The 57,671-nt window shown below is 41.4% G+C and carries 57 protein-coding genes (2 of these 57 cut by a window edge); 16 read left to right on the top strand and 41 right to left on the bottom strand.

The window, feature by feature from the left end:
- The 6 genes from araD to xylA form a co-directional block, all read right to left on the bottom strand.
- Positions 1 to 698, bottom strand: partial view of an L-ribulose-5-phosphate 4-epimerase gene (araD, locus tag K3T81_RS02940; RefSeq protein ID WP_238018127.1) — the 5' portion only. It extends 19 nt beyond the left edge of the window; the window shows 698 of its 717 coding nt (coding positions 1-698); its start codon is at positions 696 to 698; the stop codon falls past the left edge of the window.
- A gap of 239 nt (positions 699 to 937) precedes the next feature.
- Positions 938 to 1,123: a hypothetical protein gene (locus K3T81_RS02935; RefSeq protein ID WP_238018126.1), complete on the bottom strand. Its 186-nt coding sequence runs from the start codon at positions 1,121 to 1,123 to the stop codon at positions 938 to 940.
- 327 nt (positions 1,124 to 1,450) lie between these two features.
- Positions 1,451 to 1,861 (bottom strand): GNAT family N-acetyltransferase, encoded by a 411-nt coding sequence (locus tag K3T81_RS02930; RefSeq protein ID WP_238018125.1) that lies wholly within the window; start codon positions 1,859 to 1,861, stop codon positions 1,451 to 1,453.
- Between the two features lie 37 nt (positions 1,862 to 1,898).
- The gene (locus tag K3T81_RS02925) at positions 1,899 to 2,525 is read right to left on the bottom strand and encodes an SGNH/GDSL hydrolase family protein (RefSeq protein ID WP_238018124.1); all 627 of its coding nucleotides are present in this window, start codon (positions 2,523 to 2,525) and stop codon (positions 1,899 to 1,901) included.
- A gap of 67 nt (positions 2,526 to 2,592) precedes the next feature.
- Positions 2,593 to 4,092 (bottom strand): xylulokinase, encoded by a 1,500-nt coding sequence (gene xylB / locus K3T81_RS02920; RefSeq protein WP_238018123.1) that lies wholly within the window; start codon positions 4,090 to 4,092, stop codon positions 2,593 to 2,595.
- Between the two features lie 26 nt (positions 4,093 to 4,118).
- A complete protein-coding gene (gene xylA / locus K3T81_RS02915) occupies positions 4,119 to 5,447 on the bottom strand; it encodes a xylose isomerase (RefSeq protein WP_238018122.1) in 1,329 nt (442 codons plus the stop codon).
- Positions 5,448 to 5,745: 298 nt separating this feature from the next.
- Between xylA and K3T81_RS02910 the strand changes: the two genes are divergently transcribed.
- On the top strand, positions 5,746 to 6,924 hold the full coding sequence (locus K3T81_RS02910) for an ROK family transcriptional regulator (RefSeq protein ID WP_238018121.1): 1,179 nt from the start codon (positions 5,746 to 5,748) through the stop codon (positions 6,922 to 6,924).
- Positions 6,925 to 7,091: 167 nt separating this feature from the next.
- On the opposite strand, the gene chbG is transcribed toward K3T81_RS02910, so the two are convergent.
- From chbG to K3T81_RS02875, 7 genes are all read right to left on the bottom strand, one after another.
- Positions 7,092 to 7,814 (bottom strand): chitin disaccharide deacetylase, encoded by a 723-nt coding sequence (chbG, locus tag K3T81_RS02905; protein ID WP_238018120.1) that lies wholly within the window; start codon positions 7,812 to 7,814, stop codon positions 7,092 to 7,094.
- A 42-nt stretch (positions 7,815 to 7,856) separates the two neighbouring features.
- Positions 7,857 to 9,173 carry a 6-phospho-beta-glucosidase gene (locus K3T81_RS02900; RefSeq protein WP_238018119.1) on the bottom strand — a complete coding sequence of 439 codons (1,317 nt, stop codon included), beginning with the start codon at positions 9,171 to 9,173 and terminating at the stop codon, positions 7,857 to 7,859.
- A 14-nt stretch (positions 9,174 to 9,187) separates the two neighbouring features.
- Positions 9,188 to 9,499: a PTS lactose/cellobiose transporter subunit IIA gene (locus K3T81_RS02895; protein ID WP_238018117.1), complete on the bottom strand. Its 312-nt coding sequence runs from the start codon at positions 9,497 to 9,499 to the stop codon at positions 9,188 to 9,190.
- Positions 9,500 to 9,509: 10 nt separating this feature from the next.
- Positions 9,510 to 10,838, bottom strand: coding sequence for a PTS cellobiose transporter subunit IIC (gene celB / locus K3T81_RS02890; protein WP_238018115.1), 1,329 nt, complete (start codon positions 10,836 to 10,838; stop codon positions 9,510 to 9,512).
- Between the two features lie 12 nt (positions 10,839 to 10,850).
- Positions 10,851 to 11,156, bottom strand: a complete 306-nt coding sequence (locus tag K3T81_RS02885) for a PTS sugar transporter subunit IIB (RefSeq protein ID WP_106897902.1) — start codon at positions 11,154 to 11,156, stop codon at positions 10,851 to 10,853.
- Between the two features lie 273 nt (positions 11,157 to 11,429).
- Positions 11,430 to 13,001 carry an FMN-binding glutamate synthase family protein gene (locus K3T81_RS02880; protein WP_238018113.1) on the bottom strand — a complete coding sequence of 524 codons (1,572 nt, stop codon included), beginning with the start codon at positions 12,999 to 13,001 and terminating at the stop codon, positions 11,430 to 11,432.
- Between the two features lie 89 nt (positions 13,002 to 13,090).
- On the bottom strand, positions 13,091 to 14,806 hold the full coding sequence (locus K3T81_RS02875; protein ID WP_238018111.1) for a pyruvate oxidase: 1,716 nt from the start codon (positions 14,804 to 14,806) through the stop codon (positions 13,091 to 13,093).
- Positions 14,807 to 15,036: 230 nt separating this feature from the next.
- On the opposite strand from K3T81_RS02875, the gene K3T81_RS02870 reads away from it, so the two are divergent.
- The 5 genes from K3T81_RS02870 to K3T81_RS02850 all read left to right on the top strand — a co-directional run bounded on the left by K3T81_RS02870 (position 15,037) and on the right by K3T81_RS02850 (position 17,813).
- Positions 15,037 to 15,372 carry a PadR family transcriptional regulator gene (locus tag K3T81_RS02870; RefSeq protein ID WP_036576088.1) on the top strand — a complete coding sequence of 112 codons (336 nt, stop codon included), beginning with the start codon at positions 15,037 to 15,039 and terminating at the stop codon, positions 15,370 to 15,372.
- A gap of 5 nt (positions 15,373 to 15,377) precedes the next feature.
- Positions 15,378 to 15,731 (top strand): DUF1048 domain-containing protein, encoded by a 354-nt coding sequence (locus tag K3T81_RS02865; protein ID WP_238018109.1) that lies wholly within the window; start codon positions 15,378 to 15,380, stop codon positions 15,729 to 15,731.
- On the top strand, positions 15,728 to 16,054 hold the full coding sequence (locus K3T81_RS02860) for a DUF1048 domain-containing protein (RefSeq protein WP_106897906.1): 327 nt from the start codon (positions 15,728 to 15,730) through the stop codon (positions 16,052 to 16,054). Before K3T81_RS02865 ends, K3T81_RS02860 begins: the two co-directional genes overlap by 4 nt.
- Positions 16,055 to 16,301: 247 nt before the next feature.
- Positions 16,302 to 17,063, top strand: a complete 762-nt coding sequence (locus K3T81_RS02855; RefSeq protein WP_238018107.1) for an ABC transporter ATP-binding protein — start codon at positions 16,302 to 16,304, stop codon at positions 17,061 to 17,063.
- A complete protein-coding gene (locus tag K3T81_RS02850) occupies positions 17,064 to 17,813 on the top strand; it encodes an ABC transporter permease (RefSeq protein WP_238018105.1) in 750 nt (249 codons plus the stop codon). It abuts the gene before it with no gap.
- Between the two features lie 185 nt (positions 17,814 to 17,998).
- Here K3T81_RS02850 and K3T81_RS02845 read toward each other — a convergent pair whose 3' ends face one another.
- The 7 genes from K3T81_RS02845 to K3T81_RS02815 all read right to left on the bottom strand — a co-directional run bounded on the left by K3T81_RS02845 (position 17,999) and on the right by K3T81_RS02815 (position 25,222).
- Positions 17,999 to 18,268 (bottom strand): hypothetical protein, encoded by a 270-nt coding sequence (locus tag K3T81_RS02845; RefSeq protein ID WP_238018103.1) that lies wholly within the window; start codon positions 18,266 to 18,268, stop codon positions 17,999 to 18,001.
- A 187-nt stretch (positions 18,269 to 18,455) separates the two neighbouring features.
- The gene (locus K3T81_RS02840) at positions 18,456 to 19,277 is read right to left on the bottom strand and encodes a carbohydrate ABC transporter permease (protein WP_058949516.1); all 822 of its coding nucleotides are present in this window, start codon (positions 19,275 to 19,277) and stop codon (positions 18,456 to 18,458) included.
- Between the two features lie 13 nt (positions 19,278 to 19,290).
- Positions 19,291 to 20,616, bottom strand: a complete 1,326-nt coding sequence (locus K3T81_RS02835; protein ID WP_238018102.1) for a carbohydrate ABC transporter permease — start codon at positions 20,614 to 20,616, stop codon at positions 19,291 to 19,293.
- A gap of 76 nt (positions 20,617 to 20,692) precedes the next feature.
- On the bottom strand, positions 20,693 to 22,021 hold the full coding sequence (locus K3T81_RS02830) for an ABC transporter substrate-binding protein (RefSeq protein ID WP_106897911.1): 1,329 nt from the start codon (positions 22,019 to 22,021) through the stop codon (positions 20,693 to 20,695).
- 151 nt (positions 22,022 to 22,172) lie between these two features.
- Positions 22,173 to 22,919 (bottom strand): SDR family oxidoreductase, encoded by a 747-nt coding sequence (locus K3T81_RS02825; RefSeq protein WP_238018101.1) that lies wholly within the window; start codon positions 22,917 to 22,919, stop codon positions 22,173 to 22,175.
- Positions 22,920 to 22,932: 13 nt separating this feature from the next.
- Entirely contained in the window at positions 22,933 to 23,916 is a 984-nt protein-coding gene (locus tag K3T81_RS02820) for a LacI family DNA-binding transcriptional regulator (protein WP_238018100.1), read from the bottom strand.
- Positions 23,917 to 24,274: 358 nt separating this feature from the next.
- Positions 24,275 to 25,222 (bottom strand): acetylxylan esterase, encoded by a 948-nt coding sequence (locus tag K3T81_RS02815; RefSeq protein ID WP_238018099.1) that lies wholly within the window; start codon positions 25,220 to 25,222, stop codon positions 24,275 to 24,277.
- Positions 25,223 to 25,590: 368 nt separating this feature from the next.
- Here K3T81_RS02815 and K3T81_RS02810 point away from each other — a divergent pair, with 368 nt between their 5' ends.
- Positions 25,591 to 25,995 carry a secondary thiamine-phosphate synthase enzyme YjbQ gene (locus tag K3T81_RS02810; RefSeq protein ID WP_238018098.1) on the top strand — a complete coding sequence of 135 codons (405 nt, stop codon included), beginning with the start codon at positions 25,591 to 25,593 and terminating at the stop codon, positions 25,993 to 25,995.
- A gap of 69 nt (positions 25,996 to 26,064) precedes the next feature.
- Here the strand turns inward: K3T81_RS02810 and K3T81_RS02805 are convergent, their stop codons facing one another.
- The 6 genes from K3T81_RS02805 to bglX all read right to left on the bottom strand — a co-directional run bounded on the left by K3T81_RS02805 (position 26,065) and on the right by bglX (position 35,634).
- Positions 26,065 to 27,099 (bottom strand): Gfo/Idh/MocA family protein, encoded by a 1,035-nt coding sequence (locus tag K3T81_RS02805; RefSeq protein ID WP_238018097.1) that lies wholly within the window; start codon positions 27,097 to 27,099, stop codon positions 26,065 to 26,067.
- A gap of 118 nt (positions 27,100 to 27,217) precedes the next feature.
- Positions 27,218 to 28,240, bottom strand: coding sequence for a Gfo/Idh/MocA family protein (locus K3T81_RS02800; RefSeq protein ID WP_238018096.1), 1,023 nt, complete (start codon positions 28,238 to 28,240; stop codon positions 27,218 to 27,220).
- Positions 28,241 to 28,255: 15 nt separating this feature from the next.
- On the bottom strand, positions 28,256 to 28,975 hold the full coding sequence (locus tag K3T81_RS02795; protein WP_106897918.1) for a ThuA domain-containing protein: 720 nt from the start codon (positions 28,973 to 28,975) through the stop codon (positions 28,256 to 28,258).
- 55 nt (positions 28,976 to 29,030) lie between these two features.
- Entirely contained in the window at positions 29,031 to 29,780 is a 750-nt protein-coding gene (locus tag K3T81_RS02790) for a sugar phosphate isomerase/epimerase family protein (protein ID WP_238018095.1), read from the bottom strand.
- Positions 29,781 to 29,969: 189 nt separating this feature from the next.
- On the bottom strand, positions 29,970 to 33,302 hold the full coding sequence (locus K3T81_RS02785; RefSeq protein ID WP_238018094.1) for a GH36-type glycosyl hydrolase domain-containing protein: 3,333 nt from the start codon (positions 33,300 to 33,302) through the stop codon (positions 29,970 to 29,972).
- A 172-nt stretch (positions 33,303 to 33,474) separates the two neighbouring features.
- On the bottom strand, positions 33,475 to 35,634 hold the full coding sequence (gene bglX / locus K3T81_RS02780; RefSeq protein WP_238018091.1) for a beta-glucosidase BglX: 2,160 nt from the start codon (positions 35,632 to 35,634) through the stop codon (positions 33,475 to 33,477).
- A 520-nt stretch (positions 35,635 to 36,154) separates the two neighbouring features.
- Between bglX and K3T81_RS02775 the strand changes: the two genes are divergently transcribed.
- The 7 genes from K3T81_RS02775 to K3T81_RS02750 all read left to right on the top strand — a co-directional run bounded on the left by K3T81_RS02775 (position 36,155) and on the right by K3T81_RS02750 (position 42,110).
- Complete coding sequence (locus K3T81_RS02775; protein WP_238018089.1) at positions 36,155 to 37,393, top strand: sugar ABC transporter substrate-binding protein; 1,239 nt, start codon at positions 36,155 to 36,157, stop codon at positions 37,391 to 37,393.
- A gap of 571 nt (positions 37,394 to 37,964) precedes the next feature.
- Positions 37,965 to 38,849, top strand: coding sequence for a carbohydrate ABC transporter permease (locus K3T81_RS02770; RefSeq protein ID WP_106897923.1), 885 nt, complete (start codon positions 37,965 to 37,967; stop codon positions 38,847 to 38,849).
- A 13-nt stretch (positions 38,850 to 38,862) separates the two neighbouring features.
- Positions 38,863 to 39,684 (top strand): carbohydrate ABC transporter permease, encoded by an 822-nt coding sequence (locus tag K3T81_RS02765; protein ID WP_106897924.1) that lies wholly within the window; start codon positions 38,863 to 38,865, stop codon positions 39,682 to 39,684.
- A 128-nt stretch (positions 39,685 to 39,812) separates the two neighbouring features.
- Positions 39,813 to 40,586 (top strand): alpha/beta hydrolase, encoded by a 774-nt coding sequence (locus tag K3T81_RS02760; RefSeq protein ID WP_106897925.1) that lies wholly within the window; start codon positions 39,813 to 39,815, stop codon positions 40,584 to 40,586.
- A gap of 68 nt (positions 40,587 to 40,654) precedes the next feature.
- On the top strand, positions 40,655 to 41,650 hold the full coding sequence (locus tag K3T81_RS02755; RefSeq protein WP_106897926.1) for a LacI family DNA-binding transcriptional regulator: 996 nt from the start codon (positions 40,655 to 40,657) through the stop codon (positions 41,648 to 41,650).
- A 43-nt stretch (positions 41,651 to 41,693) separates the two neighbouring features.
- Positions 41,694 to 41,816 (top strand): hypothetical protein, encoded by a 123-nt coding sequence (locus tag K3T81_RS19460; protein WP_275949813.1) that lies wholly within the window; start codon positions 41,694 to 41,696, stop codon positions 41,814 to 41,816.
- A 30-nt stretch (positions 41,817 to 41,846) separates the two neighbouring features.
- On the top strand, positions 41,847 to 42,110 hold the full coding sequence (locus K3T81_RS02750; protein ID WP_238018087.1) for a hypothetical protein: 264 nt from the start codon (positions 41,847 to 41,849) through the stop codon (positions 42,108 to 42,110).
- A 199-nt stretch (positions 42,111 to 42,309) separates the two neighbouring features.
- On the opposite strand, the gene K3T81_RS02745 is transcribed toward K3T81_RS02750, so the two are convergent.
- The 4 genes from K3T81_RS02745 to K3T81_RS02730 form a co-directional block, all read right to left on the bottom strand.
- On the bottom strand, positions 42,310 to 43,470 hold the full coding sequence (locus K3T81_RS02745; protein WP_238018085.1) for a mannitol-1-phosphate 5-dehydrogenase: 1,161 nt from the start codon (positions 43,468 to 43,470) through the stop codon (positions 42,310 to 42,312).
- Complete coding sequence (locus K3T81_RS02740) at positions 43,471 to 43,908, bottom strand: PTS mannitol transporter subunit IIA (RefSeq protein WP_238018083.1); 438 nt, start codon at positions 43,906 to 43,908, stop codon at positions 43,471 to 43,473. It abuts the gene before it with no gap.
- Positions 43,909 to 43,923: 15 nt separating this feature from the next.
- Positions 43,924 to 46,044 carry a BglG family transcription antiterminator gene (locus tag K3T81_RS02735; protein ID WP_238018081.1) on the bottom strand — a complete coding sequence of 707 codons (2,121 nt, stop codon included), beginning with the start codon at positions 46,042 to 46,044 and terminating at the stop codon, positions 43,924 to 43,926.
- Positions 46,045 to 46,245: 201 nt separating this feature from the next.
- A complete protein-coding gene (locus K3T81_RS02730) occupies positions 46,246 to 47,688 on the bottom strand; it encodes a PTS mannitol transporter subunit IIBC (RefSeq protein ID WP_238018079.1) in 1,443 nt (480 codons plus the stop codon).
- A gap of 153 nt (positions 47,689 to 47,841) precedes the next feature.
- Here K3T81_RS02730 and K3T81_RS02725 point away from each other — a divergent pair, with 153 nt between their 5' ends.
- The gene (locus K3T81_RS02725) at positions 47,842 to 48,072 is read left to right on the top strand and encodes a hypothetical protein (RefSeq protein WP_238018077.1); all 231 of its coding nucleotides are present in this window, start codon (positions 47,842 to 47,844) and stop codon (positions 48,070 to 48,072) included.
- 73 nt (positions 48,073 to 48,145) lie between these two features.
- On the opposite strand, the gene K3T81_RS02720 is transcribed toward K3T81_RS02725, so the two are convergent.
- The 7 genes from K3T81_RS02720 to K3T81_RS02690 are packed head-to-tail and all read right to left on the bottom strand — an operon-like array spanning position 48,146 to position 54,668.
- Positions 48,146 to 49,198: a galactitol-1-phosphate 5-dehydrogenase gene (locus tag K3T81_RS02720; protein WP_238018076.1), complete on the bottom strand. Its 1,053-nt coding sequence runs from the start codon at positions 49,196 to 49,198 to the stop codon at positions 48,146 to 48,148.
- A 24-nt stretch (positions 49,199 to 49,222) separates the two neighbouring features.
- Positions 49,223 to 49,369, bottom strand: a complete 147-nt coding sequence (locus K3T81_RS02715; RefSeq protein ID WP_193751955.1) for a hypothetical protein — start codon at positions 49,367 to 49,369, stop codon at positions 49,223 to 49,225.
- 60 nt (positions 49,370 to 49,429) lie between these two features.
- A complete protein-coding gene (locus K3T81_RS02710) occupies positions 49,430 to 50,461 on the bottom strand; it encodes a zinc-binding dehydrogenase (protein WP_238018075.1) in 1,032 nt (343 codons plus the stop codon).
- A 37-nt stretch (positions 50,462 to 50,498) separates the two neighbouring features.
- Positions 50,499 to 51,758 carry a galactitol-specific PTS transporter subunit IIC gene (locus tag K3T81_RS02705; RefSeq protein WP_238018074.1) on the bottom strand — a complete coding sequence of 420 codons (1,260 nt, stop codon included), beginning with the start codon at positions 51,756 to 51,758 and terminating at the stop codon, positions 50,499 to 50,501.
- Between the two features lie 60 nt (positions 51,759 to 51,818).
- Positions 51,819 to 52,106 carry a PTS sugar transporter subunit IIB gene (locus tag K3T81_RS02700; RefSeq protein ID WP_036576183.1) on the bottom strand — a complete coding sequence of 96 codons (288 nt, stop codon included), beginning with the start codon at positions 52,104 to 52,106 and terminating at the stop codon, positions 51,819 to 51,821.
- Position 52,107: 1 nt separating this feature from the next.
- Positions 52,108 to 52,590, bottom strand: a complete 483-nt coding sequence (locus K3T81_RS02695; RefSeq protein ID WP_238018073.1) for a PTS sugar transporter subunit IIA — start codon at positions 52,588 to 52,590, stop codon at positions 52,108 to 52,110.
- Positions 52,591 to 52,613: 23 nt separating this feature from the next.
- Complete coding sequence (locus K3T81_RS02690; RefSeq protein ID WP_161463909.1) at positions 52,614 to 54,668, bottom strand: BglG family transcription antiterminator; 2,055 nt, start codon at positions 54,666 to 54,668, stop codon at positions 52,614 to 52,616.
- 455 nt (positions 54,669 to 55,123) lie between these two features.
- On the opposite strand from K3T81_RS02690, the gene K3T81_RS02685 reads away from it, so the two are divergent.
- Positions 55,124 to 56,140, top strand: a complete 1,017-nt coding sequence (locus K3T81_RS02685; protein WP_238018072.1) for a nuclease-related domain-containing protein — start codon at positions 55,124 to 55,126, stop codon at positions 56,138 to 56,140.
- A 359-nt stretch (positions 56,141 to 56,499) separates the two neighbouring features.
- On the opposite strand, the gene K3T81_RS02680 is transcribed toward K3T81_RS02685, so the two are convergent.
- The 4 genes from K3T81_RS02680 to K3T81_RS02665 form a co-directional block, all read right to left on the bottom strand.
- Positions 56,500 to 56,637 carry a YvrJ family protein gene (locus K3T81_RS02680; RefSeq protein ID WP_082667630.1) on the bottom strand — a complete coding sequence of 46 codons (138 nt, stop codon included), beginning with the start codon at positions 56,635 to 56,637 and terminating at the stop codon, positions 56,500 to 56,502.
- Positions 56,638 to 56,785: 148 nt separating this feature from the next.
- Positions 56,786 to 57,004 (bottom strand): DUF2922 domain-containing protein, encoded by a 219-nt coding sequence (locus K3T81_RS02675; protein ID WP_106897939.1) that lies wholly within the window; start codon positions 57,002 to 57,004, stop codon positions 56,786 to 56,788.
- 34 nt (positions 57,005 to 57,038) lie between these two features.
- Entirely contained in the window at positions 57,039 to 57,263 is a 225-nt protein-coding gene (locus K3T81_RS02670; RefSeq protein WP_238018071.1) for a DUF1659 domain-containing protein, read from the bottom strand.
- Between the two features lie 94 nt (positions 57,264 to 57,357).
- Positions 57,358 to 57,671: the 3' portion of a hypothetical protein gene (locus K3T81_RS02665; RefSeq protein WP_238018070.1), read on the bottom strand. Its footprint extends 103 nt past the window's final position; 314 of the gene's 417 nt are visible here — the last part of the coding sequence; the start codon falls outside the window, past its right edge; the stop codon is at positions 57,358 to 57,360.

Below are 57,671 nucleotides of genomic sequence, written 5' to 3'. Positions count from 1 at the left end.
CTTTTCCCTTGGCCGTAATAAGCTTCAGCCCCATGTTTTCTTAAATAATGCTTATCAAGAAGTGCTTGATTCATGTCTTCTGTACCAGGTTTCAATTGGAATGTTTTCCATCCCATTTTGGCAACTTCTTCTAGTACTACTGCGTTATGCACTGCTTCTGCTGGGTCTTTTCCCCAAGTAAAAGGTGCATGACTATGTACAAGTACGCCAGGAATGGCATTCGGATTGATATCTTGTTCCTTGAACGTTTCCACAATCACATTTCCTGTTTCCAACTCATACGCCCCATTTATTTCTCTATCCGTCATTTCCCTCGTGCATGGAACACTTCCATAAAAGTAATCAGCATGAGTGGTGCCAAGTGGCGGAATACTTCTACCTGCTTGTGCCCAACTCGTAGCCCATGGCGCGTGTGTATGAACAACTCCACCGATATCTGGGAAATTTTTATAAAGCACAATATGGGTCGGTGTGTCTGATGATGGGTTTAAATTTCCTTCCACTACGTTGCCATCAAAGTCTACGACCACCATGTCTTCTACTTTCATATTTTCATAATCCACACCACTTGGTTTAATAACAATAAGTTCTTGCTCTCTGTTGATACCGCTTACATTACCCCACGTAAAAGTGACTAAATTATGCTTAGGGAGTTGTAAGTTTGCTTCCAATACTTGTTCTTTTAAATCTTCTAGCATTCTACTCACCTCTCATCCACTTAACTTGTACGTATATTTAACTTATGTGATCTATAATAATATAATTCGTACGTACAATCAATATATATTGTTAAATTTTTTGAATTTATTTACTTTGGGGGTGTGGGAGAAGGGTATGGCAAGGGTGCTGCCGGTTGATTGATGCACCAAAGTGGTTGATTGGTTGCCATTCCTGTTTTGAACGGCCGCGACATCGATTGAACATCGTTTCTGGTTGACTAAACCGCCCGTAGCATCGATTGGACATCATTCTTGGTTGATTGCTGCTGCCGTGGCATCGATTGGGCATCGTTTCTGATTGATTGAACCGGTCGTAGCATCGATTGAACATCGTTTCTGATTGATTGAACCGGTCGTAGCATCGATTGGACATCATTCTTGGTTGATTGCTGCTGCCGCGACATCGATTGAACATCGTTTCTGATTAATTGCTGCTGCCACGACATCGATTGAACATCGTTTTTGATTGATTGAACCGCCCGTGGTATCGATTGGGCACCGTTTTTGATTGATTGAACCGCCCGTGGCATCGATTGAACATCATTCTTGGTTGATTGCTGCTGCCACGACATCGATTGAACATCGTTTCTGATTGATTGGAACGGCCGCGACATCGATTGAACATCGTTTCTGGTTGATTGGACCGTCTATGTAGTTAATTAAAGTTTAATCATCCACCAAAAAAAGCACCTGCTATGCAGATGCTTTGGCCATACTATTTATATCAGACACTAATACATGCGAAACATCCCATGTGACGCTGGGTATGTATAACGGAATCCAAATTGTTCATAAAGCTTATTTGCTGGGTCGTCTGCTACCAGACTTACATAGGAGCCGGAATAAGTATGGTTATCCAAGTAATCCATAAGTTCTCGCATAACCGTTTTCCCTAGACCCTTCCCCTGATAACTTGGCTTTACTACAATATCCACTACTTGAAAAAATGCTCCTCCATCACCGATGATGCGTCCCATTGCAATGAATGTTTCCTGATCATAGATGGACACTGCAAATAAAGAGTTTTTCAATCCAACTGTTGCAGCGTCCTTGGACTTTCCACTAATGCCACCCTCTAACCGTAGATCAATATATTCTTGCGGATCCGGTGCTTCATGTAAAATACTAAAATTATTATCCATTATACTCTTCTCCTTTCTGGTTATTAATATCTACCTCTTACACAGCGCCAAGGAGCTTCGCACAGCTTTCGCCCGCTACATCAAGCCACGTCTTTGCCATGAGCATATTACCTTTTGAATTCATATGTACGCCATCTGTCGTCAACCCAACTCCACTTCCAGCCTGTAAATAAGTCAAAAATGCTTTATGGGTTGGTACTACTTTCGCCTGATACTTTTCTCCAAGCTCACGTACTATCCCTACATACGCATAAAGCTTCTGGTTCCCCACTGCTTCCACACTCTCCTCAATAATCGTCGGCTCCATTAACACAACTTCCACGTCATGTAGTAGCCCCAAGAGACCTTCATAAACTTGCGCAAATTGTTCTGGAGTTACCTGGTCCATGTCTGGCTGATCCAGTTGTCGCCAAACATCATTTACACCAATAGAAATTGAAACCAGATCCGGCTTCTCCTCTAGCACATCTTTTTCCCATCTGTTCGCTAAATCTGTGACACGGTTGCCACCAATGCCTTTATTCACGATACTGAATTCCGCCGCAGGATAGGTAACCCGTAAATAGTCATGAACTAGACGAACATATCCAATCCCTAAGTCTTCTGGGTCTCCCGGCTTTCCCCACTCTGTAATACTGTCGCCGATAAAGAGTATTTTTTTCATGAACCATGCTCCTTTCAAAAGCAAAAAAGAAAACACCAGCCGCTTAATTAGCTGGTGCTTGCCTATTTTACATGCGGTATACATTTAACCTATCATTTAACTTCTTTGTCTGTCCATACACATCCTGATAAATCGCAAACAATTCTTTATATTTTGCAACATTTTCAGCTTTTGGTTTATAGAGTTTGTCTGTTTCCAAGAAGCTATCTGCACATTCCTGTAAGGAGGCAAACCAGCCACAACCATAAGCAGCGAGCATTGCCGCTCCCATTCCTGGTCCCTGTTCATTGGACAGCTTTACAATCGTTGCCTGGAAAATATCGGCCTGCATTTGCAACCATGCTTCATTTTTACTGCCCCCACCGCTTGAAATGACGGTATCGACTGTTTTTCCACTCTCACGAAACAACTCTAAAGATTCATTTAAAGAGAACGTAATTCCCTCCATCACAGCTCGGACAAAGTCCTTCCTTTTATGTCTGCTATCCATCCCGATAAAACTTCCTCGAATTATGGCATCCGCATGTGGTGAACGTTCGCCTGAAATATATGGTGTGAACAGTAGTCCATTCGATCCAACGGAAACAGTGGCAATCTCAGCTAGCAGCTCTTCAAAGGATACATCCTCCGCAAAAACATCCTTAAACCAGCTTAAGCTGTGTCCTGCTGCCAATGTGACGCCCATTGTATAATAAGCGTCAGGAGAACCATGGTTAAAGTAATGTACTTTCCCACCAAATTCTTTATCCGCTTGAGGCTCATAGGAGAGGACGACCCCTGATGTCCCAATACTACAAAGCGTTTTTCCTTCCGATAAAATACCTGCGCCTATCGCGCCACATGCATTGTCAGCACCTCCCGCAAACACACGGGTTGCTGACGATAGTCCAGTTTTCTCGGAAACTTCCTCTGTTACACTGCCCACCTCTTCATGGGAATCTACTAATGGCGGGCAGAGACTAGCTTCAATGCCCAGCACATCACATAGCTCCGAACTCCACTCTTTGTTGGCGATATCCAGCAACAAAGTACCCGCAGCATCGGAATAGTCCATATGCAAGGCGCCGGTCAACCTGTATCGTACATAGTCCTTTGGCAAAACAAAAGTCTTCACCTGTGCGTAAATTTCTGGTTCGTGTTGCTTAACCCATAGCAACTTTGGTAGTGTAAACCCTTCTAGTGCTGGATTCTTCGTAATGTCCAATAACCGTTTTTCCCCAACCATCCGGTAAATTTCCTCACATTGCGCTGTTGTTCTCGTATCATTCCAGAGGATAGCAGGGCGCAACACGTTCTTATTTTCATCCAGTAGTACAAGTCCATGCATTTGCCCGGAAAAACTGATCCCTTCAATCGCATCCTTATTTCCAGGGAACTTTTCAAGCAATTCAGCAAGCCCAGCAATCGTTTGTTCCACCCAATCCTCTGGATGTTGTTCACTATATCCAGGCTTTTCCTGAATTAAAGCAAACTGCTTCGTAACCTCCTGTGTTACGTTACCGTTTTGGTCAACAAGTAAAATTTTTACGGCACTTGTTCCTAAATCAATTCCTATTACATATTTCATTTCGCACCTCTTCTCTCAAAGCAAACCTATTCTCCCGCGTAGGCTCGCAGTAAATATTGGTTGATTGTTGCCTTGATTCTTTCCAGGCGACCAGAAGAATGCGTCACTTCATTCATCTCTAATGCATGTTTTTCTAATTTATGAAAATCTGTTTTTCCTTGGACAATCTCTAACCCAATTCCATCCGTATAGCTTTGGTAGCGTTCCTCAACTATTCCTTCAAGCACGTTATCATCAAGCAACTTTTGGGCAACGCGCAGGCCGACAGCAAAAGCATCCATCCCTGCAATGTGTGCATGGAAAAGGTCCTCTGCTTCAAAGGATCCTCTGCGCACTTTGGCATCAAAATTTAAGCCACCACGTCCTAGCCCACCGTTTTTCAGAATTTCATACATTGCCAGTGTAGTAGAATACAAGTCTGTCGGGAACTCATCTGTATCCCAGCCAATTAGTGGATCACCTTGGTTTGCGTCTACTGAACCAAGCATATTGTGTATTCTTGCATAGTGAAGTTCATGTTCAAAAGTGTGGCCAGCAAGCGTAGCATGGTTTGCTTCTATGTTGAATTTAAAGTCATCCTGTAAACCATAATTTTGCAGGAAGGCATAACCTGTCGCCACGTCAAAGTCATATTGGTGGGTCGTTGGTTCCTTTGGTTTCGGCTCAATCAGGAATTGTGCGTCAAAGCCAATTTCCTTCGCATAATCAACGGCCATCTGGAAGAAACGTCCTAAGTTATCCATTTCCAATTTCATATCTGTATTGAGCAGTGTCTCATAACCTTCTCGACCACCCCAGAAAACGTAATTTTCTGCACCGAGATCTTTTCCGATCTCCAATCCTTTTTTCACCTTGGCAGCCGAATAAGCAAAAATATCTGCACTATTTGAGGAAGCAGCACCATGAATAAATCGAGGGTGGGTAAAATTGTTTGCCGTATTCCATAATAGCTTTGTATTACTGTCTTTCATATAATCTTTCATTAAGCTCACAATGGTATCGAGATTTTTATTCGTTTCTCGAAGACTACTACCCTCTGGGGCAATATCCACATCGTGAAAACAGAAAAACGGGACATTCATTTTTTCAAACAGCTCAAAAGCTGCCTCTAAGCGGGCTTTTGCTAAGTCCATTCCTGTGTACTTATCCCATGGTCGTTGCATTGTACCCGCCCCAAATGGATCGGAACCATCCATCGTAAAGGTATGCCAATATGCCACACCAAATCTGAGGATTTCCTCCATCGTTTTTCCACCTAGTTTTTCTTCCGGGTTGTAGAATTTAAATGCATAGGGATTTGTTGAAGTAGCTCCCTCGAACTTAATATGATTAATTTCTTTAAAATAAGTCGTCATTGTTTCACCTCTATAAGTTTAGTAGTAAAAATTCCTTACTTTTGGTATGCGAGTGATTTTTCCTTGTTTTTATATGAATTATCATGATGTGTTGCCCATTATTTATATTGGCGTTTTGACCACTCCTCCCGCCTATTTAGTTTATTCATTAAACAAAGTATAAATTTATATGTAAGCGATGTCAACATTATCTTTCGTCTTAACTATTAATTAATCCGTTTACCTGACTACATTATATTTGTGATAAAATGGTTACACTATATTTAATCAATAAACAATGAGGGGAATTTTATATAAAATGAAAACTGGTGACCTGACATTAGTGAAGCAGATTAATAAATCAATCGTTTTAAATGAAATTGAAAAAAAAGGCCCTATTTCCAGGGCGCAAATATCTAAAGATACAGGATTAAATAAAACCACAGTTTCTACCATGGTCAGTGAACTAATCGAGGATAAGCTTGTTAACGAACTAGGTCAGGGGCAGTCTAGTGGTGGAAGAAAACCCGTCATGCTTTATTTTAACACTCACGCTGGTTATGCTATTGGTATTGACCTTGGGGTGAATTATATTTTAGCGGTATTGACAGATTTGAGTGGCGAAATAGTAGAAGAGGAATCCGTCCCTCTTTCAGACCAAAGTGCTGAGGAAATTATGCAGGCTTTACGTTCCCTTATCCGTTCGCTAATCGAGAAATCACCTGATAGTCCCTATGGTGTTGTCGGAATAGGTATCGGGGCTCCTGGCATTGTTGATCCAGAGGGCCTTATCCTCTTCACTCCATATTTAGATTTAAATCAAGTTAATCTGAAGCAAATCCTAGAAGACGAATTTAATATCCCTACCTTAATAGATAACGAGGCGAATACAGGAGCACTAGGAGAACATCTTTACGGTGCTGGAAAAAATGCTATGAATCTTATCTATGTAAGTGTCGGAATTGGAATCGGTACTGGGATTATTATTAACGGCCAACTTTATAAAGGTGCAACAGGTATATCAGGAGAAATGGGGCATCTTACAATTGAAGTAAATGGGAGAAAATGCAGCTGTGGAAACCGTGGATGTTGGGAACTGTATGCCTCGGAAAGTGCTTTGTTAACGGAAGCAAAAAAATTAGAATACTTTAAGGATACTTCTTCCATAACATTGGATCATATAGAGTCAGAGGCCAAAAAAGGAAATAAAGACGTTTTGAGACTGTTGCATACCATTGGAGAATATAATGGGGTTGGTTTAGTCAACATAATCAACACATTTAACCCCGATATGCTTATCATTGGAAACCGAATGGCCCGCTTTGAAAATTGGATCATGAATCCGATAAAAAGTGTACTAGACGACAGACTTTCTCCTTTTCACGGTAACGCTGTCAACTTAACTGTCTCCTCCCTTGGAAAATATTCAAACGCTTTGGGAGCGTCAGCCTTTGTTATTTCAAAATTCCTGGATATAAATCGGGTTAAGGTAATATAAGTGAATGGTAGGATAAGTAGTTTAAAAACAAGTAAAGCACTTGGATGATCTCCAAGTGCTTTACTTGTTGAAGCCGCTTCTTTAACAGAGCAACAGGTACTAACAATCATCTTCTCTTCATTTCCTTCCCTTAGCCTTGTAAATCACGAAGGAGCATTTATCCCGCCTCAACTGCCAGTAAAACTATCTTCTTTCACTAAGATAACGTGCTCCGGAATCTCCCAAGAGGTCAAGACATCCACTTCCTTTACACGCTCTACATTATAGGAAGAGCCATTCATGATTACAGAATCCAAGTAACCAGGATGGACCATTATTTCCAAGTTCCTATTATCTTCAAGGTTTGAAACAGCGTCATCTAGGACACTGTGAGAGATATTCTTCCCATAAAAATCTACATTTAGTTCATCTGTAAAAGGGCTTATCTTCATACCAGCGTATTTCCGTACAGGCAAGTCATACTCTTGAGCAAGTTTTTCGATAACTGGGTGGAGTAATCTCCGTGCGTGCATGTGATGGTGACTATCTAAGTGAGTAGGAGTAAGACCACAGCTTAGGAAAAGTTCAATTTGGGTTCTCCATTCTCTCTCCACATGTGAAATCCTAATATGGTTAGAGAAGAATTGATCCGGATTTCTAAAAAAATTCCCCTCCTCATCGGTTAAACTATCTACATCATGAAGCAAGGGCTTGCCACATGTTAAGACCAGATGGATGCCAACACCAAGTGAAGGGTTTTCCTTTGCTAATTTTACCGCATGTTCTGTACCAGGCATATTCATCATCATGGTAGTGGAACGAACGACACCGTATTTAAACGCATCGATAATACCATAATTCACCGCATTCGAATACCCGAAATCGTCTGCATTTACGATTAGCTTTATCAATTGACTTCCTCCTAAAAAAGCGAGTTTTTCACTTCCCCACACTCAATCAAAAAAACGAGGCAAAAACTCCTTATGACCTTCTAGCATTTCATCTAATATCTTTTTCGCCACAACATCAGACGGTACAAGGGGATTAATGGTCATCGCTAGCATTGCTTTATCATAATCGCCTGTTACAGCCGCATCAGTCGAGATGATTTCAAATGATTTGATTTGCTGCACAAGACCCCGGGCTGCTACAGGGATATCTCCAACTGCAATCGGAATAGGTCCTTCTTTTGTGATCACACAGCTTACTTCAACGGCAGAGTCACTCGGAACACTGGCAATCGCACCATTATTCATCGTGTTCACAGGCTGAATATCGCGCTTATCATTATAGATAGAAGTAATAAGCCGAACTGCAGCATCACTATAATAAGCCCCGCCCCGTTCTGCTAATTGTGGTGGTTTGATAGCTAACTCAGGGTCTTTATAAAGCTCAAATAATTCCTTTTCAAGCTTCATTACAACTTCTGCTCTCGTTTCCCCTTTTTCATAGCTTTCGATCGACTTTTTTAGCATTTCATCTGTTTTATAATAATACATGTGATACGGACACGTTAGAGCGTCTAACCCACGGATAAACTCTACTTCCCAGCCTTGGCCATCAATATTTTTAACAAAACTACTATGTTCTGGATTAGATAGCATGTCGATTACCTTATCCTTAACACTGACGCCATCCAGATAGACATCTAACCCATAAACCATATGATTTAACCCTGCAAAATCGATACGAATTCTTGAATGGTCCACTTCTAATAGTTTCGCAATTCCCATTTCCATGCCAATTGGGACATTACATAACCCAACTATCTTTCTAAAACTCGTATGGCGGAATACTGCCTCTGTCACCATGCCTGCAGGATTGGTAAAATTAACTAGCCAGGCATCTGGACAATGCTCCTCCATGTCTTGAATAATATCCAAAATGACAGGGATTGTTCGCAGCCCTTTAAATAACCCGCCAGGCCCGTTTGTTTCCTGGCCGATGACGCCATGTTTTGCCGGGATTCTTTCATCCTTAGCACGCGCATCCAAGAGTCCTACACGGAATTGGGTCGTTACAAAGTCCGCACCTTTTAACGCTTCTTTACGATCAAGCGTTAGATGAATAGCCATCGGAAGTCCTGCTTTTTTTACCATACGTTTTGCAAGGTTTCCTACAATATCTAATTTCTCTCTTCCAGCCTCAACATCCACAAGCCATAGCTCGGAAACAGGAAACTCCTCATATCGATTAATAAACCCCTCCACTAACTCCGGGGTATAACTGGAACCTCCACCAATGGTGACAATTTTTACTCCTTTACTCAATAAAATTCCTCCTTCTATTTCTCCGCGAGTCTTCGGTGAACATCAATAATTTCGCTTGCCAGATCGGTAATCGTCATAGCATTCATAAAATGATCTTGGGCATGGACAAGCAACACACTAACCTGTTGAATCTCACCCTTTGCTTCCCCTTGAATTAAATCCGTTTGGAATCGGTGTGCTTTTCCCAGTTCCTTTCTGGCTTCCTTTACTTTCTCAGATGCGGATATGAAATCCGCATCCTTGGCAAAGCGTATCGCTTCCATTGCACAACTTCTTGCATTTCCACCATGTAAAATAATATGAAAGCTTATTTCTTCTGTATTCATATAAAACCTCCTAGTTCGTTTCCTCTGCCGCTTTTTCTTCTTTTACTTTCATCGTGTCCCAAATCTTGAAGAATGGTAGATAGATGAGTAACCCGATGAAAATATTAACCAGTTGTAGAATCGAACCAGCTAGACTTCCCGTTGCTAAATACCCTCCTATAACCGGTGGAGTCGTCCATGGGACTGCAATACCAATTGGTTTTGGAACGAGGCCAGTTGACATCGCAATATAGGTTGTAAGAACAATAACAAGTGGTGTTAGCAAGAACGGAATGATTAACAAAGGGTTTAACACAATTGGCATCCCGAAAATAATCGGTTCATTTATATTAAAAACGCCTGGACCTACGGATAACCTGCCAAGCTGCTTCATCTGTTTACTTTTCGCCCAGAATAAAATCGCAATAACGAGCGCAAAAGTCGCACCAGATCCACCCATAAAGACGAAAATATCAAAGAATTGTTTAGTGAAGATGTTCGGTAAATCAGCTGCAGCCATCCCATCCTGGAAAGCGATACGGTTTTCATCCATTTTTGATAACCAAATCGGATCCATCACGCCACCAACAATGGATGCTCCGTGAAGACCAGCAACCCATAAGAGGATAATTAGTGTAACCGCTACTAAAGAACCCGTTAAACTTCCGCCTACTGCACTAAGCGGGGTATAAAGTAAATCACCTACAATGTTATGAATGCTTTCAAATGGTGTTGCCTCAATAATTAAACGAAGAATCCATACAATAGCAATTACAGCAAACCCTGGAACAAGTGCTACAAACGATTTGGCCACTGATGGCGGAACTCCTGCTGGCATCTTAATGGTCAAGTTTTTGCTAACAACCCAGCGATAAACTTCCGTTGACAGCATCCCAATAAGTAATGCTACGAATAACCCTTGACTCCCCATAAGCGCAGCGGGGATTACACCGCCCACTTCATATGCAGTGTCAGATCCCTCTGGTGTAAACATGGTTGTATAAGGAGTGGCGAGTAGAAAAGCTGCTAAGGAGATAGCACCTGCTGTTAACCCGTCCAATTTATATTTCAAAGCTAAGTTGTAAGCAACACCAATTGAAGCAACAAGTGCCATAATGTCAAAAGTCGCAGAAACCGGATAGCCTAATTTGTCCTTCCAGGCGTCGCCAAATGTATTTGCCATAAACCCTTCATACCCAGGAATTGGAATGAACATCAAAATTAAAAAGAAAGAACCAATAATAACTAAAGGCATGGTAAGGATGATACCATCTCTTAGTGATTGCAAATGTCTTTGACCTGCAATTCTCCCTGCAACAGGCATGAACTTTTCTTCTAAAAACTTCGTAAACCGATTCATGTCGACTCCCCCTTATTTTTCCGTTAACTTTAAGGCATATTTGACGACGTTTGCTCCGTTCATCATTCCATAATCAACCGTTGGAATGACGTCAATTGGAATATTGTTTTCTTTTGCAACAGGCGTTAACTGATGTAACATGTAACGAACTTGTGGACCTAATAGTAAAACATCTGCTTCCTCAATATGACTTCCTACCTCATCAGCACTTACAGCCCAAATTTTTCCCTCTATTCCTTGTTTGGTAGCATACTCTTCCATTTTGGTTACTAATAGACTAGTAGACATCCCTGCAGCACAGCATAATAAAATATTCATCATTACTCCCCCTAAAATAGATTGAATTCCAAACAACGTTGTATATAGAAACGCTTGTATTGATGTCATTATATTTTGTAAGCGGTAACATTATGCTTTAATTATATTTTTATAGATTAAGAGACAGGAGTTCATTCCTTCTCACTATAATGTTTATAGGAAATTAACTCGTGTTTTCAAAAAAATAGTAGATATGTAGAATTACGTCAAAAAATAGACATTTCATCAACCATAAAAAAAAGCACCAGTTTATCACCAGTGCTTTAATCGTTTCTACTTCGCCTCTACCCTACTCCGATTAGAAAACGCTCTAAATTGCGATTGATAGACAATATGATCTTTTGTAAATTTGGTTGGACTGTCAAGACCGGCAATGGCTGCCAACTCAAACAATCCTTGCCTTAAGGTAACTAAGTAATTACATACCCGATATTTCTTCTCTTCTATAACCAATGCTTCCTGCAGTTTTTTATCTGTTGTTGCCACCCCAACGGGACAAGTATTCTTATGGCAAACTTGCGACATAATGCACCCAGTACTAATCATAAATCCTCTTGCAATATTGACCAAGTCTGCACCTAAGCATAAAGCCATTGCGATTTTATCAGGGGTGAGCAGCTTCCCTGAGGCAATAATTTTCGTTCTGTGACGAATCTCAAATGCTTCCAAACATTCATTAACCAACGGAATGGCAGTAAAAGCAGGGAGCCCAACTGAATAAGCTAGCTCGTAGTAGGACGCGCCTGTTCCGCCCTCCCCTCCATCTACGGTGATAAAGTCTGGCACAATATTATTTTCATTCATAGCTTTAACTAGTTTCTCAACTTCTGCTTCATTACCTGCCACAATCTTGAGCCCGACAGGCTTCCCTCCGGATTCACGGAGTTCTTGCAGAAAGTGTAACAATTCCTCTGCTGTGTTAATACCAGGAAACCTGTTTGGACTGTCGATATCTTTCCCTTCTTCTACATTTCGCACTTCCGCGATTTCTTTGGTGACCTTCTTCCCGTCCACATGGCCGCCTCGCGTTTTGGCTCCTTGGGCGAGTTTTAATTCAAAGGCTTTTACTTGGGGTGTTTGCGCCTTTTTCTTAAATTCCTCAAACGAAAAATTCCCATCGTCATCCCGCACCCCGAACAAACCAGGACTAATTTGCATGATGATATCTACATTACCCTTTAAATGATAGGGAGATAAACTTCCTTCCCCCGTATTCATCCAGGTTCCCCCTGCCATTCCTAACCCTTTTGAAAGGGCAGTAATAGCATTTTCACCAAGCGAGCCATAGCTCATCGCTGACTGTCCGATGATTCCTTTTAAATAAAAAGGCTCCTTAACCGTGTTTTCACCTAGGATTACTCGCTCCTCATCTGTAAGCAATGCCGGCTTAATTTGTGATTCTTTTCGTTTTTCCTTTCTACTAAACAGATTTTCTTCTTTTACTTCATAGATTTGTGTAGAAATAGTAGGCTTATTCTCTACTTTTATTTCTTCATCCATCTTGGGAAGCATACTGTTAACAAGGTAATAGTCATTCTCTTTAAAGTCCTTCTCTGCGCCATATCCTAACAAACTTGATTGATATTTCCCTGCTTTATTCACATATTCGAATTGTTTTCTATTAAATGGTTTTCCTTCTCTATCGTTATTAAATAAGTATTGTCTTAATTCAGGCCCCATCTTTTCAAGGATATATCGCATTTTGCCTAAAAGCGGGTAATTCTGTAACACAGAATGCTCCTCTTGCTTCCTATCATGCACATATAGCCTGATGATTAGGAAGACAGGGACGATAATCACAATTGCTAAGAGACTTATTAAGATAATCGCAAAAACATCATCCATTTCCTATTACTCTCCTTTAAACAAGACATCCAGCTATTGTAAGCAAACGATCTAATCCCTAGTTTAGGAATTAGATCGTTGACATTATATTAAAATAGTCGCTTTAATACGGTTTTTAATGGAGGCATGTCAAAGTTCCCTTCACCCTCTATCAGCTTTTTCAACATATGCTTGGAATAAGATCTTGCTTGATTCCATTCTATCTTTCCTGGTAATGGAGCGCGTTCTTTTATATCCACATCGATAATAGTTGGTTTATTATTCGCTTTTGCGGACTCAAGTGCTACTTGCAACTCTTCTTGTGTGGTAACTTTATATCCTTCACCACCACTAATTTTGGCAAATTCCGCATAGTCCATGCCTTGCAAGTCTGTTTGGTACGGAATATTTCCCATTTGTTCTTGTTCATATTTGATCATACCGATTTTTTCATTGTTAAAGACAAGGATATTAATTGGCAATTGGTATTTAACTACTGTAAGAAAGTCCTGCATACCCATGGAAAATCCGCCATCGCCACAAATAGCCCATACTTGTTTTTCCGAGTTGGTTAATTTTGCTGAAATGGCACCTGGTAAACCACAGCCCATTGTTGCTAACCAGCTTGAGATAACGAAGTCCTGATTGGTCATACGGAAAAATCCTGCGAACCATGACGTAACATTTCCTACATCAACGGAAAGAATCGCATCATCTTCTACAACACGATTTAGTTCATGCATAACTTGTGGACCTTGTAAGGCTTCTCCTTCTTTTGCCTCTGCAATCTTATCTACATGCTCCCACCAGTTTGCCATGTTTTTTTGACATGCATCTAGGAAGGAACGGTTTTTCTTATAAGATAGCTGTTCATTAAACCGCGCTAAAATTTCTTCTGAAGAACCGACAAGTCCTACCTCTGTTGGATACCATTTCCCTATTTTTGCAGGATCAATATCAATTTGAATTGCCGGGACATCATCAGGTAAGAAATCACGATACGGGAAACCTGTTCCAACTAAAATAAGCAGGTCTGTTTCTTCCATTGCTTCATAGGATGGTTTGGTACCTATTTGTCCTAAGTTCCCTAAGTTATACGGATGCTCATCTGGGAGCACTCCTTTACCAGGTAAAGAGACAACAACAGGGGCCGCGATTTTTTGTGCAAATTCTTCTAGTTGCTCCCGTGCAGAGAGTGCACCTCTACCAGCAAGGATGACTGGCTTTTCCGCTTGCTGTAACAGTTTAGCAGCCTGCGCAACATCCTCCTTTTCAGGGAACAGTCGATAATTGCTTTGAACGGTTGAACGCAGCTTATCTTTTTTAACAGACTCTTTAAAAACATCATCCGGGATCGTTAAGACAGCCACACCATTATGCGTTGTTGCTTCTTTAAAGGCCTGTTTAAGTAATGGTTGCACGAGCTCACCAGAAGTTACCCGTTTATTAAACACCGCAACGTCATCAAACATTCGCTCAAGATTTACTTCTTGAAAGTTGTCGGTGCCGACTAGATCTTGCGAAACTTGCCCTGTAATGACGACTAAAGGGGCGCCATCCTCTCTTGCATCATACATTCCGTTTAACAGATGGACAGCCCCTGGTCCGCCGATTGACAAACAAACTCCTACATGATTCGTTAATTTTGCTTCTGCCGATGCAGCAAGCGCACCTACCTCTTCATGTCGCACCTGGATAAACCGGATGTCATCTTCTGCTTTTCGCAATCCTTCGATTAAATTATTTACAGAATCACCCGGATATCCATATACATGCTTAATATTCCAATCTTTTAAAATATCAATAACCGCTTCCGATGCTTTCATTGATAGACTCTCCTTCTTTACTGCTTATTGTTGTTCATGGCTATATAATCACTTCCCTTTCACATGTGAATAAAACCTTACTTCGTTATTTTGAAAATACGTCGGTCGAAAAATTGGGTTGACAAATGCATCTACTCTGTAATACTATATACCAGTAGTAAGTAATACAGACTACTAACACGTAAGATGTCACGCACAAAAAAGTATCGAAACACAAAAGAGGGATGAATTTGGAAAATATTACAGAAATGCTTAAAGGAGTACTCGAGGGGTGTGTGCTTGAGATTATAAGTCGCGGGGAAACGTACGGCTATGAAATCACGCAACACCTAAGAGATCTAGGCTTTACCGATGTTGTGGAAGGCACGGTATATACGATTACGATAAGGCTCGAAAAAAACAATCTAGTTAACATTGAGAAAAAAAAGTCCACTGTTGGACCGCCTAGAAAGTTTTACACCCTTACCGAAGCAGGCCGAGAGCAGCTTGATCTCTTTTGGGAAAAATGGGGTTTTGTCACAAACAAACTTGAAGAACTTAAAACGAAAGAAATGAAAAGGAGATGACGATAATGAACTTCTTTGAAAAAGTGACCGGTAGTGATATGACGAAAGAAATGAAAAATTTTGAAGCACGAGCTAAACTCCTACCAACTGAATATCAAACTGCTTGGGAAGAGATCAAAAATAATCTCTGGGTTTACACTGATTTTACCGGACGGAACCTAATGCCGATTCTAGACAGTGCCCTTGAACTACTAGAAGTGACAGCAGCAGATGGCCAAACCGTCGAAGAAGTACTAGGTAATGATATTAAAGGCTTCTGCGCAGCACTTGTTGGAGACGACGGGGGAAAAACATACAGAGATAAGTGGCGTGACCAACTCAACCAAAACGTATTAAGAAAATTAGGAGGGCTTAAATGAGTATTAAAAAAATAATTGAAGGTAAAAAAGAATGGAGAGCCCATGTCTCACGTGTTAAATCACTTCCTCAAGACTACCAAATTGTATATAAAGAGATCCAAAAATATCTTTTCAAAGTCGGTCCCGTTGAGCTGGGTGAAGGTATTGGATTGCTATCTGAAATTCTCGCCTTCTTTGAAGAAGGGGTAGCTGCAGGAAAGGGTGTGCTTGAAGTTACAGGAACAGATGTTGCTGCATTTTGTGATGCGCTAATTGAAGACTCCAAAACATACGCGGATCTCTATCAAGAGTCGGTCAAGCAAAAAATTGATAAAAAGAAGTAATTAAATTGAGTCTCATAAGCCGTTGGAAAAGTGTACATTCAATAGATATTAAGGCTGGGTAGTTGGTTATAAATTCGAGTTGTTAACCTTCATTATTCAGTTTTATTTTTAGACCAGTAGTCAGTATTACTGCATACCAGTAACACTAAGTAGATAGTAGCAATCTAACTCTATAAGCTATGTCTACAGGTTATAGGCAATGTTCCGAATCACTGGTTTGCTAGCCATTTTATAAGGAGGAAGATAAATGAGCACTACTGCGATTTCAGTAAAGGGCCTTAAAAAGTCCTTTAAAGACAAAGAAGTGTTAAAAGGATTAAATTTTGAAGTACAAAAAGGAGAAATTTTTGCTTTGTTAGGATCAAATGGAGCGGGTAAGACAACAGCCGTGAACATCCTATCAACACTGCTAAATCCGGATGCCGGTCAAGTAAATATTAGCGGGTTTGACGTTCAAAGACAAGCCGATCATGTTCGCCAAAGCATCAGCCTAACAGGACAGTTTGCGGCATTAGATGGCATGCAAACCGGGCGGGAAAATCTGGTGATGATTGCCAAGTTGCGGGGAGTTTCCAAGCCAACTCAAATCGCTAACGAACTACTTGCAAGATTTAACTTAACTGATGCGGCCAACCAGCGTGCAGATAAGTATTCAGGGGGAATGAAGCGTAGGCTTGATATCGCTATGAGCCTAATTGGGAAGCCTGAAGTGATTTTTCTCGATGAACCAACCACAGGACTTGACCCCGAGGCACGGATTGAGGTATGGAATACCGTCAAGGAGCTTGCCAACGGGGGTACGACTATCTTATTGACAACTCAGTACCTTGAGGAAGCCGAACAATTAGCGGATCGTATCGCTATTCTGCATGGCGGCAAAATCATCACGACTGGAACCCTTGCCGAACTTAAGGAGATGTTTCCGCCAGCGAAAGTGGAATATATCGAGAAGCAACCAACATTGGAAGAAATCTTCCTTGCCATAATCGGCAAAAAGGAGGAGATTTAGATGAACAGGAAAACAGGGGTGTTACTTGGGCGTTTAATGCGTACCATCATGCGTAGCCCAGATACAATTATCACAGTGGCAATTACACCAATTATGATGATGTTGTTGTTTGTCTACGTGTTTGGCGGAGCGATAGAGACAGGAACCGAAAATTATGTTAATTACCTGTTGCCGGGAATCTTGCTGATCACGATCGCATCAGGTGTCGCTTATACTTCTTTGCGCTTATTCACAGATGTACAGAGTGGATTGATGGCACGTTTCTTTACTATGCCAATAAAGCGTTCTTCGATACTGTGGGCCCATGTATTGACTTCACTTGTTTCCAATGCACTTACTGTATTGGTGGTTATTCTTGTAGCACTTTTAATGGGCTTCCGTTCTAACGCTACCATCATTGAATGGCTCATAGTTGTTGGGATACTCGGACTGTTTACTTTGGCGCTGACATGGCTGGCAGTCATTCCTGGATTAACTGCAAATACTATGGAAGGGGCAACTGCATTTTCGTACCCACTCATTTTTCTACCGTTTATCAGCTCAGCATTCGTCCCCACAGAATCCATGCCTAAAATCATTCGTATATTTGCTGAAAACCAGCCAGTGACTTCACTTGTGAATGCGATCCGCACTCTTTTGTATGATGGCACTATCAGTAATGGTATCTGGATTGCGCTTGCCTGGTGTGTCGGGATTATGGCCATCGCTTACTTTATCGCCGGTAAAGTATTCAAGCATAAGTTAATATAGTTTCGAAGAGCGTGTAATCTGGATAAAAACGAAGTTCTGTTAGTAGCAAGGAAATGTTAATTTGTTGAAAGCCTAGTGCCTTATTTTGGGGGATTAGGCTTTTAAACTTCTGCTACAGAACTAAACTAAACGAGGTACACAATTTAGAACATCCCTTGGCAACATGGTCTCATTACACTCCATCCTTAACAATTTGTCTCTTCGCCCTTTACCATCTTACCGCTTTGATCATCAATATAATCCGTGCCAAACTCACAAGCTGCATCAATTTCCCACTCCACTTTATACTCCCCAAAACGATGACTCACAGCTTTTATTTCAGCTTCTTCACTGCTTCGTGAATGACTTTCTAAAACGATAGATACAGCCTCATCCTCTGATATCTTAGGGCTTTCACAACTAGTAGATATTAAAAGGATGAGTACAAGCATGACCATAAAGGTTAATTTTCTCACTATATAATCCCCCTCCTTATGCTAATTTCAATATTACTTCTTTAGCCCGCCTTCCTCCTATCTGTATAGATTACTTTAAAGTTGTCTTTAGCTGCTCATGCTTAACTTCCAATATATACTTTTTATTCGATTTACATAAAAAAGGGTAGCCCGCCATAACCAGTGAGCTACCCTTCTTTAAAAATACCTACTCCTTCATCGACCCAGAAGTTAACCCTGACACAATCCTTCTTTGGAAGAACAGCACCAGTATTACAATTGGAATCGTCACAATTACCGTTGCTGCGGAAATATCGCCCCATGGTACAGAATATTGACTCTGGTACATGGAAATCCCTACTGGGACGGTGCGCCATGCATCATCACTGTTAATCGTCAGAGAGAAGAGATACTCATTCCATGCTGCGATAAACACGAGGATTCCTGTCGTGAAGACTCCTGGCGCTGCCAAAGGAAAGATAATTTTCCGGAATGTTTGGAAGGGACTTGCCCCATCCAATTTGGCAGATTCCTCTAACTCGAATGGAATCTTTTTAAAGAAGGTTGCTAGAATCCAGATCGATAATGGAAGACTGATTGTAATATAAGGAATTACCAATCCTAGGTAACTGTTTCGCAGACCCAAATCTGTTACTAAATTAAAGATTGGGGAGATAATTGCGATTTGGGGAAACATGGATGCTGCGAGCACTATTCCAAGTATAAGACCTTTCCCCTTAATCGGCAGTCTTGTTACAGCGTATGCTGTAAAAGCTGCGAAAGCTAGTGATACAATAGTTGTTAGTCCAGAAACGACAAAGCTATTTAGCATATACCGTAGTAATGGGCGATTTGTCAAAGCTGCATCATAGGAATCCAAGGTCGGTGATGTAGTAAACCAGCGGAAGGATGAAAAGATCTCTCCGACAGGTTTAATGGAGGTTAAAAAGACCCAGATAAACGGAAACATGACGAGAAAGACAAAGGCTGTCAAAAAGATATAAAATCCGATTCCTGCTTTTTTATTCATCTGTTTCCCCTCCTCATTTTGTACGACCTGCAAATAGATCGGATCCGATTAATTTAACAAACAGAAAACTAATGAGCGCTACACATAGGAAAACGATAACGGAAAGAACCGAACCTTCTCCAAAATTTTGCTGCGCGAAAAGTGTTTTATAGGCATAAACCGAGATAGACTCGGTCGCATTCGCCGGTCCACCACCTGTTAGCACATAAATTAAGTCAAATACCCGGAAGGCATCCAAACTTCTGAACAATAGTGCTACAAGAATAGAAGATTTCAAGAGTGGTAGGGTGATGCTCCAAAATTGCTGCCATTTATTCGCTCCATCCACGTTTGAGGCTTCATAGAGCGGTGCTGGTATAGTTTGCAGACCTGCTAGAAGCAGCAAAGCCATATACGGTGTTGTTTTCCACACATCTGCTAGGATGATAGAAAACATTCCTCCATCTGCAGTGGATAATAACCACGAAGCACCTGGGATAAGGTTAAATACCTCCATGTAGTGGGACACAATCCCGGATTGGCCATCATATAAAAAGCCCCACATCATCGCAGCTACTGCTGTCGGTATTGCCCAAGGTATTAACACAGATGCTCGGACAAGTCCTCTCCCTTTAAAGGCCCGGTTGATTAACAGCGCTACTGCAAGTCCGATTACAAGCTCAAGCGCTACGGTTACGACGGTAAAAAATGCCGTATTACCTAAAGCTCCCCACATTCTCGAGTCTTTCAAGTATTTAGCGTAATTTGCTAAACCAATAAAGTTTGATTCTAAAATATTTTCGGATGTAGCACCTAGTAAATCAGCAGTCTGGGTGATCGTTGACGCTACTTCTTCATTCGGCGCCTGCTCTGCGGCCGACATTAACTCATTCTGTGCATTGGTTAAAGTATCCCTGTATTCCGATGCAAAATCATTATCCAAATCTGCATATTTGAGCTCATTGTCTCTGACAGGGGTATAGCTTGCCAGCATTTCATCAATTTTTTCGACCTTTTGCTTCATTTCTTCATCCTGAATCAATTCCGCATGAAACCCTTCAATATCTTCTTGGATAGCTGTCGCTGTGGCGGATAATTCTTCATTCTCACTGCCCAACGTTTCCAGCTGGCCTTCAATATAAAAATGATTATCGACATAGCGTTCTAAATCAATTGTGGATCCTAACATCAGTTGTGATCTTGTCGGGTCGTTTAGCCTGTAATCAAACAAGCTATTATAAAAGGATTGTGCAACCGGCCACAGTACGACTGCAATAACTAATAGAAGTGATGGAAGCACCATGGCATAACCGAGCTGTTTCTCATTTAGTTGAAAGCCACGCCGATTGTTTTTTTTCATCCTGATCCTCCTTGCTCATGTTTGCTTAATAGAAAAGCAAGATGAGCAACTTGCTCCTCATCTTGCTTTATTCAAGTTATTCCGCCATGGCGGCTTCCATTTTCTCCTGCATGTTTGCAGCTGCATCTGCTGCAGACTGTTCACCTGTTAAAGCTTTTGATAATTCAATTTGCATAATGTCAGAAATTTCCGGATAGATTGGTGTTACAGGACGCGGTACTGCTGACTGCAATACTTCTCTAAATTCCGGGTTAGCAAATAAAGAACTAACATCCTGAACTTCTGGATCTTCGTACAATTCTGCTATAGTAGGAGCGCGTGCGCCTTCAACAGCGGAGATTTTTTGACCTTCTGGACCAGAAATGAATTTCACAAACTCCCACGCTTCTTCAGGATGTTCGGAGTAACGGTTAATCATCGTCATCCATCCACCAAGAGCTGAAGCACTTCCTTCATCACCAGCTGGGAGCATTGCCATTTCCACATTGTCTACGATGGAGGAACGTTCCTCATCATTAGAAGAAGACATTAGATATGGCCAGTTTCTGGCAAATACCGCTTTTCCTTCGATCCAAGCGTTTTCTGTTTCCGTTTCCATGAAATTAAGAATGTTATCAGGAACAAAATCTGATCCTACAACTTCCTGCATTTTTTCAATTGCTTTGACTGTCTCTGGACTATCCACTACAACGTTATTGCTTTCATCCACGACCTGCCCACCATAGGAAGCAATATATTCAATCGCATTTGTAATTAATCCTTCATATTGTGCTGCTTGCATAAGGTAACCAAACTCAGTTCCTTCTTGCCCCTGAAGCTCTTGCGCTTGGCTTATCAGTTCATCCCATGTTTTAGGTGGTTCTTCTACAATATCAGTACGATAGTAGAATACTCCCGCATCTGTAAATTGCGGCATCGCCCATTGTCTTCCATTAAATTTCCCTGCGGCAACGGTGCCGGGGAAATAAGAATCCATATCTATGCCATCTTTTTCAATGAAACGATCTAGCTCTAGTGCATAATTCGCTTGAGCAAATTCTGCTGGCCAGATTACATCCGCATTGAAAACATCAATTTCCGTACTTTGTGAACTGAACGTAGTTACATATTGGTCATGAGACTGACCCGTGTCTGCTGGCATCTCCCGTTGTTCCACTTTAATATTAGGATGTGCCTCTTCAAATGCTTTAATTACCGCATCTGTAGCTGGTGTCGTATCCACCCCACGTGCATACACGATTGTAACTTGCTCATCTTCTGTTGCTTCCTCAGCGTTTTCACCAGAATCTGTGTTTTCCTCTCCATCCGTGCTTGATGTTTCTTCCCCTTCGCTATTACATGCTGCTAAAAATACTGCCAACGAGATAACCAATAATGACCAAATAACATAACGTTTGAACTTCATGCTTTTAACCCCCTTGGTATAGTAAACTTTTCCTACGTGTGAAAACGTTTACATTTGACTTTATAATATACACTGCAACCCAATCTGTCAACCTGTTTTTCGAATTTTTAGTGAATTATTTTGCCATTTACCATCTTAACTAAAGGAAGATTTAGTTACGGAAGAAGCCTCCTTCTGAATTGATCACCTGGCCTGTAATCCATGCTGCTTCTTCGCTCGCAAGAAAGGAAATTAACCTTGCAGCATCATCCGGTAGGCCAATTCGCTTTGTCGCAAATTTTGGTGCCAACTCCTCTTTTAGTTCCTCTGACATCCAGCCAGTATCTGTCGGACCAGGATTAACGGCATTCACTGTAATGCCAAGATTTCCGATCTCTGCTGACAAAGAAAGGGTAAACGCAGAGATGGCTCCTTTTGTTGCTACATATGCCAACTCTTCCAGCATGGGACCCTGCGCCTGGCCTGAGGTCATATTAATAATTCTTCCAGCTTGCATTTGCCTTTTTTCAAATCTGCGAGCAAATTCGACACATAACAAAGATACTGAACGAATATTTACCGCATAGTGAGCATCCAATGTTTGGGCATCCAGCTGCTGGTAGCCATCTCGTGTGGAATATGCTGCATTATTTACTAAAATACATGGAAAATCGAGCGCCTCCTCTGTTGCGTTTAGAACTTTTATTGCGGCATCAGAATTTGCCAAATCAATCGATGCTCCTTCACACCTTACGCCATATTGCGTGATCTCTGCTTTAAACTGTGCCTCCCATTTTTCAGAGGCTTGCCAATGCGTAAAAAATATATCATGCCCAGCTGCAGCCAATCGTTTGCATGCTGCTGCCCCGATTCCGTTTTCATGGCTAACCCCTGTTACCAATGCCGTTCCTTTTTTCATACTACTCTCTCCCTTATGTAGAATCTCGTTTTATAAGCTTATGCTCTAGTACTCTACTATTTACATTAACCCCACTAATTTCATCCATAATCATCTCAGCTGATATACAACCCATTTCATACATTGGCTGAGCAATCGTTGACAATGTAGGAAACGCCATATCCGAAAACGTGATCTTATCAAAGCCAATAATGGCAATATCCTCAGGTACTTTCTTCCCCAGTCTATGAATCTCCTTTAATGCCCCAATCGCATAGACATCTGACACTGCAAACACGGCAGAAGGGCGATCGTGGAGTTGTAAGAGCGTCCTAATTGCCTTTTGTCCAGCTCCAAATCGGAGATGTTCCGCGTTGTAAACCCACTCGTCACGAATTGGTAATCCGTGTTTCTGCATTGCCTTTTCATAGCCATTCTGTCGCTGTCTCGCATACAAAAATCGTTCATCAGAATTAATCAGTGCGATTTTCCGGTGTCCTGACTCGATGAGATGTGTAACAGCATCATATGCTGCTTGTTCATTATCAATCGTCACATACGGAATAGGGCTCTCTGTATCATATTCACTGCACTGGACGACTGGGTAGCTTTCTGCAAGTTCCAGCAGTTTATTTTTATTTACAGAGGGGTCCATGGATATAATTCCTTCTGCTAGCCTGTTGCGGAGAAGGTTAAAATAAATGGCTTCCCGCTTTGGATTGGAATCTGTCTCACAGAGCAAGATATTGTAGCCTCTTGCAATTGCCGTATCCTCGATCCCATTAATAATTTCGGTGTAAAATGGGTTGGAAATACTCGGAAGCAGTACAAGCAACAGATTGCTTTTTGAGGTTCTCAGGTTTCTGCCCAGCACACTAGGTGCATAGTTCAACTCGCTAATCGCCCACTCTACCCGGGTCCTTGTTTTCTCTGCTACTCGCTTATTCTCATTCACCACCCTGGATACCGTCGCAACCGAGACCCCAGCTAACTTCGCCACATCATGAATCGTCACCATATCCCTCACCCATTTCTTTTTGTAAACGTTTTCATTCATCGTAAGTTGAAATCTAAATTGTGTCAATAGGTGAATAGGAGTAAAATGGTAATTTTTTCTTGGTGGGGTGGTTGGAGGGGATTTGGTTATCGGTCGATGCGCTCTTGCTCTCGGGCGATATTCTTTTGCTCTAAGGCGATGTCCTCTCGCTCTTGGCCGATGCCTCCCCGTTCCCGGGCGATACTCTCAGGCTCTTGGGCGATGTCTCCCCGCTCTCGGATGATACTCTCAGGCTCTCGGGCGATGCCTCCTCGCTCTCAGCCGATAATAACACTCTCTCGGCTGATACTCTAAACCTATCAGCCGAAAAGCACCCTCTCTACAAATAAGCTGCAATAAACTCCAATGTTTTATCCGTGTGGCTATTCATACTCATATCATGGCCAGAAAAAGGATAGACTTCCATGCTTTTGGGAGCATGTATCAAATTATATACACCATAGCTCGGCTGTGGTGGGCAAATAATGTCACGTAGGCCAACCGCGAATCGTGTCCGGCAAGTTATTTGCTCTGCTAGATTAACATGGTCAAAATACGACAGAGTTTCATAAACCTGCTCTGTAAGTTGTGGATTCTGTCGCAGGAAGTTCTCGACTATTGTTAAAGAACCTTCAAATTTCTGCTCCATTGCCAGCGGGATATCACACATGTTTGGCATATCCGCCACAGCAAGCTTAGGTCGATCATCCAATGCAGCAACCGCAAGCGTGATTCCTCCCCCCATACTGCCGCCAATTACACCAATGCGTTCAGCATCTATCTCTTTCCTCGTACAGAGAAAGTCGATTGCTCTGACAGCATCTATATATACATTTCGGTAATAATATTCGTTTTTATCTAGTATCCCTTTTGTCACCCAGCTTCCAGTAACATCTGAAGAATAAAGCGCAGCATCGCCACTTTCTCCATGACCTCGGCTATCTACCGCCAGCACTGCGTACCCTTGGATCAGCCACTGCATATACTGTGCAACAGATCCTTTATTCATTCCATACCCGTGGAAGAAAAGTAGACAAGGTAACTTTCCCTCTGTATTCTGGGGCAATAAATAGTGGGCGTGAATCGGAGTGCCGCCGAAACCCTGATAAACAACACGCTGAACTTTTACTTGTTTAATAGGATATTCTCTTTCTGACATTGTCGCTGATAAGGGTTGTCTACTTGATTCTAGCAAGGACTTATCCCAGAATGCCTTATGATCAGATCGCTTAGTTGATGTAGGTATGTAGGTTTTTAATTGTTCTACGGTTCTTTGAATATGTTCCATTTTTCTCGCTTCCTTTCGTCCTTGTTTCGACAGATAGCCAAAAAATATTACCCGGGAAATAAATAGCGAATCCTGTTTGCAATATTTCCACGAATCACTGTCTTATTTGTCCTTATTATATTGGAAAGAGCTCTTTTGTGCCTCTATAAGTTACAATGTCGTTAGAGTATCTAGCATTTAATCGTCTTTTAGCGAAGGCTTCGTTTACTTCAAAATTCCATCAGCTTCATTCTATCTTACTGGCTTTACTTTATGCCTATGAAACCTACAAAAAAGCATCTTTTGCAACAATTTGATGAAACATAGATTTCCATCTGCATCAAAAGGGTAGTATACTAAAAGCAGGATGTTGCGAGAGGAGAATCGAATTGCAAAAAACGTTTTCAATTAAGACAACACGTCACGCAGATATGCTCGACATTACGAGCAAGCTAGAAGAATGGATCTATGAAACAGGTGTCGAAGAAGGGATTCTCGTCGTTTCCTCTTTGCATACCACAGCGGGAATTACCGTCAATGAAAATGCGGACCCTGATGTAAAAACGGATATGCTTATGCGCCTTGATGAAATTTATCCATGGGATCATGCTAAGGACCGTCATGCAGAAGGAAACACAGCTGCCCACTTAAAAACAAGCACAGTCGGTCATGCCCAAACCCTGATCGTAGCTGAAGGAAAATTGGTACTCGGTACTTGGCAGGGTGTCTATTTTTGCGAGTTTGATGGTCCCCGGGAAAGAAATTACCAGGTTAGATTAATAGCAGCGGATTAGATATTTTATGTTTTCCTAATAACATATTAGAAAAAAGCATGGCCACCCAAGGGAGCCATGCTTTCTTTACTATGAGAGACGGACAGAAATCCCAGTTTCACTACTTTTATAAATGGCTTCAATAATGCGAGAGACTTCGAGTGCCTCTTCTGGTTTTACGACTAGCTCCGCATTCCCTAAACAACTATCGACAAAGTTATGGGCCTGCGCGATACCCGCCTCATTTTCATTATGATCCGCTTTCGTTGTCGTTGTCATAAAGGTTCCGTGTTTTGGCTGATAAAATTCCAATGGATAGAGATTCAGACCACCATCAACGCCAGAAATGCTCAGGTGTCGTGTGTCTTCTTTGATATTTGCAGACCATGAGCATTCTAAAAACAACGACGCTCCGTCTTCAAATGTAATATAGGCCGATACATGGTCATCCACATCAAATGTTTCGGTATCAAATACGCCCCAATCATTTATTTGATTAGGTGTTTTACTAAGACGGTTATATGTTCTGCCACTAACTTCAACAGGTTTTGGACCATCAAGCAACCAAAGGGCTAGGTCAAGCATATGACAGCCATAATCTATCAGACTACCTCCCCCTTGTAATTCCTTGTTTGTGAAGACGCCCCAGCCAGGAACTTTACGACGACGCATTGCTTCCACACGGGTTACAAGTGGATCGCCTACTTCTTGATTACGTACTGCTTTTTTGGCCACCTGTGCTGGTTCAGTGAACCGGTAATGGTATGCTATGGCTAATTTTTTCCCTGACTTGCGGGAAGCATCCAGCATGCGCTGGCATTCCTCCGCAGTCATAGCCATCGGTTTTTCACACAACACATGAACTCCTGCTTCAAGTGCAGCTACTGCGATGTCTGCATGAAACTTATTTGGTGTACAGATCGTCACAGCATCCACCACATTAAATAATGCTGTATAGTCCTCAAAGACGCTGGCAATATTATGTTTTTCTGCTATTTCTTTTGCTCTTTCTATATTTACGTCCTGTACTGCTGTTAATTCAACTTTCTCTGGCATTAGAAGATATGCGGGGATATGCCTGCCCTGCGCTATCCCGCCTACTCCGATAATTCCCATTTTAAGCATGTATGTTAACCCCTTTATTAAAAAATAAGCAAGCACAAAATTATTGCTAAGAACTGTCCATTAACAAGAATGGCCACGTCCATCTCCAGCCCCCAAAATAGGCGCTGGAGATTTTAAATCATCTGCAAATTCGCTTTGTCTCAGCTGATTCTAACGCATTCAAAATAACTTCTAGTGATTTCTTTCCATCTTCGCCATCAATTGGTGGGTTTGTGTTTTCCGTAATACTTGTAATAAAGTGATGGATCACCTTGGAGGTTGTCTGCCCACCACTATCATTTGTTTGGATACCACCAAGCTCATACTTCACAACTTCTCCGCTCACATATTGTGCAACTAAGGAGAAGTTCGGGTCATCTTCCAATCGAAGTGTTGCCTTCTCTCCGTAAATAACCGTCGAATTATCCTCTTTAGCGGAATATGCCCAGCTTGCTGCCAATGTTCCAACAACCCCGCTGGCAGATTTTAAGATACAAACTGCATTATCGTCTACGTCAGAACCTTCTTTTGCTGAGCTTTCTACAAACCCCGCAACTTCTGTAAATTCTTCTCCAAGCAAGTAGCGCATAAGGTCCGCCTTATGGACACCTAGGTCGCCCATTGCACCGATAAACGCTTTTTCCTTTTGAAAGAACCAGCTATCTTTTCCGTCTACGCTCCATCCTTCAGGTCCACCATGGCCGAAAGCAGTACGGAAGCTGTATATTTTTCCAATCTCGCCTTGCTCAATTAATTCTCTCGCCTTCTGATGTGAAGGTACGAAACGCTGATTATGCGCAATCATGAGTTTCTTCTCGTTTTTGTTTGCTGCATCAATCATTTGCTGTGCTTCCTCACGAGATGTCGCCATTGGCTTTTCACATAACACATGGCATCCTGCTTCCAGTGCGGCGATGGATACTGGTGCATGTAAATAGTTAGGTAGACATACACTCACAGCATCCACTTCTTCTTCTTTTAACAGTGTTTCATAATCTGTATAAGCAGTTGCTCCGTACTTTTCTGCTGCTGCTTTTGCGCGTTCCTCCACGATATCGCAAACTGCCGTGATTTCGACTCCTGGCTGTAGATCATACTCGATTAAATGGCGATGCTTTGCAATGCTTCCACATCCGATTACTGCTACTCGAACTGCTGTCATGTTATTTTCTCCCCTTTATTTCTTTGTAATTTTCTCTAACGGTTGGTGGTTTCCACGCACAGGCTCCGGTGTATTCGTATTGGCTGCCCATTTCACGCCATTGATGATAACTTTTTGGATTTCCTTATTATGGTAAGTGGGATATGTTTCATGTCCAGGACGGAAATAGAAAATCTTCCCACGGCCACGCTTAAAGGTTGCTCCACTACGGAATACTTCGCCACCTTCAAACCAGCTAATGAATACTAATTCATCTGGTGCTGGAATATCAAAATGTTCTCCATACATTTCTTCTTTTTCTAACTCAATGTATTCCCCAATGCCTTCCGTAATTGGGTGGGTCGGATCTGCTACCCATAGTCTTTCTTTTTCATCCGCTTCTCGCCATTTCAAGTCACAGCCAGTGCCCATCAGTTTCTTAAATACTTTGGAAAAGTGAGCCGAATGAAGAACAACTAACCCCATGCCATCAAGTACGCGTTGCTTCACTTTTTCAGCGACCTCTTCGGTAACCTCTTCATGAGCCATATGTCCCCACCAAACTAAGACATCGCTTTCATTTAAGACCTCATCTGTCAATCCATGCTCTGGTTCGTCAAGCGTTGCTGTTTTTGTATCATACCCGGCTTCTTCTAGAAAAGATGCTAGTTGCCCATGGATCCCTTCTGGATAAATCTCGGAAACTTTCTCATTTGTTTTTTCATGGCGATTCTCATTCCAAACCGTAACTTTCATTTTTAAAAACTCTCCTTCTGTCTAAATATAGCGCTTACCTTTTAATTATCTATGATTATATCATTTTCTTTAATGCTTCTACATTTTTCTTTGCACTAACTAATGGGTCACCTGTGAAATGCTCTTGCTCTACGATAAACCACTCCACATTGTGATCAAGCCCTGATTGAATTAATTTATTCATATCTAGTGTGCCTGTGCCTATTTCAGTAGAGATCTTTTCTCCATTTTCTACTTTAATGTCTTTTAAATGAAGGGAGATACAACGTGTTTTATAATCACGGATAATCTTGTTCGGATCATGTCCTGCATAGGTTGCCCAAAAGCAATCTAGCTCCATTTTTACCAACTCTGGATCGGTGTTTTCAAATAATAGTTCAAATCCAGTCGTTTCTTCTATTCTATCAAACTCAAAAGCATGATTATGATAGCCAAATTGAAATCCTGCTTCTTTCAGTTCTTTCCCAATTTGATTAAATAATTCTGCTGTTTGTAAGTAGCCCGCTTTATTTTCACGCATGGAGTCGGGCAGGTATGGACAAATGATTAACTGATTCTCAATAGCTTCATGGTAGCGCATAACCTCTTGCAGGTTATTCTGTAGTTGATCTATAGGTACATGCGCCCCAGCTGGTCTGAGCGTTGCTTTATGGAGCGTCTTTTGCACATCTTCTGCTGATGCATCATAAAAACCGGCAAACTGTACGCCTTCATAACCGAGTTCCCCAACGTCTGTAAGTAATTTTTGAAAGTTTGCTTCAGCAGAATCCCTTACTGTATAAAGCTGTAATCCAATTTTCCCCATATGATCCTCTCCTTTTCTAATAATTTTAGTTTAACAGATGGTCATCCTGGGTAATAGTATAATACCCTTAAAACCTTCCCTTTTTAAATAATGTAATGGAGAAAACCGGACGATACCAGTATGGATCTCCCGGTTTTCTTTTTTTAGATCACGGCTTGTATGGAGTTAACGCACTTTGTATTAACCTTCTTACACAAACACTTCAATCGTATTGTCATCTGCTTCAAGTGCTTGGTCCAATTGTTCACGCGGGATGCGTATTCCACCCGCTCGGTATGGGTTAATAAGCTCTGTTGCTTCACTAATCGCACCATTAATTAGCACTTGCTGCTTCTCAGCATTTAAGTGGTAAACGAACGTTACAGGCTTGTCATTCCACGTATACGTGAAACGCAGACCATCCAGACGTTCAGGTAGTACAGGGTCGAGGATAAGATCGCCGGCAAATTGGCGTACGCCTAATGTATTGGCGATCAGTTGATTCATGTAGATTCCCGGGCCGCTTGAGTATATGCGCCAGCCACCTTTCACCTTCACAGAACCGTCTCGTAATTTACCAAATTGCTCTTGTGCTTCATAACGAGTCTTAAAGTCTCCGTCTGAGCTACTGAAGTAAGCATTGCTCTGACGCAGCTCTGCGTTTGGCACCACATCTTGGATTGCGATCGGGTTAATGACAGCCAATCCATCCCATGTTTCGTCACCATATCCGAGCTTCGCCATCGCTTCCACATACCGAATATGTGCATGGACATACTGAAGGCCAATTTCCCGACCAAAGTTGGACGCCTGCTCTGCCCGCTTAAAATGTGTGCTCACACCACCTTTATAGTTTGCCGGGCGGTTCATTAAGCGAACACCATCTGGGAAGAAAAGATGCTTTTTAATAATGTCATAATGTGATTCTGCCTGTTGTAATGTAAACAACTCACTAATGATGCTTTGTTGCATAGGCAGCAGTCGATAATTAATCCCCGTTTTTTCATCGGTAGGGTGCAGCATTCTTTCCACTTCTCCTGCCTCTTCCATGTAAACAAAGCCTGGGATAATGTCAGTTTGCATTAGGAAGTCATTGAAATCACGCTTGATTCCTTCTACCAATTCCTGTGTTTTGTTTGCTGTTTCTTCATCTACATCTTTCAACACATTTGTCATCTTGCGCAATGCTTCATACGTCAATGCGACAGTCCAGCTGCTTGCCATATATTTCTTCAAGTTCTGGTTCGCAGGCTGCAGGGTGTCGTCCCAATCCCCATCATCATATGCTGACAAATACGTATTATGTAGAAAATGTGCTTTGATGTAGTCCATTTCTTTCTTCAAATGATCAAGCAGTGTTGCTTTTTCTTCGGTAAATTCATACGTATTGCGATCTGTATACGGAATCTTTTCCTGTAAAATTGCTGTATCGCCAGTTGCCTCAATATAATCACATACGACCTTCATTGGCCAAACGATAATATCTCCATGGCTGTCATCCTGCTGAATCTTGTTATATTTATCAAACATAAACCACTGTGGCCAGTTACCCGTATCCTCATATTGGTGTGCAAAGATCGTCTTAATGATATCTCTTACCGTTTCATAGTGCTGGGTTGCCATGAAATACTCGGCAGGTCCTTGGCTGACGTCCCTTGTTCCCCAAGCAGCACCACCGTATTGCTCCAGGCCGTGCGGAACAGAGAAATGTACCAGCATATTATGGGTATACCACCATGCAAGGGTATTTACCTTCTCTATTTCTCTTACATCCTGCTTGTTTTCCTGTTCTAAATGGAAGCCTTGCATCACTTCTTTGTAATAAGAACGATAATCTTCTACCACCTCTGTAAACGTGTTCGGCGCAGGATGTCGCTTTTCACCATAAAGATCACCAGATATGATCATCGTCCACTTGGATGTTGGCTGTAGTTCAAGAACAAGAAGGGATGCACTGCCAGGTTCAACATTTTCAGCGAGTACCCTCTCATCTTTTACATCGATTTCGGTTCCGATAACCTGCATGGTATACGTGAGGTCTGGATACGTTTCTTTACTACCAGCTTCCTCACTCGCTGTGAAGGTTAGCGTGTTGCCGTCAGTAGCCAGCTCGTATGGAACTTCATATTCGTTGTTCTGCATCGTCGCCTGGTTTGTCACAAGGAAGCGATATCCCTTCCCTTGTTTTGAGGCCACATCAAGTTGAACATCTGCTGTATCAACCATCGTAAAGGTGGTAACCGTCACAACATCATCCTGTAGCTTGTAAATCCAACGGGCATAGTTAAAGCCAATTTCGAATAAGGAAGGCATTGTTAGCAAACGGAACTCCCCGTCTACCTCTAGATAAATTCGTTGCCCAGATGTTTTCATCCGATTTAGTGGGTTTCTAGCATTGGACAGCATTTTATTCATATTTGTATTTCCAATCGAAATTTGCGAATTAAATAATCCGTACATGTAAACGTTGGTGGTGATCGTCGTATCTTTGACCACATCATTATGACCACTCATTAAAATATGGCCATGTGGGCGCTCAACTGCTAATTCCTTTTGTTGCAAAACGACATGCTCATGAGTTGGGGTGAAAAAGGAAAGAAGCTCCGCATCCGTTTTTTCCTCAAGGCGTCGTGCTGGATAGTAGGACGCAATCTCTGCTTCTGTCAGTTCCTCGGCAGCCAGTGGTGCACCAATTGTGTTTGCTTTTTTGACTTCTGGAAGTGCTGTACCTTGTCCTGCTTCCTCAAGATTATTCCACACCTGTTGTACAAGGCTCTCTGCAACCGCCTCTGTTACTGCAGCTTCCTGGTTTTCTTGAAATAGTCCGTAAAAGACAAATTGTTGCTGACCATTTAGTTGTAATTTTTCAGATTGAAGGGCTGTATAAGCAAATTCATATTGATACACTTCGTTTGCCAAGCTCTCCTTGTTCAAGACCTCAGGTTGATTTGTTTTGCGATAGCTTTTCCCGAAAAATTGAAAGCCGTCTGTCGAGTAGCCGACTGTTTTGCCAAGTGCCCCTTGCTGAATATACGGAAAACCACTCTGCATCGGCTGGTTTTGTCTTGTCGCAATCGTGTAGCCATTTTGATTTTCAAATATTTTGTGGTCCATGTACTGGGACATATAGGCCTCATTGGAGCGGACTGCTCCTTTATCAGCAAGACCTAAGTCTTGTCCGTAAATAAGGTCCACTTCTTTCCCTTCCCCTTCTAACTCTACATTCCAAAACCACATGTTGTCTGTCGCCAATTGGAAGGTGACGGTGTAATCGATCCCAGCAGCCTCTCCCTTCCATTGCATGCCATTCTCTAGCTGGCTAAATGTGCTAGTTGATGCCACTCCAAGCAATGGAAATGCTTGTATTTCATTGTTAGTATGCACTCGTAAGTAAATGTTATTTAGGGAGCCATCAATTGAGTTCGCCATAAGCTGATTAATTAATGTTTGATTATGCGTTACTTCGAAAATATCCCCGCTGTTTAGGAACGTAACCTGTAAATCTCCTTTTTGCATGGGGATGTAGGTATTAGTTAGCTTCATGAAGCATTCTCCTTTTTCTTATGTCTAGTCACTATATGGAATCGTGTTAGAAGAGCTCGCGTTCTCCGGTAATGTGTATGTGTTCTCGGCCGATGTACTCTGGCTCAAGGGCGATGCCCCTTCGTTCACGGCCGATGCACCCGCTCATTCTAAACGGACACTTATCACTTTTCTATTCTAATTCAAAGCTCTGTGCTTCTACCTCTGCACTATTTGGTCCTACATACACGACAAATTCGCCTGGATCACTTGTGTAACTTAGATCTGCATGGTGATAACGCAGTTGCTCTTCTGTGATTGTAAATTGGACTGTTTTCGTCTCGCCTGGTTCTAGATGGATTTTTTCAAATCCTTTTAATTCCTTCAACGGGCGAACTACTTCGCCTACTTTGTCTTGAATATATAGTTGCACAATTTCTTCGCCTGCTACTTTTCCAGTGTTGGTTACGTTAACTTGTGCTGTGAGCGTTTCGCCCTTCTTAAGTGTCTCACTGGAAAGGGAGAATTGGTCGTAGGCATAGGTCGTGTAACTAAGGCCATATCCAAACGGGAACATTGGCGCATTCGGGCTATCAAGGTACTGCGATACATAGCGAATCTGCGCATCTGGCGCTCCTTTTGGTCGGCCAGTATTGAAATGATTGTAGTAGACAGGTACTTGTCCTACATTGTCTGGGAACGACATGGTTAATTTACCTGAAGGATTCACTTCACCATACAGTAAATCTGCAATGGCAGCTCCGCCCTCGGTTCCTGGGAACCATGCCTCCAGCACCGCATCGGTTTTATCAATTACGCCGTGTAAATCTAGTGGTCTACCATTAAATAGCACTGCTACAGTTGGCTTTCCGAGTTTTACAATCTCTTCTACCAGTTTAAGCTGTGGTGCTGGTAGCTGAATAGTTGTTCTTGAGCCTGCTTCTCCACTCATTTCCGAAGCCTCCCCAAGTGCAAGTACAACTACTTCTGCCTCACCTGCTAACTTGATAGCTTCCTGTAAATCTGCATCTTCTCCTGTTTCAATGTCACTGCCTTTAGCGGCTATAACTTCTTTGTTTAGTTTTTGCTCGATCCCAACCTTCACTGTAATCGCATCATCCGTTGAACCGAGGAAAGACCATGGGCCAAGAATATCGTTTCCTTCCGCAAATGGGCCGATGAGGGCAATCTTTTGCTCTTTTTTCAAAGGAAGAACTCGGTCATTCTTCAAAAGGACAGCCGATTTAGCGGCAAGATCCTGTGCTGTTTGGCGATGCTCTTCACAACGGATCACTTCTTTTTCACGTTCTTCATCTGCTCCCCGATACGGGTTTTCAAATAAGCCTAATTTCTGTTTTAACTCAAGCACGCGCAAGACAGCTTCATCTAATAAACTTGCCTCCACTTTTCCTTCTTCAATCAATTCCTTAAGATGGCTGGCATACGTTGTTGTCATCATTTCAATGTCCAAACCTGCTTTTATAGCCTTTTCGGCTGCTTCTTTTTCATTTGTCGCTACGCCGTGTGGGATAAGCTCTTTTACAGCTCCCCAGTCAGAAATCAAGACACCATCAAAGCCCCATTCCTCACGGAGAAGATCACGCATCAAGGTTTTGTTTGCGGTAGCGGGAATGCCATCAACCGTATTAAATGCAGTCATGACCATTTCACTTCCTGCCTCCAATGCAGCTTTATAAGCAGGCAGGTAATATTCTCTTAAATCTCTTTCTGACATATTGACTGTATTGTAATCACGTCCACCTTCTGCTGCACCATATGCAGCAAAATGCTTCACACAAGAAGCGAGGGCGTCCGTATTATTTTTTAAATCATCACCCTGGAATCCCTCTACTTGAACTCTAGCAAACTCTCCATTCAAATAAGGATCTTCTCCTGTTGACTCCATAACACGTCCCCAACGTGGATCGCGTACAAGGTCAACCATTGGAGCAAAGGTTACATGAATACCTGAAACAGCTGCCTCTTTCGCTGCAATCTGTGCACTCTTTTCTGCAAGCTCCAAGTCCCATGAGCTACCTATTGCGAGTGGCACCGGAAAAATTGTCCGGTATCCGTGTATGACATCCGCCATCATTAAAAGCGGTATTCCCAGTCTGTTTTCCTGTAAATGGCGTTCTTGGATTGCTTTTATTTCTTTTGCACCCCACGCACCGAGTACGGAACCTGTATTTTCCACTGTTTCATCTGTAACGTTCATATTTACCATCGGACCGGTAATCTCTCCGCTGTTCGATGCACCTTTAAAGAATGGTGTTGCAAGCTGCATGAGCTGCGCTACTTTTTCATCTGTTGTCATTCTACCTAATAAATCGTGTAGGAATTGGTCTGTCATGTGTCTTCCTCCGTTTCAGCATATTATACAACTTTCGTTGGCTTATTTTTTTTGAAAATCTTGCATTCTTTCTTCTTATACTTAGGACATCATCATTTCAACTACGCCCTCATTGCTTCCTAGCTAAATTTTAGAAAGTTTGGCTTTTCGCACTTACGCAGTAGAGGTGTTTTCTACTTCCCTATCTGCAAAGAAATAAATTAATAGTTGCAATCGGTTTCAAATACTACTATAATCGATTTGTAGAAACGTTTCAACAAAAACATATAATTTTCACCAGGAGAATTTTAATCTTCTCTCCTTAAGAACCGCCATAACAACAAGAAGTGATTATAAATTCACGTAAAGTGAGTATTTTTTAATCTAAACTTGAAAACGATTTCAAAATGTTTTATGCTTTTTCGGAGAAACGTTTCAATAAAACTCTCTGAACAAGGAGTGATGGTGTAACTAGCCAGAACATGGAAGACTCTGAAATGCTTCATTATAATTAAAACTACTATATTTAAGGGGTGTACGTATGAAAAACAATAAATATGCATGGCTTACAGCAATTTTGCTAAGTGTGGTACTTGTATTAGGCGCTTGTTCATCTGATGATGAATCGAGCAGTGGATCCTCAAGTGATTCGGATACCATTTCCGTTTGGACAATGACAAGTGGATTAGAAGAATTTGTAACAGAGTATGAAGATGAATCTGGTGTAACTGTTGAAGTACAGGCAATCCCTTGGGATAACGCCCATGACAAACTTCTAACTGCTGTAGCTTCAGGCAATGGACCTGATGTTCTACAGATTGGTACAACATGGGTTGCAGAATTTGCCGAAGCCGGAACATTCCTTGATATTTCGGATAAAATTGGTGACTATGACAACTTAGCAGCTGACAATTTCTATGAATCTGCTGTTGAAACAACGAAATATGAAGACACTACGATCGGAATTCCTTGGTATGTTGATACACGTGCTTTATTCTATCGTACTGATTTACTAGAAGAAGTTGGATACCCTGAAGGCCCACAAACATGGGATGATATGGTAGATGCATCTCGCCAGTTGGCTGATCGTGGTGATGGACAGTATGCCATTGACTTACCTGCAACAGATCCTCAATTCCCGTTCTTATTAGCATGGGAGCATGGTTGGAATTATGATATGGATAAAGGATCCGCAAGCTTTGATGATCCTGGTTTCAAAGAAGCAATTGAGTTACACAACCTTTTCTATAGTGAAGAACTTTCTCAAACTGGAGAAGGAAAAGAATTCTTCCAAGCATTTGAAGATGGCTCGAAGCCAATGTTCTTCAGTGGCCCTTGGGATATCAAAACAATTACCGAAAGAGCTCCTGAGATTGAAGGTCAATGGGATGTTAAAGTGATGCCTAAAGCAGAGAACAACAATTCTATGATGGGTGGCGCACACTTGGCTGTTTTTAATAACTCAGAAAAAGTAGACCAAGCGCTAGATTTCATCAACTGGATGGCAGACCCGGAAACACAAGTAAAATGGTATGAGGAATTTAGTGAACTGCCTGCAAACCTAACCGCTTGGGAAGATCCTGCATTAACTGAAAACGATATGGTTGCGACGTTTGGTGAGCAATTGAAATCAACACAGCCACTTCCATTAATTCCTGAGTATGAAAGATTAGGTCAAGAGATTCTGAATATGCTTGAGCAAATCAACCGTGGTGGCGCGGATATTGATGAAGCATTAGAGGATTACAAAGCTGAGGCAGCACGCGTTCTCGGTGAGTAGCAGATAAGTAAAATCTTAGAATCATAAAATACGAAATAGAGTTTATCAATGCTACGGCATGATAAACTCTATTTTTTTACAATGGTTGTTGAACGTATGTGACGGATCCAATAGCTTCGAATGCGCTCAGCGTTTTGTTCACTCCATCTGATTAGCCCCTCTCCTCCCTCTATATTACTTCTTCATGATCAGGCTGGAATAGTCGATAGCAGATCTCCTAATCTATAGTTTGCGAAAAATGATAGAAAAGGAGGAATTTTTTCTTGCAATCGATTTCAAAACCCACTATAATCAATTTATAGAAACGTTTCAACAACTTATATTTTAATAAGAAAGTGAAACGAGTTCATCATATAATACTTATACCAATACCAGTTGCGGGAGTTTCCTTACATTTTTTATTGATTTGTTGAAAACGATTCCAATATTTCGGTTGCATCGGTTTAATAGAAACGTTTCAACTTCTCTAAACTTAATATGGAACCAACTCCTGTCAGTATGTAGAACAAGCGCACACACGAGTGAAAGGAAATCCTAAACCTTTCGACATGTCAATTAAGGGGTGAACGTAATGAATCGCTTTAAAAGTAATTTAACACCATATTTCTTTATTATGCCTGCTGTTATACTACTCGGTATATTTTCTTTCCTACCGATCCTTGTTTCATTAGTTATTAGTTTTACAGATATGAATTTAAGCGGGTTAGCAAACTGGTCGCAAATCAGTTTTATCGGCTTCGATAACTTTGTCCAGTTATTCCAGGACGATGTTTTTCTTAAATCGATGGGGAACACTTTTATTTACGTTATTATTGGGGTGCCTTTGGCTGTAATCAGTTCCTTTGTCATCGCACTACTATTAAAGCTTGTATCTGACTGGATGTCCACGACTTTCCGCGTCATCTACTATGTTCCTTCTGTAACGAACATTGTAGCGATAGCTGTTGTGTGGAGTTTCCTCTACAATCAGGAATATGGACTTTTTAACTATCTATTGTCTCTTGTAAATTTTGACGCTATCCCATGGTTAGAGGATCCATTTATTGCTAAACTTTCCTTGATTGCAATGGCAGTTTGGAAGAGTAATGGTGTCAGCATGCTCATTTTCCTTGCAGCACTGCAATCTATTCCTAACATGTATTATGAAGCAGCAGACATTGATGGCGCAAACCGCTGGCAGAAGCTTACCAAAATCACGCTACCTTCTATGAGCTTTGCTACTTTCTTTGTTGTGGTAACAACACTGATTGGCTGGCTACAATTTTTCGAGGAACCATTTGTTATGACAGAAGGTGGACCTCTGAATGGCACGAATTCACTTGCTCTATTTATCTATCAAGAAGGTTTCCAATATAGTGAATTTGGCTATGGTGCAGCAGCATCCTTTGTTCTGTTCATCATTATCATTCTAGCAACTCTATTACAATTTAAACTAAGAAAATCTGAAGATAATTAAGGAGGCGGCTTCCATGGATTTAAAAAATAATTTTGAACGTGCCATTATCAACACGGTCCTTTTCATTGGCGGTCTGCTTGTATCACTGCCATTTGTTTGGATGATACTTAGCTCATTTAAGAATGAAAGAGAAGTATTAAGTATTCCGCCAACCTTGTTCCCAAATGCTCCAACATTTGAGCATTATATAAATCTATTTACAAATTTGAACTTTGACGTTTACTTAGTAAATACATTGGTCATCGTCTTTTTCTCCATGATCGGTTTACTGTTAAACACTATGGCCGGCTATGGCTTTGGTAAGTTTCAGTTTAAAGGAAAAGAAATTTGGTTCGCTGTTGTGCTTCTTACCATGATGATACCTGGTCAGGTTACCATGATTCCTACTTACTTGATCCTAAATGAAGCTGGCTTAACGAATAGCATGGCAGGGATTATTCTCCCTGGGTTAATTGCTGCATTTAATATTTTCTTAATTCGTCAGTTTATGGTAACCATTCCAGATGACCTGATCGAAGCAGCCCGCCTTGATGGTGCTGGCGAAATGTATATTTTCCTTAAGTTGATTATTCCGTTGGCAAAACCAATTCTCGCCGTACAGGTTATCCTTACATTCATCGGTTCATGGAATAGCTTCCTATGGCCATTGATTATTGCCAACGATGAAAAATTGTACACGTTATCGGTAGGCCTTGCACTACTACAAGACCAAAACGTGTCAAACTACGGCTTGCAGATGGCAGGCTCCACCTTTATGGTTGTACCTGTACTCATTATCTTTATCATCTTCCAGAAACATATCGTAGAAGGGTTCAACGTATCTGGTATAAAATAAAACTTAACCCGGCAGAGGTCTTCCCCCCCCCGTTTAGGCGGGATAAAATAACTAAACGATGGACAGTTGGAGACTCGCTTACTGGCGAGCCTTCTCCTTTCCTAATCGTATTAGAAAGGAAAAATGACATGGCGCTATTTCAATGTGAATTTTCGTCAGAGGTTTTATCAAGATCTGTTTCTATGAACGTCATTTTACCACAGCCATCCTTTAAGGATGGCGCTACAGGAAACAAGAAATATCCAACCCTATTTCTTCTACATGGCTTCAGTGACAATCACACCGCCTATCTTAGAACTACATCTATTGAGCGGTATGCCGCTGACAAAGGGCTTGCTATCGTTATGCCAGGCCTTGATAACAGCTATTATACAAATATGGCTCATGGTGGTAAGTACTGGACATTTTTAACGGAAGAGCTCCCCGCAGCTGCCAGATCTTTCTTCCCCCTTTCTGAAAAACGGGAGGACAACTTTGTAGCAGGTCATTCGATGGGTGGCTTTGGTGCATTGAAATGGGCATTGAATTTCCCTAATCGCTTTGCAGCAGTAGCTAGCATGTCTGGTGTTACCGATATGGTATACCATTTAGCAAATGTTAGAAAAGAGCCTGGTGACAAAAAGAGATCATTGGAGCTCGTTTTTGGTGAAGCGGATGTCAGCAAAACAGAGAATGATTTAATCTATAAGCTGGAACGATTAAATGAATCATCCAATGAAAAACCAATGCTTTATCAATCTTGTGGTACTGAAGATTTCTTATATGAACATAATTTACGTTTTCATCGTATATGCAAAGAAACGGACCTTGACTATACGTATGATTTCGGACCTGGAGACCATACTTGGGAGTATTGGGATGATAAGATCCAGGACATATTGAAATGGCTCCCTATTCGGTAAAATTCAGGTAATTCCTAGCATATAATGTATGATACGATGTTAGTAATGAATCGTTGGAGGAAAATGACATGGCAACTATAAAAGATGTAGCAAAACGTGCTGGGGTCGCAATATCCACTGTTTCCTACGCCTTAAACAACAGTCCAAGAATAAGTATGGCAACAAAGAAAAGGGTTGAAGAAGCGGCGAAAGCATTAAACTATAAGAAAAACGGCTTTGCTTCTGATTTAAAAAGGACAAAGACAAACACCATCGCACTGCTTTTGAGCGATCTCTCTGGACCCTTCTATTCAGAGCTTATTCAAGGGGTGCAGGATGTCACATCGGCTAATGGGTATGATCTAATTGCTTGTAGTTCGATTGGCGGCGCACAATCGACTGCAGTAAAATTCCTCACGGAAAAGCGTGTAGATGGAGCGATTATTCTTGCCCATAATATTAGCGACGCCATTACACTTGACGCAGCACAGCACGGGTCCCCACTCGTTGTGCTTGATCGTTATCTGGAAGATGAGTCTATCTACCATGTGGAAGTGGATAATATACATGGAGGCTATCATGCTACAGAGTATTTAATCAACCATGGCCATAAGCAAATTGCGTTTATTAGTGGACCAGCAGCCTCTCACGATAACGTGCAACGGTATAAAGGATATCGAAAGGCATTAGAAAACTATAATATTACGTATCAATCAAAATGGGATATTGCCAGTGATTTCACAAGAGAGGGCGGCTACCGGGCGACAAAATTGCTTATCGCCCAGCGGAACCTTCCTCAAGCCATTTTTTACGCAAATGATGAGATGGCAGTCGGCGGACTTCAAGCTTTTAAAGAAAACAATATCAGCATCCCGGATGATATTTCCATCATTGGCTATGATGATATCCAATTATCCGAATATGTATCCCCGCCACTAACAACTATTAAACAGCCAAAATACGAGGTCGGCGCCCTTGCTGCCCACCTTATCTTTCAACTGTTAGGCGGCGAAAAAACAGATAACCATTACAAGCTTTCAACAGAACTTGTAGAGCGCGAATCTGTGAGGCATGTGTCAGAATAGATTAGATTAGGGAAGCTCTAACCATGTGGTTGGAGCTTTTTTTGTGGGGGTGGTTGATTGGAAGCATCTTGTGATTGATTGGACTGCTCTTCTGGTTGATTGGGAGCATCTTGTGATTGATTGGACTGCTCTTCTCGTTGATTGGGAGCATCTTGTGATCGATTAGACTGCTCTTCTCGTTGATTGGGAGCATCTTGTGATCGATCAGACTGCTCTTCTCGTTGATTGGAAGCATCTTGTGATTGATTGGACTGCTCTTCTGGTTGATTGGGAGCATCTTGTGATCGATCAGACTGCTCTTCTCGTTGATTGGGAGCTCCATGTGATTGATTGGACTGCTCTTCTCGTTGATTGGGAGCATCTTGTGATCGATTGGACTGCTCTTCTCGTTGATTGGGAGCATCTTGTGAGCGATTGGACTGCTCTTCTCGTTGATTGGGAGCATCTTGTGAGCGATTAGACTGCTTTTCTCGTTGATTGGGAGCTCCATGTGATTGATTGGACTGCTCTTCTCTTTGATTGGGAGCTCCATGTGAGCGATCAGACTGCTCTTCTCTTTGATTGGGAGCATCTTGTGATCGATTTTAGCAACTGAAAGTTAATAAATCTGCAAAACAAAAAGCTCCTCACCAAGGAGGAGCTTTCGCCTTCATCTAAATTTACGATTTTAATTGTTTTATTTCTTCTAATTGCTTCATAACACTTTCGACCAAAGGACTTCCTGCTTCTAAGCCAGCTACAGTTTGTAGTGCTTGTTCGTATCCTTGCTGTGCTACTTTTTCTTGCAATTCTACTGCTTCCGCATCCTCATCAAATTGATAGGAAAGGGCTGCAGCAATTGTTTTTGCTAGAAATACGGGTTCTTTGCCTGTTGTTTCTAAGTACACGCTAGCAGGGCGAATAAGGCGATCTTTTGCGCCGAGCTTACGAATTGGGCCACGTCCTACACGTGTTACTTCATCGGAAATATACGGGTTTTGGAAACGGCCGATAATTTTCTTAATATACGTCTGGTGTTCATCTCTATCAAACCCGTACGTTTGAATCAATGCTTCACCTGATTCATTTAATGTACCGCTTAGGATTTCTAGAACTTTTTCATCATGCATTGCTTCATTAATGGTTTTGTAGCCCATGTAATGCCCGATATATGCAGGTACAGTATGACCTGTGTTAACTGTAAACAGTTTACGTTCAATATACGGTGTTAGATCTTCTACAAAGGTAATGCCGTCAATGTTTGGAACTTCACCTTTGATTGCAGAACGGTCTACCACCCACTCGTAATATGGCTCTACAGATACTTCAAGCAGATCCTCATTAACCTGGTTTGGTACAATGCGGTCAACTGCTGCGTCAGGGAAACCAAATAACGTAGCCATTTTTTCCTGTTCTTCTGCTGGTACGTGATCCATTACTTTTTCTTTTAATAAAGTACTTCCACCAACCATGTTTTCACATGCAATAATATTCAGCTCCGTTGGATTGGAAGCTAGTCGAGCACGTAATCCTTTGGCAATTAACTCTGCGATAATTGGCAGGATATTTGGCCCAACAGCCGTTGTTACAATATCAGCCTTTTCAATTCCAGCAACAACACTATCTGGATCTTGCATACTATTTATCCCAGAAACATTTTTCACAGTCAATTGTTCTTTGTTTTCTGCAGCCAAAATAACATTATACTGTTGTTTATTGTTTAATTCCTCAATCACTTTATCATTTACGTCGACAAAAGTGGTGTGATAACCTGCTTGATAAAGCAAGGAGCCAATAAACCCACGCCCGATGTTTCCTGCTCCGAAATGTACGGCTTGCATTTAGTTCACCTCACTGAAAATACGGATGATCTCTTCTTCTGAAGAAGCATCAAGAATGGTTTGAATGTTTTCTTCTTCTGAAAGAACAATCGCAATTTTAGATAGGACCTCCAAATGCTCGTCACCTTTACCAGCAATACCAATAAGAACTTTAACGATATTTCCATCGCCAAAATCAATACCTTCTGGAACTGTTACAACGGAAAGACCAGTTTCTGTAACCATTCCTTTTGCATCCTCTGTACCATGAGGGATAGCAACGTTATTTCCCATGTAAGTGGATGTCAATTCTTCACGCTCTAACATTTTATCGATGTAAGAAGCTTCTACATAGCCATTATCTGCTAGGATGCCACCCGTGTAACGAATTGCCTCTTCCTTGCTGTTTAATGATACATTTAGTTTAATATTGTCTTTGCTTAATACTTCTTTTGCCATAGCTTGATGCACTCCTTATAATAAATTTTTTTCGTTTAGTAATTTTTGAAACTCCTCTATAAAAAGCTGCTTTATCGCTGCTTCTTCCCCGGATTCAAACAATTGAATCCGCTCCCTGCCCTGGATGATCATCCCACTTAGTAAACTCATGATCTCCAACGCTTCCTGTTCTGTCTCTTCTGGTGCCAGCATGAGCAGGATAGTCTGCATTTGCATGTCCCGATCATCCATCCCCTTTACGGTTACCGGATGTTCAAGATGGTATACCGTAAAGCTCGGCCTGTTCACCCTATTTGATCTAGTGTGATACAATCCTAACTTCGTTTCTGGTATCCCAAGTCCACTCAGTTTTTCACGTTCTACAAGCATTTGAAAAACTTGATTAGGATCAGAAAGGGCTCCCTCCTGTGCCAGCTCTGTGCAGACGATATGCAGCATATCTTTTGTTGTTCGTTTTTCCGCAAGGCTCTTTATCGAAAAATGATCAAGGATCTGTAACATGACGCGAGAATAAACCTCGACGCCTCGAAGCCTCCCAATAAACTCTTCAGCAGAAGTAGCTGTGGAAATCATGCCATGTACTTCCCTATTAGCTGGGTTCTTGGTTACGGTTAGCTTTTTTTGTCGGATCGCTTTTTTAATCCGGTGCACTTCTTGCTTTGTCAGTATTGGTGAAGCTAGGATATACTCTCCATCAAAGCCCTCCAACGGTATAGTAGACACGATAATATCATAGCCACCAACCGGCAATTCCTGCAGATCAAACATTGATTTATTATCGACATGTCTAATCTCGGGTATGCGCTGTTGTAAAGTTGTGGCAAGCATTTTTGCCGTCCCAATTCCGCTAGAACAGATAACGAGAGCGTGTAAGTCTGTTTTGTTATCGTCATGCAAAAGAATGGCGGCAAAATGCAGTACCAAATAGCCAATTTCATCGTCTGGAAAAGAGATGCCTGGAAAAACTTCCAAAACACCAGCCCGCACGATGTCAAAAAGATCGCGATAATCATTCATGATCTCTTTTAAGAGTGGATTCTTTATATTCATTTCCTGTTGCAACCGATACATGGTCGGCTTTAAATGTGCTACGAGGTCGTTTAACATGACCGCATTTTCCGCTAAGTCCACATTCAATTGATTTCCAACATGGTCTATAAGAGCTTTTGCTTTAAAAGCGATATCCATACTTGTATCTTCAATGAGATAATTCTGATCCGCGCGTAGCTTAGCGCCTAATAAATGCATCGTGATATAACCGATCTCATCCTCTGGGATGTCCATATCCAATGATACTTCTAAATCCAAAAGCATTTTCTTGGCTATCGCAAATTCCCTTGTGCCTTGTAGCTGCTTCCAAGACGTTGGATCAAAGCGGATCTTTTCTCCTCTTTTTAAACGCTCCATCGCCAAAGCCAAGTGGACAACCAACCCAACATAGGCACTATCAGCCAAGTCATTAGGCAGTTCATGTCTTGCCTGTTCCACTCTTTCTTCAATAACATGCAGCTTATCAGCATCAACTAAACCAAGTAATCGATTGGAGATTTTATCTGTTTGTATCCCTGATTTTTTCTGGATGTTTTGCTTGATTAAGCTGATAAAATCATAAGGCTCCACATATTGGGAAATCAGGTTACTGATCGCAGCCCGTTTACTTGCTTCTTTCCCTATGATTTGAACACCTGAGCCTCTTTTTCGGATAAGCTGCAGATTGTACCTCTCCAATTCTGTTTCAAGCTGATCAAGGTCATTTCTTACGGTAGCAGTTGTTACGCGTAATTCGCTGCTTAATGCATACAATTTTATTGGCTCTTGCGCCTCAAACAAAATGGAAAGAATGACTGCCTGCCTTTCTTCTGAAGAAAGATCAAGCTCCGCTGTTTGCATCAGCTCTTTGTTTAATCTGTCTTTATCTTCCTTTTTCCCTTCAAGCGAAAGGCCTACACCTGCACGCTTTACTAAATTTAGCTGAAATTCTTTTGCCAAATCCTCTAGTTCTTTAAGGTCTCGGTGAATGGTCCGCTCACTAACATCGAGTGTCGTTGCAATTTCCTTCACTGTTATCCCTTCATATGCCTGAAGTAAAACCTGAAGCATCCTCCGTACCCGCGCTGTGATATACAAGCCATTCACCTCCCTTATCGTGTCGTATTAAATTTAAGTTGTGTTTATCGAGTAAGTTGGCCGGTGTATCTACCAAGTCTGCGGGATATCGGCCGTGCGAGTCTCATCTTCGCCCATGAGATCTACACCATCGGCCAGCGCACATTCCTTTTCAACTTTTAAAAAACATAAGAGGGCAAGGAGTTACCCCCTGCCCTACTTTTTATCTTACTACTTTTTAAGTCTCTCTACCAATTGATCATATTTTGGACTGTTTAAGAAGTTCTCAACAGAAATATGCTCAGCTGTTGGGATCTTTTCTTTTGCACGATCCGTAAGATCTCTATGCGTAATAACGATATCTGCATCATCAGGAATCTCGTTAATTGCATGGTTATTAACATAAATATCAATGTCAGCTTTTTTAAATTTGTTTTTCAATAAAGAAGCACCCATTGCACTTGAACCCATACCCGCATCACAGGCAAAGATAACCTTATCAACCTCTGCTGCGTCTTTTTCTGTATCGACTGGCGTTTGGTTCAATGCATCTGCTTCAGCAGTTTCACCGGCATTTAATGTACCAGCTACAGAACTTTTCTTGCCTTTCATCGCTTCCATTTGGCCAGTAGCTTCTGCTAAGTCTGCTTCTGATTTGCTTGTTTTCAAGATTACGGAAGCAATTAAGAAGGAAACAACAGCGGCTACAAGTACACCAAGTGTTACACCAAGATAGCTATCTGGTGTTGCCATCGCATAGACTGCAAAAATACTTCCTGGTGAAGCTGCAGCTCTAAGTCCTGCATCAAATAAAGATAGTGTGAACACACCACTCATACCCCCACCGATTACTGCAAGAAGCAACATTGGCTTCATTAGGATGTATGGGAAGTAAATTTCATGAATACCACCAACAAATTGGATTAGTGCTGCACCAGGAGCCGAGGCCTTTGATGCACCTTTACCAAAAATACTGAAGGCAAGCAATATTCCAAGACCTGGTCCTGGGTTTGCTTCCAATAGGAATAGGATCGATTTGCCAGCATTTGCTGCTTGTTCGACACCAATTGGGCTTAAGATACCATGGTTAATCGCATTGTTTAAGAATAGAATTTTTGCTGGTTCAATAATAATACTTGCTAGTGGTAGTAATCCTGCACCAATAATGGCTTCAACACCAGCAGCTAACCCATTGTTCAGACCTTCTACAACAGGACCAATTGCTAATGCAGCGAGTATTGCAAGAATTGCTCCGATAATACCAGAAGAGAAGTTATTATAAAGCATTTCAAATCCGGATTTCACTTTATCTTTAAACATATCATCAAACTTCTTCATAATGTAACCAGCAAGTGGTCCCATTACCATTGCGCCGAGGAACATTGGAATACCTGCACCAACAATAACCCCCATTGTTGCAGTTGCCCCGACAACCCCACCACGCAGGTCATAAACCATTCGTCCACCAGTAAAACCGATCAATAGTGGTAGTAAGTATTTAATCATTGGGTCAACCATTGCCCCAAGACTTTCATTTGGGAAATAGCCATCTGGAATAAAGAGTGCTGTAATAATCCCCCACGCAATAAATGCGCCGATATTTGGCATGATCATGCCACTTAAGTAACTGCCAAAGCGTTGAACCTTGGCACGAAAACCTTTCTTTTCTGCCATTTTCGTTACCCCTCTCTCAAATTATAATGAATATATAAATGAAAACATTTTACTATCCTAATTCTATTCCCCAAATTCGAGTAGTACAACGTAATCTAAATACAACTTTGGCAAAACACTTGTTGACAAAATTTGATGAGAAGGCTCAGAAGAATGGTTCTACCGAGCATGTTTGCTATGCCAATCGATTATGCGCGAGTTCCAATCAACAACATAGACACCCTAATCGACTTCACGAGAGTTCCAATCAATTACGTAGGCAAGCCAATCGATCATATGAGAGGTTCAATCAATCACATATACGCTCCAATCGATCACACGCGAGTCCCAATCAACAACATAGACATGCCAATCGATTATACGAACACCCCAACATTACTTTAATCTTTCACCAACCTTTTATTAAATACAAAAAAACGCCCTTCTCGGACGTTTCTTATATATATCCCCTATTGTTTTAACCTTGCTCTGGATAGAAGAGCACTTTTCCATATGATTCTTTTCGATTAATGATGCGGTCGAATGTTTCCGGTCCTGCTGATAAAGGCAGGCGGTGACTAATGATTGGTTTAATTTTAAGTTGGCCTGTTGCCATATAATGAATTGTTGTACTCCACTCCCTGCCCGGAAATGGAGAAGAAATGGCATTCCAGGAGCCATATACGTTTAATTCATTGCGGACGATTTTTTCAAAAAAGAAGCGCTCAATGTTAATATCCGCATACGGGATGCCCATAAATACAACCTCGCCACCCTTTTTAGGTAAAGAAAAGATTTGCGCTGACGTTATCGGTGATCCCGCTGACTCCACCGCCAGATCTACTCCAGTGCCATTTGTATGCTCAAGAATTTGTTCATGTGCTGGTTTATCCAGCGGATTAATTAGCACATCTGCCCCCAATTCTTGCGCCACACTTAATTTGGCAGGATCGATATCAATGGCGTAGACCTTTTTCGCTCCAAAGATTTTTGCCCATTGTACAGCCAACAACCCAATATTCCCACAGCCCATTACCGCAACTTCAGCCCCTGGTCTAATTGTTGTACGGTAAAAACCATGTACAACAACAGCGGAAGGTTCTACTAGTGCTGCACTATCAAAATCAACTTCATCTGGAAGTGGTAAAACATTCTCTTCTGGTAATTTAACAAATTCCGCATAGGCACCAGGGTGTCTTGCGCCAATTACCGTAAGCTTTTCACATCTAGCAAGCTCTCCCTTTTTACAGCTTTCACATTCCCCGCAATAAAAAGTTGGACAAGCCGCAACACGGTCTCCTGGTTTTACTGTGGTGACGTTATCTCCAACTTCGACTACCTCGCCAGAAAACTCATGCCCGAAAATCATCCCTTCGACATATGGTCCTAGCTTGTTGTATCTAGATATGTCAGAGCCACAAATCCCTACTGCTTTTACTTTTATAATTACATCATCTGTATCTGTTATAACGGCTTTTTCTGCTTCCTCGAAGCGAATATCTTGCTTCCCGTAAAGTTTAAGGGATCGCAATTCTCTCACCCTTTCTCCATTACTTTAACTTGCTGCTTTATCCTTCTTCTTTGTTGTAAGCTTAAGAAGCACAGCACCTATTAAAATCGTGTTAAAAATTACCTGATATTCAAAATAAAAACTGGAAACGGACCGAAATGGACCAATCATAAAATCCAAAAATGTATCCATCATATAAATCACCTTCATTTCCATTAATTAGTCATACCCCACTGACACGTGGGGTCCGATCTATTCAACCGGGGTCAATAATACCTTAATTGCTTCGCCGCTTTTAATAGCCTGATAAGCCGCATCCCAATCTTGAATGGTATATTCATGTGTTACGAGTGACTTCGCGTTTACACTTCCATTATTCATCAGTTCAAGAGATGGCTCCCAGTCTGCTGATTTTTGACTTCTGCTACCGACAACACGGATTTCTTTTTGAATAATTTTCTCTAAGTCAAAGGAAATCTCTGGTTTAGCGAACAAACCAACTTGCCCGTATTGCCCTTTTTTGCGCAATAGATCAAGTGCCTGCTTCGCTGCAGGAACTGCCCCTGAACATTCGAAAACAACATCGGCGCCATAGCCGTCTGTTAAGCTATTTACTAGTTCTTTAATATCCTGCTCCTGCGTGTTAACGGTATAGTCAATGCCCAATTCTTTCGCTTTATCGAGACGAACTTTATCATTTGTTAGTCCAGTGATAATCACGGTTGCTCCCTTACTTTTAACAACCTGTGCGGTAAGCAATCCGATTGGACCCGGCCCGATTACAACCACTACATCCCCTTGGTTAATTTCTGTTTTTGCAACAGCATGGTAGGTACAAGCCAATGGCTCCGTCATCGCTGCTGATTGAAAATCAACGTTTTCCGGTAACTTATGAACGCTCTCTTTTCTTGCAACAAGGAATTTTGTAAAGCCACCATCCTGCTGTGTACCCAAGCCTTTTCGATGATTGCAGAGATTGTAGTCACCTGATTTACAGTAAGCACACTCTCCACATATATAGAACGTTGTCTCTGATGTAACCCGATCTCCCACTTGGAATTCTGTTACACCTTCGCCAACCGATACAACTTCACCGGAAAATTCATGTCCTAACGTAACAGGAACACCCACTTTGTAATGTCCTTCATACGTGTGTATATCTGATCCGCATATCCCTGCATACTTCACTTCAATTTTCACTTGATCTCGACCAGGCTCCGGCACGTGCTTATCTTGAACTTCCAGATTGCCGAAGCCTTGTGCTGTTTTCACTAGTGCCTTCATGCTAATTCCTCCCATGCTTGAATTGTACGGTTAACCCTTAATTAAATAAGGAGAAAAGTTTATAAATGACATAGTTTACAATGTTTCCACCTTGGTCAATACTTGAAATTTGTGCAGATCCTTCTGGCATATTGAAATCTGCATTCTCCGCCATTTGTGTAAACATTGGTGCGACATCTGTTGCAATGTAAAGCGAAATTGCAATCATCACCGTTCCTACAATGACAGAATGCACGATATTACCTCTTGCAGCTCCTACAATGAATGCCACAATAAATGGAATGGTTGCCAAGTCACCAAATGGAAGTACTGCGTTTCCTGGTAGAATAACAGCTAAAACAACTGTGATTGGAACTAGAATAAGAGCAGTAGAGATAACTGCAGGATGCCCAAGTGCAACAGCTGCATCAAGTCCGATTAAAATTTCTCTATCACCAAAACGTTTATTTAACCATTCTCGTGCTGATTCGGATACAGGCATTAGCCCTTCCATCAAAATCTTAACCATACGTGGCATTAATACCATAACGGCTGCCATCGCCATTCCAATTTCAATCACATCGCCAACACTATATCCAGCAAGCGCACCAATTGCTGCCCCTAGGAATAGTCCAATGAAAATGGATTCGCCAAAGATACCAAAGCGTTTTTGAATTGTTTCAGGATCTGAATTCCAGTTTTTGATTCCAGGTACTTTTTGCAACCCTTTAACTAAGAAGATTCCTGGTGCGTAAGAGATCGTACTTCCGGTAGCGATCGATACGCCTGGTAGTTCATAAAATTCGCTCATCATTGGCGCAGTCCAATCCGCAACCTTCAGACAAACAATTTGGAATAGAACAGCAGCGATCAATCCTTGAACAATACTGTCAGAAATCGCATATACCATTGCTGCCATAAAGGTATAGTGCCAGAAATTCCAAATGTCTACGTTCATTGTTTTTGTTGTTTTCGTCAATAACATGACAACGTTTACAACAAGACCTAATGGAATAATAAATGCTGCTACCACAGATGCCCAGGCAATCGAGGACGTTGCTGGCCAGCCAACGTCGATGACATTTAGCTCAACACCAAGTCGATCTACCATTCCCTGTGCTGCAGGACCTAAATTTAGAACTAGTAAGTCAATAACAAGGAAAATCCCGACAAATGCTACTCCAATCGTTAAACCGGAACGAAAAGCTTTACCTGGTTTCTGCCCAAAAAATAACCCTAATAGAAAAATTGCAACTGGTAAAATAACCGTAGCTCCTAAGTCAAGAAAGCTCTGTATAACATCAACAAAACCTTGCATGGTTCCATCCCCCTCAAACAAATATTGTTTGATCCCGGAAGAACCGGGACCAACTATGCATTATTTTTTTAGTTCCTCTAAAATTTGTTTCTTTGTATCTTCTACACCAATTCCAGTTAGGAAAGCGCGTGCATTTATTACTGGAAACGGATACTCTGTTTTTGTCATTGCAGTTGTAACAAGCAAATCAGCTGTATCAACATAGCCACCTACTTCTGAAATTTTGATTTGCACCAAATTTACTTTCAGATTGTTTTCTTTTGCCATCTCTTCAATCGCACCATTCACTACAGTAGATGTCGCGATTCCAGCTCCACAAGCTACTAAAACCTGTTTCTTTTTCTCCATCTTACTCACCTCCTTTAAAGTCAAATTCTAATTTGTCTGCCAGTACTTTCATGACAGCAGCTTCACTCGTTGCTTCAACGATGGAAGCCAATGTAGCCTCATCCTGAAAGATTTGCATCAGTTTTTGTAAAAGTGACAATTGATCATGCGGCTTATCCATCGCCAGCATAAAAACGATTTTTACAGGCGTGGTCTCCTCATCGTCACCCATTACGCAAAAATCTACTGGGTCTTTTAATACCGCAACACTTATCGTTTTGCGATTTACATGCTCTACGTCTGTATGCGGAATGGCAACAGAGGCCCCTTTTGTAGGAAGTCCTGTAGCAAATTCTGCTTCTCTAGCAATAATTGCGTCTGTAAAACTATCCTTTACTAACCCCAGTGTCTGAAGGTTCTGCCCCATCTTGGTCAGCACCTCTTCTTTATTATCTGCCTCCAAGTTTAGGAGAATAATAGAATCATCAAAGTACATCTCACTCATGTTGTGCCCCCCTGTTTCTCTCGTTAGTTGGTTGCGTATTTTTGTATTATCTTGACAACCGTTTCTTTATCCGCTGCTTCTATCAGCGCTTTTTGATCTGCTTCGTTTCCAGCCAGTCTCATCAATTGCATTAGCGCTTTCAAATGTTTTTTCTTATCCACCGCTGCAATGATGAAAATCAATTGAATCGAATAATCTTCTGTAAAAGCTACCCCTTTTTTTAATCGAAGCAGGCTCATAGAAACATCATTTACCCCGTCTTCTGGTGTTGCGTGTGGAATCGCAAGGTTTGGCCCAATGACGATATATGGGTCTTTTTCTTCTTCTCCCACCATTGCTTCTACATATGCGGAATCAATTGCCCCTTTTCGAATCAGTGGAGCGGACCCAACTTTTAATGCTGCCTCCCAGGATGATGCAGAATCACGCAGTGTAATGGTTTCTGGTGTTATAAAATCAGCTAGTGTCATGGCGGGCTCTTTGTCCCTTTGTTTCCTTATTGCATCCGCTTCATCACGATGCAAGTAGCGGTAAAGGTCTTTAGAGAGCTGCACTTCATTGGAGATCTCAGCGTGATTTTGGACAATTGCTAGAATCTCCTCGACATCAAGGTCTGATGCGATATAGCCATGTACCTCTAGCATCACCTGTTTGCGTAAGCGGGCTTTTTCTTCTGTTTCCATAAAAGAACTTGTAATAAATAATTTCTTATCAGTCTCGAGTGCAATGGGAGAGAACACTAAATCATAAGCAAATGGATATTGTTGAAACTCCCGTACAGACAAGGTATCCAGGAAAATGAACTCTGGAAACAACTCCTTCAGCTGACTATACATCAGTCTGGAAACAGAGATCCCTTTTGGACAGACAACAATCGCTTTCGTTTTCTCCTGAATGCTGTCCCCCTGCTTTGACAGCCATCCACCAATTAACATGGTAAGATACGTCGTCTCACTTTCCGGGATAGGCATTCCAATTAGCTCAGCGAGTGGTTCCGTTGATTTTTTTACAAGATGATGTAGTTCCATAAATTCCTGGCTAACTGTATGCTGCATATCACTAAGCTCTGAAAGCTGGTATTTAATCCGGTAATATGCTGGCTTCACATGTAATAACAATTTGTTCAGTAATTGCTCACGATCCCGAATAGAGATAACGGCCCTTCTCTCAAACAGGCGAAGCATATCATCTAGCGCTTCCATTAAATTAGGAATTGCTTCCTCTGTTAGAAATTCAGACCAATACACATTTGTTGTAAGTAGATAAAGCGTTATAAATAGTCGTTCTTCCATCGGAATGTCTGCAACGTCATAAAGGATTTCTTCTGTTGCATGGTATTGCTTGGTATCCGATAACTCTTCATATTTGATATAGAAGGCTCGAATCAAATTCCCTTTTTTAATCCGACGCGTTACGAGAATCAGACTATACGGCATGGTTGCCATACGATCATCCGTAAACTTCAAATTCAGTTTCTTTTCAACAGACTCTATTCGCTGGGTAATTTCCTTTACTTCCGCTGCCTTAATATCTACAAGACGGGAAAGAAGTTCTGCTCCGTTTTTCAGTCGGAGGATTTTTTCCAAAACATGTAGAAGCAATTTACGGATCTGGAATTCCTCGCCATCCAAAACATAGCCATCTCTTCTGGTATAACGGACTGTTAATCCGTAGTTTGATATAAATTGCTGCGCTTGCTTCAAATCACTCAAGATTGTATTTTTGCTCACCTTTAGCTCGCTAGTGAAGTGAACAAGAGAAAGATCTTCCTTACTAAGCAACATCATGAGGATCATATGCATTCGTTGCTCTTCCGATAGAATGCTGGTATCTTCTTGTTTTGATGTTTCTCCCTTAGAAAACGTCGTAAAAACAGATTGATCAATAATGAAAAAACCTTTTCTCGTTCTCTGAATTTCCGGGAGCTTTTCATCCGTAAGCCACTCATTAATTTTCGTGATACTGTATCCCAACTGCCTTCTTGTCAGGCCATACTTTTGTTCAATATCCTTACTTGTAACACTTGGATTACTTATCAGTTCCTCAAGAAGTTTGTTGCTGCGGTTATCAAGTTTCATGATTAACCCCTCTTTCAAAATTAATTGTAGCACCGTATTTTAACTAGTGAACGCGCTTTCATCGCAAATAAGTGGAACACATTTGTACATTATTGTGATTTAAAAAGAAAAATACCGCAAGGATACATAGTAGCGTTGGTTTGGGGGGATTGTCGAATTTCGTCGGAATGAGTCAGATCGAGTGAATTCGGTTGGGGTGGGGGGTGGGCTATTGATGTGGTGGACGGGGTTAATTGGAAGGCGTGTGTAATTGATTGGGAGCTCTGTCTGATCGATTGGCAATCCTGTCTTGTTGATTGGGGAGCTCTGTCTGATTGATTGGAATCCTGTCTTGTTGATTGGAGAGGCACTATGCAATCGACTTGAAGCTCACGGCGCATTTCCGATTGAGATAAAATAAAGGAATTTAGCATTTAATAGAGAATTTATTAGTAATATAGAAAGGTGGGATAAATTTGATTAGTAAACCGCGCTTGAAGTCTTACCGACTCTTGGCTTATGAGGCTTTACACCGCAGATTAAAAAAAGAATACAAAGATAACGAGGTTTTCCTTCAAGATTACGGGAGGTACTACGCTGGATATTTAGGAGAGAAAAGAGTTGACTATACACTATCAAACTTTCGCGAGGAAAATATATTTATAATTAAAGATCTTCGATTAAACAACTATAATCACTACTTTCAAATTGACACACTCCTCATCACCCCATATAACTTAATCATTTTAGAAATTAAAAATTTTAAGGGTGAATTAAGTTATGACTCCCTTCAAAAGCAATTTATTCAACATGCAGATGGTAAAAAGACGGTTTATAAAGATCCAATTCAACAGGCAAACACACAAAAAAGAAACCTTGCATACTGGATGCAAAACTACTCTATGAATTTACCAATAGATACACTAGTTATATCGAGTAATCCCGCCACTTCAATCCAAAACATTCAAGAAGATCCCCAAATATACAATCAATTAATTCACTCAGAAAGCATTCACTTTCATCTTGAAAGAATTTTTAAAGGATATTCAGAACAAAGATTGAACCATTCTGCCCAAAACAAGTTATATAAACTGCTGCTTTCACATCACGTAGATTATGTCCCAGACCTTCTTGAGTATTATAAAATATCTCCTGAATTTTTAATACAAGGTGTGCCATGCCCAAAATGTGTTAACTCTCTAATGAAGAAGAAAAACAAGACTTGGATCTGTTACGAGTGTAAAAATACTTCCATGATTGCGCACAAGCAAGTAATTTTGGATCACTTCTTATTATTTAGGCCAACTATTACTAATATGGAGTGTCGAAAATTATTAAATATACCTTCGCCAAGTACAGCATATCTCCTTTTAAAAGGCATGAAATTACAACAATCTGGCAAAAACAGATACAGATTATACCACTCCCCTCCTATTCAAACCTACCCTCAAGATAAAGGCATTCCTTTTCCTAGCAACAATATATTCGAATAATCACCCCCATTTATACGAGCTAATTCCTTTGATTGTAGAACTTATGTGATTGATTGGATCTCTCTTATGATTTATTAGCGTCCATTACTCGTTGATTGGAAGATCCTTGTGATCTATTGAGGCGCTCGTGTCATTGATTGGTCCTCTCGTATGATTGATTGGCATACATTACTTGTTGATTGAACCTCTCTTGGCATCGATTGAAGCGCTCGTGTGATTGATTGAACCTCTCATATAATCGATTGGCGCACATTACACGTTGATTGGACCTCTTTTGTCATCGATTGGAACACCCGTATGGCCCAACCAACACACCCAACAAAAAAACCGGAACTCCCCAAAAGAAGTCCCGGCTTCATTCAATCTCTCAGTTTTCCTGGTAATCCATGAATTGATTCGATGAGCAGGTTTAGTTTTCCTTCAATGCGATGCAACAAATAAAAGGTGACGGCAATGGGAAAACCGACATCTGTCAGCAAGGGAATCCATGTTTCCATTCGAATACCTCCAATCTCTTGTATACGCTCACTCTCTAATTCCATCCTCCAACCTGGCAACCAAGCAGATAGAGAGCGTCACGCTCACTCCGCTAATTTTAAAAGAGCAGACCAGAGGCATGGCCACTGGTCTGCTCCCAATCCAATGTTATAGTCCAAGATCGATTTCTTCTACTGATCGATCGACTACGCGGGCGCTTTTCTTAGCAACGATGTCGCCACCACTAGATGTGAATGCATTTTGGGCGATGATCTCATCCATTGCCGCATTGACAGCTTCTGTGTCAACTGGTTCAACAGGTTGATCCAGTGAGTACGTGACTGTCTTTCCATCAAAGTTAGTGAATTTAAGCTCTAGCTTTTTCATTCCTTCCCCTCCTTTCTATTAATGTCTGCTACCATTACTCCTCGATAATATCGGAGCTGTCATTTCGTTCAATGTTGTAAAGTGGGAGCTCCTGTAAAGCTGCTACTGCTGTCGCAATGGCATACAGTTGATCAGCGGTGGTTGATCCTTTCACATTGGTAAAGCTTTTTGTCTTGAATGATGGATTGCCTGAATCTTCGTCAATACCATCTTCAAAAACAAGTCGTAATGAGGAATTCATTAATTCTGCTACTGCCATGTTTGTCACCTCCCTTCACCTCTATAATCGAAGGTAAAGGCGAAAATGGGGTACAAACAATAAAAAACACCTCCATAATAGAAGGTGTTTTGGTCTAGGATAATTTCCTTTTTCGTTCGAATTTCAGATAATGTAACTCATTTTCATGTGTAACGATGTGCTTTTTTAATCTGACAAGATTTTGCTTCTCTTCACGGATTCTTTCTTTTAACTCACGGATGGTTTTTACTAATTTGTCATTATAAATAGGAGAATGGGTGGCGGGAAGTTCCTCCAATTGAAGGAATTTAAAGATCTCTGCCTGCTTTTCCTTACATATGGAACTTTGTTGTTTTGAAGTGGATTGATAGGATTTATTTTGGGTATATTCTTCCATATAATCATATAAATGAGTGAGGCCTAAAGCTA

This window comes from Oceanobacillus jordanicus, from assembly GCF_022095695.1.
GTDB lineage: Bacteria > Bacillota > Bacilli > Bacillales > Amphibacillaceae > Oceanobacillus_B > Oceanobacillus_B jordanicus.
This window is presented reverse-complemented; position numbering and strand designations above follow the sequence as displayed.

Excerpts from the sequence above, each read along its gene's own strand:
- K3T81_RS02935 (WP_238018126.1), bottom strand. The coding sequence starts at position 1,123 with ATGTCGCGGCAGCAGCAATCAACCAAGAATGATGTCCAATCGATGCTA.
- K3T81_RS02930 (WP_238018125.1), bottom strand. The coding sequence starts at position 1,861 with ATGGATAATAATTTTAGTATTTTACATGAAGCACCGGATCCGCAAGAA.
- K3T81_RS02925 (WP_238018124.1), bottom strand. The coding sequence starts at position 2,525 with ATGAAAAAAATACTCTTTATCGGCGACAGTATTACAGAGTGGGGAAAG.
- xylB (WP_238018123.1), bottom strand. The coding sequence starts at position 4,092 with ATGAAATATGTAATAGGAATTGATTTAGGAACAAGTGCCGTAAAAATT.
- xylA (WP_238018122.1), bottom strand. The coding sequence starts at position 5,447 with ATGACGACTTATTTTAAAGAAATTAATCATATTAAGTTCGAGGGAGCT.
- K3T81_RS02910 (WP_238018121.1), top strand. The coding sequence starts at position 5,746 with ATGAAAACTGGTGACCTGACATTAGTGAAGCAGATTAATAAATCAATC.
- K3T81_RS02895 (WP_238018117.1), bottom strand. The coding sequence starts at position 9,499 with ATGAATACAGAAGAAATAAGCTTTCATATTATTTTACATGGTGGAAAT.
- celB (WP_238018115.1), bottom strand. The coding sequence starts at position 10,838 with ATGAATCGGTTTACGAAGTTTTTAGAAGAAAAGTTCATGCCTGTTGCA.
- K3T81_RS02885 (WP_106897902.1), bottom strand. The coding sequence starts at position 11,156 with ATGAATATTTTATTATGCTGTGCTGCAGGGATGTCTACTAGTCTATTA.
- K3T81_RS02880 (WP_238018113.1), bottom strand. The coding sequence starts at position 13,001 with ATGGATGATGTTTTTGCGATTATCTTAATAAGTCTCTTAGCAATTGTG.
- K3T81_RS02875 (WP_238018111.1), bottom strand. The coding sequence starts at position 14,806 with ATGAAAGCATCGGAAGCGGTTATTGATATTTTAAAAGATTGGAATATT.
- K3T81_RS02865 (WP_238018109.1), top strand. The coding sequence starts at position 15,378 with ATGAACTTCTTTGAAAAAGTGACCGGTAGTGATATGACGAAAGAAATG.
- K3T81_RS02860 (WP_106897906.1), top strand. The coding sequence starts at position 15,728 with ATGAGTATTAAAAAAATAATTGAAGGTAAAAAAGAATGGAGAGCCCAT.
- K3T81_RS02855 (WP_238018107.1), top strand. The coding sequence starts at position 16,302 with ATGAGCACTACTGCGATTTCAGTAAAGGGCCTTAAAAAGTCCTTTAAA.
- K3T81_RS02850 (WP_238018105.1), top strand. The coding sequence starts at position 17,064 with ATGAACAGGAAAACAGGGGTGTTACTTGGGCGTTTAATGCGTACCATC.
- K3T81_RS02840 (WP_058949516.1), bottom strand. The coding sequence starts at position 19,277 with ATGAATAAAAAAGCAGGAATCGGATTTTATATCTTTTTGACAGCCTTT.
- K3T81_RS02835 (WP_238018102.1), bottom strand. The coding sequence starts at position 20,616 with ATGAAAAAAAACAATCGGCGTGGCTTTCAACTAAATGAGAAACAGCTC.
- K3T81_RS02830 (WP_106897911.1), bottom strand. The coding sequence starts at position 22,021 with ATGAAGTTCAAACGTTATGTTATTTGGTCATTATTGGTTATCTCGTTG.
- K3T81_RS02825 (WP_238018101.1), bottom strand. The coding sequence starts at position 22,919 with ATGAAAAAAGGAACGGCATTGGTAACAGGGGTTAGCCATGAAAACGGA.
- K3T81_RS02820 (WP_238018100.1), bottom strand. The coding sequence starts at position 23,916 with ATGGTGACGATTCATGATGTGGCGAAGTTAGCTGGGGTCTCGGTTGCG.
- K3T81_RS02815 (WP_238018099.1), bottom strand. The coding sequence starts at position 25,222 with ATGGAACATATTCAAAGAACCGTAGAACAATTAAAAACCTACATACCT.
- K3T81_RS02805 (WP_238018097.1), bottom strand. The coding sequence starts at position 27,099 with ATGCTTAAAATGGGAATTATCGGAGTAGGCGGGATAGCGCAGGGCAGG.
- K3T81_RS02800 (WP_238018096.1), bottom strand. The coding sequence starts at position 28,240 with ATGACAGCAGTTCGAGTAGCAGTAATCGGATGTGGAAGCATTGCAAAG.
- K3T81_RS02795 (WP_106897918.1), bottom strand. The coding sequence starts at position 28,975 with ATGAAAGTTACGGTTTGGAATGAGAATCGCCATGAAAAAACAAATGAG.
- K3T81_RS02790 (WP_238018095.1), bottom strand. The coding sequence starts at position 29,780 with ATGGGGAAAATTGGATTACAGCTTTATACAGTAAGGGATTCTGCTGAA.
- K3T81_RS02785 (WP_238018094.1), bottom strand. The coding sequence starts at position 33,302 with ATGAAGCTAACTAATACCTACATCCCCATGCAAAAAGGAGATTTACAG.
- bglX (WP_238018091.1), bottom strand. The coding sequence starts at position 35,634 with ATGACAGACCAATTCCTACACGATTTATTAGGTAGAATGACAACAGAT.
- K3T81_RS02775 (WP_238018089.1), top strand. The coding sequence starts at position 36,155 with ATGAAAAACAATAAATATGCATGGCTTACAGCAATTTTGCTAAGTGTG.
- K3T81_RS02770 (WP_106897923.1), top strand. The coding sequence starts at position 37,965 with ATGAATCGCTTTAAAAGTAATTTAACACCATATTTCTTTATTATGCCT.
- K3T81_RS02765 (WP_106897924.1), top strand. The coding sequence starts at position 38,863 with ATGGATTTAAAAAATAATTTTGAACGTGCCATTATCAACACGGTCCTT.
- K3T81_RS02760 (WP_106897925.1), top strand. The coding sequence starts at position 39,813 with ATGGCGCTATTTCAATGTGAATTTTCGTCAGAGGTTTTATCAAGATCT.
- K3T81_RS02755 (WP_106897926.1), top strand. The coding sequence starts at position 40,655 with ATGGCAACTATAAAAGATGTAGCAAAACGTGCTGGGGTCGCAATATCC.
- K3T81_RS02745 (WP_238018085.1), bottom strand. The coding sequence starts at position 43,470 with ATGCAAGCCGTACATTTCGGAGCAGGAAACATCGGGCGTGGGTTTATT.
- K3T81_RS02740 (WP_238018083.1), bottom strand. The coding sequence starts at position 43,908 with ATGGCAAAAGAAGTATTAAGCAAAGACAATATTAAACTAAATGTATCA.
- K3T81_RS02730 (WP_238018079.1), bottom strand. The coding sequence starts at position 47,688 with ATGGCAGAAAAGAAAGGTTTTCGTGCCAAGGTTCAACGCTTTGGCAGT.
- K3T81_RS02725 (WP_238018077.1), top strand. The coding sequence starts at position 47,842 with ATGGTTCTACCGAGCATGTTTGCTATGCCAATCGATTATGCGCGAGTT.
- K3T81_RS02715 (WP_193751955.1), bottom strand. The coding sequence starts at position 49,369 with ATGGATACATTTTTGGATTTTATGATTGGTCCATTTCGGTCCGTTTCC.
- K3T81_RS02710 (WP_238018075.1), bottom strand. The coding sequence starts at position 50,461 with ATGAAGGCACTAGTGAAAACAGCACAAGGCTTCGGCAATCTGGAAGTT.
- K3T81_RS02705 (WP_238018074.1), bottom strand. The coding sequence starts at position 51,758 with ATGCAAGGTTTTGTTGATGTTATACAGAGCTTTCTTGACTTAGGAGCT.
- K3T81_RS02700 (WP_036576183.1), bottom strand. The coding sequence starts at position 52,106 with ATGGAGAAAAAGAAACAGGTTTTAGTAGCTTGTGGAGCTGGAATCGCG.
- K3T81_RS02695 (WP_238018073.1), bottom strand. The coding sequence starts at position 52,590 with ATGAGTGAGATGTACTTTGATGATTCTATTATTCTCCTAAACTTGGAG.
- K3T81_RS02690 (WP_161463909.1), bottom strand. The coding sequence starts at position 54,668 with ATGAAACTTGATAACCGCAGCAACAAACTTCTTGAGGAACTGATAAGT.
- K3T81_RS02680 (WP_082667630.1), bottom strand. The coding sequence starts at position 56,637 with ATGGAAACATGGATTCCCTTGCTGACAGATGTCGGTTTTCCCATTGCC.
- K3T81_RS02675 (WP_106897939.1), bottom strand. The coding sequence starts at position 57,004 with ATGAAAAAGCTAGAGCTTAAATTCACTAACTTTGATGGAAAGACAGTC.
- K3T81_RS02670 (WP_238018071.1), bottom strand. The coding sequence starts at position 57,263 with ATGGCAGTAGCAGAATTAATGAATTCCTCATTACGACTTGTTTTTGAA.